Here is a 56,802-nt window from a genome sequence, read left to right on the forward strand (position 1 = left end):
CCTCAAGGGGCGTGCCACCAACCTGAACCAGCAGGTGTCGACCTTTATTTTGTAAGGAAGGTCAGGCCGCAGTCCTACCTACCGTGGCGTCAGTAAAAAGCCCCGCACCTTGGTGCGGGGCTTTTTGTTGCCTGTCATCGGCCCCTTGGTGGGGGTCGGGGCAGCGTCCAGGGACCAGCAAGCAAAGAGCCCACCGCAAGGTGGGCTCTGTCATACGGGGCCTGCGTCCGGGATCACAGGAAGGGCAGGGCCAGGAACAGCTTGATCACCACGGCGTTGATGATGTCGATGAAGAAGGCACCGACCATGGGCACCACCAGGAAGGCCAGGTGGGAGGGGCCAAAGCGCTGGGTGATGGCCTGCATGTTGGCAATGGCAGTGGGGGTGGCGCCGAGGCCGAAGCCGCAGTGACCCGCCGCCAGCACGGCCGCATCATAGTTGCGCCCCATGACCCGGAAGGTGACGAAGATGGCGTAGAGCGCCATCGCTACCGTCTGCACGGCCAGCAGTATGAAGATGGGCAGGGCCAGGCTTGCCAGCTCCCACAGCTTGAGGCTCATCAGCGCCATGGCGAGGAAGAGCGACAGGCTGACGTTGCCGAGCAGGGAGACCTCACGGTCGCTCACTTCGTGCCAGTTGAGCAGGGTGAGCAGGTTGCGCAGCAGCACGCCGACAAAGAGCACGCAGACGAAGATCGGCAACTCGAAGACGCCGCCCTTGAGGTAGAGGGCCAGCATTTCGCCCCCTTTCAGGCTGATGGCGATGAGTGCCAGGGTCTCGATCAGGCTGAAGGTGGTGAGCGGGCGCTCCATGTCCGGCATCTCGAAGCCCTGGGGGGCGCCGTCACGGTTGTGCTCCTCACCGGGCACCTGCACTTTCTTCACCAGATAACGGGCCACCGGGCCGCCGATGAGGCCCCCCAGCACCAGGCCGAAGGTGGCACAGGCAATCGCCAGCTCGGCGGCGGATTGCACGCCGTATTTCTCGGTGAAGATGGAGCCCCAGGCCGCCCCGGTGCCGTGGCCGCCGGAGAGGGTGATGGAGCCGGCCAGCAGCCCCATGTGGGGATCCAGCCCCAGCAGGGTGGCCAGACCCACCCCCAGGGTGTTCTGCACCAGCAGCAGGCCGGTAACCACCAGCAGGAAGGTGGCCACCGCCTTGCCGCCGCGCTTGAGGCTGCCCAGATCGGCGGAGAGGCCGATGGAGGCGAAGAAGGTCAGCATCAGGGCCGTCTGCAGGCTGGTATCAAATTGCAGTTCGATCTGCAGGGTGGAACGCAGCACCAGCAGCACCAGGGCCACCACCAGGCCACCGGCCACGGGTTTGGGGATGTTGAAAGTGCGCAGGGGTCCTATCTTGTTGACCAGCAGGCGGCCAAGCAGCAGCACCAGGGTCGCGGCGACCAGGGTGGCGTAGGCATCAAGTTGTAGCATTCAGTGCTCCCATGTTGATCGGCTGTGTCTTTGGCGAGAAAGACTCACGGATCCAGCCGGGATGAAACAGAGTGGCGAACGCGCCAGTGACAGAGGGGCCGCAGCCCCGTCCCTCTGCAAAAGAGGGGGTCGACACGAGCCCGTGTTCGTCGGGCGTCCAGATGAGATTTGTGAAAAATCCGCCGGATACTAGCAAAAAACACCAAGTACATCCACATATGTCACATTAATGATTAAAACATGGTGTTAACATGGCATTTAAAACTGCCTCGCCGAGTGTGCTCCGGATCGCAACAATGCTGCTGCGGCTGTCATTTGCAGCGGCACTCTTTATAATTCGCCCGGTTCCGCCCCCACGGGAGGACACAGACCCTCAAGAGGTCTGCGGATGACCGATATTGAGCCCGCCCGCACCATCTGAAGGACGGGGGCTGTATCGGTTGAGCCCTGTTTGATTTGCCGGTTTCCAGTCCAGAGAGAGGAGAGGGTGTGAAGAAGTCCATCTACATTGCCTACACAGGCGGCACCATAGGGATGCAGCGTTCCGACCACGGTTATGTACCGATGGCGGGCTTCATGGAGGACTGTCTGGCACGGATGCCCGAGTTCCATCGACCGGAAATGCCCGATTACCATATCCACGAATATGCCCCCCTCATCGACTCTTCCGACATGACGCCGGCAGACTGGCAGCGCATCGCCGAGGATATCAAGGGCAACTACGACAAGTACGACGGTTTCGTCATTCTGCACGGCACCGACACCATGTCGTTCACCGCGTCTGCGCTCTCCTTCATGCTCGAAAATCTGCACAAGCCGGTCATCATCACCGGCTCCCAGATCCCCCTGGCCGAGCTGCGCTCGGACGGTCAGCAGAACCTGCTCAACGCCCTCTACATCGCGGCCAACTACCCGATCCACGAGGTGACGCTCTTCTTCAACAACCAGCTCTATCGCGGCAACCGCAGCAAGAAGGTGCATGCCGACGGCTTCCACGCCTTCGACTCGCCCAACTACCCGCCCCTGCTCAATGCCGGTATCGCCATCTCCCTGGAGGCAGGTGAGCTGGGCGTGCCGTGCGATCGCCCCCTGGTGCTGCACGACATCACCCCCCAGCCCATCGGGGTGGTGACCCTCTACCCGGGGATATCGGCGGAGGTGATAGCGAACATCCTGCAACAGCCGGTGCGTGCGCTGATCCTGCTCTCCTTCGGGGTGGGCAATGCGCCCCAGAACCCGGCCATGCTGGCCCTGCTCTCCGAGGCATCTGCCCGGGGCGTCATCATCGTCAACCTGAGCCAGTGCCTGCACGGCAAGGTCAACATGGGCGGCTATGCCACCGGCAACGCCCTCTCCCGTGCGGGAGTCATCTCGGGCTTTGACATGACAGCCGAGGCAGCGCTCACCAAGCTGCACTTCCTGCTGAGCCAGGATCTGCCGGCGCCGCGCATCCGTGAGCTGATGCAGCAGTCCCTGCGGGGTGAACTGACCCCCTGACTTTCCCTCTCACCCTAACCCTCTCCCAGCGGGAGAGGGGATAGATCGAGGTGGCGAGGTTTGCCATGAAGATCGCCGGCAGGTGGCCCGCTGACTGCTCGCAGGTGCGTGCCAGCTCCCTTCTCCCCTGGTGGGAGAAGGGCCGGGGATGAGTCATCCTGCATAGAGAGGAAAAAAGAGGGGAGCCATTATGGCTCCCCTCTTTCGTTTCGTTACCGCGATAGGTGACGTGCGGCCTGCCTCAGTGGCTAAGGTCGACCCGTACTATCTCTTCCTCGTCGCGATACTGACGCTTGAGCTCGCTCTTGCTCTTCATCACGATCTCGCCGTCACGGCCGATGTTCATGTGCTCGGGGTTCTCAAGGTGCATCGCCTGCCAGGCCATCACGGCCTGCAGGGAGGTGGCCTTCTGCTCCTCGGTGAGGGGCTTGCCATCCGGCCATTTGCCGAGCTCGACCGCAGTCTTGAGTCGCTCGTACACCTCTTTGGGCATCTGCGCTATCGCTTGTTGAAACGTCACTTGCTGAGACGACATCCGGCCTCTCCTTGAAAATTGAGCCATGAACACGGGTTCAGGCGGGCAGATCCTGTCGGACTATACCGGTAGATCCTGGCGGACTACGCCAGCCATCTGCTCCATCACCCGTACTACCTGACAACTGTACCCGAACTCGTTGTCATACCACACGTAGAGCACGCAGTGATCCCCCTCGGCGATGGTGGCCTGGGAATCGACGATGCCCGCAAAACGGGAGCCCACCATGTCGGAGGAGACCAGCTCGGTGCTGGCGCTGAAGTCGATCTGGCGATGCAGGGCCGAGCTCAGTGCCATCTGCTGCAGATAGGCGTTGAGGCTCTCCCGATCGGTGGTCTGTTCCAGCGACAGGTTGATGATGGCAAGCGACACGTTGGGGGTGGGCACCCGGATGGCGTTGCCGGTCAACTTGCCCTTGAGCTCCGGCAGCGCCTTGGTCACCGCCTTGGCGGCGCCGGTGCTGGTCATCACCATGTTGAGGGCTGCGCTGCGACCGCGGCGCTCGCCTTTGTGATAGTTGTCGATGAGGTTCTGATCGTTGGTATAGGAGTGGACCGTCTCCACGTGGCCGTGGCGGATGCCGTACTTGTCCTGCATCACCTTGAGCACCGGGGTGATGGCGTTGGTGGTGCAGGAGGCGGCGGAGACTATCTTGTCATCCGGGCCTATCACCTCGTGGTTGACCCCGAACACCACGTTCTTCATCTCCCCCTTGCCGGGGGCGGTCAGCAGCACCCGGGCGGCACCGCGGGCCTTGAGGTGCTCGGACAGGCTCGCCTCGTCACGCCAGACGCCGGTGTTGTCGACGATCAGCGCATTGTCGATGCCGTAGGCGGTGTAGTCGATGTCGGCCGGGCTGTTGGCGTAGATCACCTGGATGAAGGTGCCATTGGCGATGATGGCTCTGCGTTCCACATCCACCTCGATGGAGCCGTTGAAGGGGCCGTGCACCGAATCGCGGCGCAGCAGGCTGGCACGCTTCTCCAGATCCCCGTCGCGACCGCCGCGCACCACGATGGCGCGCAGGCGCAGGGAGTTGGCGGCGCCGGTGCGCTCGATGAGCAGACGGGCCAGCAGGCGGCCGATGCGACCGAAGCCGTAGAGTACCACGTCGGTCGGGGCGGGCACGGTACTGCGGTTCAGGGCCGGTGCCAGCTTGGCGCGCAGATAGTCCTCGATGCCAGCTTCATCCTGGTGATCCTGCCAGTAGCCCACGGCCAGTTTGCCGAGATCGACTTCGGCGGCGGTGGGGTTCAAGGCGACGATGGCGCGCAGGAGAGGGAAGCTTTGCTGGATGGGCAGCGGGGTGCCCTGGTGGCGGCGAACGACCCGGTGGGCCTTGAGGATATCGATGGTGGAGGCGTTTTGCAGGGGGCGTCCGTAGAGGGTGATCTCTATCCCTTGCTGTCGGTAGAGGCGACCTATCAAGGGTTGCATGGCTTCGGCGAGCTCCTGGCTCTCCTGCCACGCCTGCAAGTAGTGCTCGTGGGTCATTAACCAGATCCTTTTATTTCACGTTGTTGAAGCAAGTTGCCTGGGCAAATTGAAATTCGTCGAAGGCAGATCAGTGTAGGGCTGATGGTTTCGTTATATTATTCTGCAATCGCGGCCTTATACGGCGCGCGCATTGTAATGGATATGTAGCCTGTTTGCTAGTTGGCGGTGGCCGGTGCGGGTTGCGATTGTTATCAACCAGATGTGAACCATGACCCTATTCTCACAGCGTCCGTTACTGCTTTCCCTCGCTTGTTGCCTGACGTTGACGGCCTGCGACGACGACAGGATCCACAACATCTGCTCCCAATATCCCGCCCTGTGCGCGGACCTGGTGGACGACGGCTGGTGTCGCTATGAGCGCAGCGACGTCATTCGCGGTCGTTACTATCTCCAGGAAGAGGGGACGGACAGGCGCAAGTACGATCTGATGCGCGGCCTGGAGCGTTATCTGCAGTGCGCCGAGCACTCCACCAATATCGAGTACAAGCGTGCCAGGGAGCAGAAGAGCCCCAGAGTGGAAGGGATGCTGGCCGCCGGCCGTCAACTGGAGCAACTGGACGCTCAGACCCGGGGTTCCCAGGATCCCTACCTGCTGCTCTGGCACTGGACCAACAACACCAGTCCCGAGGCCCGCGCCAGCTTCCTCGCGCAGGAGGGGACGCCGAGCCTCGAGGAGCCCGAGCTGCAACTGGCGCTCGGCGGCATTTATGCCAAGAGCGAGCCCGAGAAGGCCATCAGGCTGATGCACCATGCGCTCTCCCTCTATCGGGAGGGGGACAAGGTCAACAGCCGGATCCTCACCGCCCTCAGCACCCTCTACATGGGGCAGAAGCGATTTGATCAGGCTTATCTGTGGGGCAAGGTGAGCGAGTCATTCCAGGAGAGCCCCGAGGTCTCCGCCACCCGGCTCGGCATTTACCATGCCATCGGCAAGGAGGAGCAGGAGACGCTGGACGACCAGGCGTCCACCATCGTCGACGCACTCAGGCAGGGGAGCTACCGCACACCATGAATCCGACCCTGACAGAGGTCCGGGAGTGGGCCCATCCCTTCGATATCCGCCTCGTCCACGGCCAGATCCGCGGCGAGGACAGGGTGCTTGAACGGGCCACGGTGAGGGCCGTGGTGATGCGTGGTGATCAACTGCTGCTGGTGCACTCCCGCGTCAACGGGGATCTCATGTTCCCCGGTGGCGGCATCGAGCACGGGGAGGCGCACGATGCGGCCTTGGCCCGGGAGCTGCGGGAAGAGTGTGGCGCCGAGCTGGTGGCCGTGGGCCCCCTGCTGGGAGAGACCCGGGAGTATCGTGCCGCGCGCGAGCCGGATTACGATGCCTACTGCATCCGATCGTCATATTACCTCTGCCGGGTCGGGGAGGACTGGAGTGCGCCGCGCCCCCAGCCCTACGAGATCCGCCTCGGCTTCACGCCGGGCTGGTTCCCCCTGGCCGAGGCCCTGCAAACCAACAAGACCCAGCTGGCGGGTCCCTGTCCCCAGTGGACGGCGCGAGAGACCCGGGTGCTGGCAGAGTTGCACCGCTGGCAAGCGTCCGGCTTGCTGACCTGACAAGGCCGCTTGCCCCATAAAAAAACCGCCTGTCGGCGGTTTTTTTATGGCTGTCCCCGGCGTCAGGGGAGACAGACCGGGCAGAAGGCGTAGGTGCCCTGGGGATCGTTGAAGCGGGTCAGCGGGTCCAGAGTGCGGTTCATCTCCAGCAGCGCCTTGCCAAGCCCGGCGGGCAGCCAGCTTTGCAGGTGCGGGGCCAGCGCCTGGGCGCTGCTGTCAAACAGCTCGCGCAGGAACTTGTCCCTGGCAGACTCTTCCGGTGCGATGGGGGTGACCTGCCAGCTCTTGAGGTTGGCGAGATCGGCGGCCGCCTTGAGGGCGTCATCCAGATTGCCAAACTCGTCCACCAGCCCCAGTGCCTTGGCATCCTGCCCGGTCCAGACCCGGCCTTCGGCGGCTTTTTCCGCCTCTTCCGGGCTAAGGCCCCGGCCCTTGCCCACCAGGCCGACAAAGCGCTGATAGGTGTCTTCCACGCTCAGTTGAATGGCTTCACCCACGTGATCCGGCAGGGCACGGGTCAGCCCGACCCCCACGAAGTCGGTGGTGCCGACGCCGTCGGTGTGTACCCCGTACTGGGAGAGCGCCTTGTCGATGGTGGCGAACATGCCGAACACCCCGATGGAGCCGGTGAGGGTGGTGGGGGAGGCGAAGATCTTGTCCGCATCGGCGGAGATCCAGTAGCCACCGGAGGCAGCGTAGCTGCCCATGGAGATGACCACCGGCTTGCCCGCCTGTTTCAGGGCCAGCAATTCGGCGCGGATCTGCTCGGCGGCGAAGGCGCTGCCGCCCGGGCTGTCCACTCGCAGCACCACGGCTTTCACCTGATCGTCACGGCGGGCTTCTGCCAGCAGATCGGCAAGGCTGTCGCCGCCGATGGTGCCGGCAGGCTGGACGCCATCCATGATGGCGCCGCTGGCGGTGATGAGGCCTACCTCATCCTTGCCGCTCTGGGGGTACTGCTCCGGGATGGCGGCCAGATACTCTTTCAGGCCCACGCCCTTCCAGCCGTGATCATCGTCCTCGCCCACTTCCTTGATCACCGCCTGGGTCATTTCGTCGCGGGTGGCGAGCTGATCCACCAGACCGTTGTCGAGGGCGTAGCTGGCCGCATTGCCACCGGCCTTGCGCAGCAGTTCGAGGAAGTGATCCTTGTTCGGTGCGACGGCATCCGGCTCGATCTCCCGCTGCTCCGCCACGTCGGCCACATAGGATTGCCACAGCTGATCCAGCCAGCGCTGGTTCGCCTCCTTGCTCTCGGGGGACATCTCGTCCCGGGTGTAGGGCTCGACGAAGGACTTGTAGGTGCCGACCTTGAAGACGTGCGGGGTGATGTTGAGCTTCTCCAGTGCCGACTTGAAGTAGGTCTGGTAGACACCCAGCCCCTCGATCAGCACGGCACCACTCTGGTTGAGCAGCACGTGGTCGGCGTGGGCGGCGAGCAGATAGGCCCCCTGGCTGTAGTAGTCCGCCATGGCGATGACCGGCTTGCCGCTCTCCTTGAAGGCGTCGATGGCGGCCGTCACCTCCTGCAGTTTGGAGAGGCTGGCCCCTTGCAGACCCTGGGGCTTGATCACCAGCGCCTTGATGCGATCGTCATTCCCCGCACTCTTGATGGCCCACAGCAGATCGGAGAGGACGATTTCGCTTGGCTGCTCGTCCCCCTTGTCCATCTGCCTGAGCAGTTGCACCGTGGGATCGGTCTGGGTGCGCTGTTCTACCAGCACACCGGAGAGATTGAGGGTGAGCGCCCCCTCGATGGGGGTGCTTGGGGTCTCGCTCTGGCTGACGCTGAAGACAATGACCAGCACGACGAGAAGAAACAGCAGGTTGACCAGCATCAAGCGGGTAAAGTTGAGCAGGCGCCAGAGGCTGCGAAAGAGCCATCCCAGACCTTTGAAAATAGACATAGCTGCGTTGTCGCCCTGTTAATGGGTTGAGAGCAGCCATTATTAACCAGTTGCGCAGCCAATTGCCATTTCCCCTTGAGTCGACTGCCTCCCCGCCACTTCGGAACACAGCTGTTCGCTGAAAAAATGTCCAAACATTTGTTTGAAAAAGAGTTTTCGATTCTTTACTCTAGCTCCAGTTTGATAACAAAAAATTAACTGAAAGGCCCGATGAGCCGGCCCCACCTCCACCTACCCCTTCTTTTTACTGCCCGTCACCCGAGGCAGCCAGGAAGGCTGGAGCATGACCCCGTGCACATCGACCTCGACAAGGAGTGCATCATGAGCCGTTATCCCACGCTGCTGACCCCCCTCGATCTGGGTTTTACCCAGTTGCGCAACCGCGTACTGATGGGGTCCATGCACACCGGCCTCGAGGAGGAAAAGGGGGGCTTTGACAAGCTGGCCGCCTTCTATGGCGAGCGGGCCCGTGGCGGGGTCGGTCTCATCGTGACCGGCGGTATCGCCCCCAATTTGCGGGGGCGGCTGGAGCCCCACGGCTCCCAGCTGAGCTTTCCCTGGCAGGTAGCCAAACACCGCAAGGTGACCGAGGCAGTGCACCGGGAAGGGGGCAAGATAGCGCTGCAGATCCTTCATGCGGGCCGCTACGCCTACCATCCGTTCAGCCTGGCGCCGAGCGCCCTCAAGGCTCCCATCTCCCCGTTCAAGCCGCGGGCCATGAGCGAGCGGCAGATCCGCGGCACCATTCGCGACTTCGCCGCCACTGCGGCGCTGGCCAAGGCGGCCGGTTATGACGGGGTCGAGGTGATGGGCTCGGAAGGCTATCTCATCAACCAGTTCATCTGCGAACGCACCAACAAGCGCACCGATGGCTGGGGCGGCAGCAGCGAAAACCGCATGCGCTTCCCGGTGGAGATTGTCCGCGCCATCCGTGAGCGGGTGGGCACGGATTTCATCATCATCTTCCGCCTCTCCATGCTGGATCTGGTGGAGCAGGGCTCCTCCCTTGAGGAAGTGATCGCACTTGGCCGGGCACTGGAGCAGGTGGGGGTCACCCTCATCAACACCGGTATCGGCTGGCACGAGGCGCGCATTCCCACCATCGCCACCAGCGTGCCGCGCGGTGCCTTCAGCTGGGTGACCGCCGAGCTGAAAAAGCACCTCAAGGTGCCCCTCATCACCACCAACCGCATCAACACCCCCGAGGTGGCGGAGCGCATCCTGGCGGGCGGCGAAGCGGACATGGTCTCCATGGCGCGCCCCTTCCTGGCAGACCCCGAATTCGTCATCAAGGCGGCTGAAGACAGGGCGGACGAGATCAACACCTGCATCGCCTGCAACCAGGCCTGCCTCGACCACGTGTTCAAGCAAAAGCGTGCCTCCTGCCTGGTCAATCCCCGCGCCTGCTTTGAGACCGAGTTGACGTTTGGCCGGGTGCCCCAGCCCAAGAAGCTGGCGGTGGTGGGGGCGGGTCCTGCCGGGCTGGCGTTTGCCTGCTACGCCGCCGAGCGGGGCCATCAGGTAAGCCTGTTCGATCAGGCGAGCGAAATCGGCGGCCAGTTCAACTTTGCCAAGCAGATCCCGGGCAAGGAGGAGTTTCACGAGACCCTGCGCTACTTTGCCAAACGGCTTGAGAAGTGCGGCGTCGAGCTCTATCTGGGCCAGCGCCAGAGTGCCGAGAGCCTCTTGGGCGGCGGTTTTGACGAGGTGATCCTCGCCACCGGCATCCGCCCGCGCACCCCCAATATCCCGGGTATCGAGCACCCCAAGGTGTTGAGCTATCTGGATGTGCTGCGGGATCACAAGCCGGTGGGCGAGAAGGTGGCGGTCATCGGCGCCGGCGGCATCGGCTTCGATGTGGCCGAATACCTGGTGGAAAAGAGAGGATCGCCGGATGCTGAAAGCCATCGCGATCACTGGCTCAAGGAGTGGGGTATCGACAAGCAACTGGGTGAGCGCGGCGGCCTGACTACCCCCGAAATCGATGCCCCCGAGCGCCAGATCTGGTTGCTCCAGCGCAAGGAGAGCAAGGTGGGCGACGGCCTTGGCAAGACCACCGGCTGGATCCATCGCACCGTGCTCAAGAATCGCAAGGTGCAGATGCTCTCCGGCGTCCAGTACCTGCGTATCGACGATGCCGGGCTTCACATCCAGGTGGGCGACCAGCAGCAGTGCCTGCCGGTGGATCAGGTGATCATCTGTGCCGGACAGGAGCCCCTCAAGGAGTTGCAGGCCGGTCTGCAGGCTGCTGGCAAGCCGGTGCACATCATCGGCGGTGCCGACGTGGCCGCCGAGCTGGATGCCAAACGCGCCATCCGTCAAGGGGCGGAGCTGGCTGCCGTCATCTAGCCTCCCGGCCCTTTCGTATCCTGACAAACCCCTGAACCTCAGGGGTTTTCTTCATCTGGTGCTGTGCTAAGGTAACGCCATCATCGCCTTTGACAAGGAACTGCCCCATGGATGCCCTCCATCTGTTACTCAATCGCCACTCCTGTGGTCGTCTGGCCGAGCCTGCCCCGAGTGGCGAAGTGCTCGACAATATCCTCAAGGCCGGGCTGCGGGCGCCGGATCACGGCACTCTGACCCCCTGGCAGTTCATCCTGTTTGAAGGGGAGGGGCGTGAGCGTCTGGGGACATTGCTGGCCGATGCCGCCCATGCCCGTGGCGAGGATGCGGACAGTGTCGAGAAGTGCCGCGTCGCGCCACTGCGTGCTCCCCTGGTGATCGCGGTGGCGACCCGTTATCAGGCGCACCCCAAGGTACCGAAACTGGAGCAGGAGCTCTCTGCCGGTTGCGCCCTGATGGCGATGCAGATGGCGGCCCAGGCCCAGGGCTTCAACGGCATCTGGCGCTCCGGCTGGTTCATCTTCGACGAGCAGATCCATGGTGCACTGGGGCTGGCACCGGAGGATCAACTGGTGGGCTTCCTCTACCTTGGCACCCCCATGCTGGAGGCCCGCAAGCTGCGCGAGTTGCCCATTCAGGACTTCGTGCGCAACTTCTGAAGCACAGAACGCCAAAAGCCCTGATTATTAAGGGCTTTTTTGTTTTCTGACAAAGCCGTCAGGCTGTACTGATAAATGCGCACTTGCCAAGAGGGTAGAAGGGGGTTGGCCGGACATTTTTTGAATTGTGAGAGATTCTTCTCACTCCTGGTTTATTACGCTATGTAAAACGTTTGCGCCACGTTATTATCCCACTGCCAGTTTAGAAGGTGACCCCTTCTAATTTTCTGCGATGAGAGTCGCAATTCCGTAGCACCTTTTTAGAGCCCAACGTCTTGATGACATTGGGCTTCATTTTTTGCGGGATCGGCACGTCAGCGTTCTTTCTCCTTTGCCTCTTCTCTACCTCACCCGGCCTCTTTGTGGCGATCTTTTGCACAGTCATTGATGTGGCCTCGATTGGAATCAGGATCAGGGTCAAATATCCTGCATTTGCAGGTGAAATCCGGCCCGGGATCCGCCAGCATCGGCAGAGACAAGAGAGCCAGAGGCTTCCCTTCGACGTCGACTGCCCGCACCTATGCCATCCGGAGGCGATATGTGGTTCAACCGCAAGCTTGAAAAAGAGAATCAACAGCTCAGGGAGGCGATGCTTCTCAAAGAGCAGCAGCACCAGAGCGAGCTGGCCGAATTGCGTGCCACCATCGGTGAATACGAGCACATGCAGCGCACCAGCCGGGAGCGTGGCGATCTCTTCAATCAGGTGATCTCCTGCCAGAATCAGGGAGGTGAGATGCTGCAGAGCGTGCGGGAAGCGCTGGCCGGCAGTGCCGAGCACCTGATGGCGGAAAAGGGAGCACTCTGCGAGCTGGATCAGCTCTTTGCCCAGACCAGGGGCGCCATCACCCGTCTTTCCAATCGTGCCCATGCCATCACGGATGAGGCTGTTCGCAGTCTCACGGCCGTCCATCAGCTCGATGCCAGCACATCCGCCATCAACCAGTTCGTGACCGCCATCCAGGGTATTTCGGATCAGACCAACCTGCTGGCACTCAATGCGGCCATCGAGGCGGCCAGGGCCGGTGAAGCTGGTCGAGGATTCGCCGTGGTCGCCGATGAGGTGCGTCAGCTGGCGAGCAAGGCTCATGAAGCCAGCAGCCAGATCGAGGTGCTGGTCAAGCAGATAGTGGCCCAGGCACAGGAGATCAAGTCCATCATCGATGACAACCAGGCCAGTGCCGCCGAGGTGGCGACCTCTTCCTCCCAGATCGATGTGGTGGTGACCCAGGTGCTGGCACAATCAGGCCGGATGCAGCAGGTGATCCACAGTGCGGCCTCCACCTCCTTCCTCAATACCACCAAGCTGGATCACGCCGTCTGGAAGAACACCATCTATCGGCTCATCGATCAGCAGCATTTTCACGAGCCGGTGAGCGACCACGCTCAGTGCAGGCTGGGCAAATGATATTTAGAGGGGCAGGGGGCCGAGCTCTTCGCCCACAAGCCGGGCTTTCGTGAACTGGATGGGCCCCACAAGCGGGTCCACGAGAGCGGCAAGGCCGCCCTGCACGCGCGCGAGCAGGGGGATATCAAAAGCATGGTCGAGCAGCTCAAGACCATGGAAAACGCCAGCATGCAGGTGGTGCACTGCATCGACCGCTTGCTGGAAAGCGCCTGAGCGAGCCTCGGGCCTTCCGCTCAACCTTTGACTGGCAGCAGCCGTGCCGGGTTGCCTGCCACCCTGGCACCGGCCGGTACATCTCTGGTCACGACCGAGCCCGCACCCACGACGGCTTCCCGCCCTATGGTGACGCCGGGCAGCAGAATGGCGCCGCCGCCTATCCAGACCCTGTCTTCGATGGTGACCGGCAGTGCCGTCTCAACCCCCTGAATGCGCTCATCGGCGTCCAGCGCATGGGCGGCGGTGTAGATCTGCACGTTCGGCCCAATCATCACCTCGGCACCGATGCGAATGGGGGCATTGTCCAGCAGGGTGGCCCCCATGTTGATGTAGCTACCCTTGCCAAGGTGGATGTGGCGGCCATAGGTGCAGTAGAGGGGCGGGCAGATGAAAGCACCCTGTGCCAGCTCGCCGACGATCTGCAGCAGCAGTGCCAGCTGTTCATCCCCCTCGTCGCTGCGATTGAAGCGGCGGTACAGGCGAGCCGTCTCCCGGCGCAACAGATCCAGCTCTGGCGCCATGCAGTTGTAAGGCTGGCTGGCGATCATCTTCTCGTATTCGGTCATGACTGGGCCTCGATGGGGTGGAGGAAGAGAGGATAAGCCATCGGGAGGCAGAGAAGCGTGAGGTTCTCCCCAGAGTGGGCAGAAGGAGAACGGCGTCCGGAAACGACCTAAGTGTTGCCGCTGTGGCTTGTCAGCCGAGTGTGTGGCCAATGGGTTGGCAACTGCCGTGGCTTGTTGTTTATCAGCCGAGTTTGCGGCCGATGGGTTGGCAACTGCCGTGGTTTGTTGCTTATCAGCCGAGTGTGCGGCCGATGGGTTGGCAACTGCCGTGGCTTGTTGTTTATCAGCCGAGTGTGCGGCTGATGGGTTGGCAGCCACCGTGGCTTGTTGTTTATCAGCCGAGTGTGCGGCTGATGGGTTGGCAACTGCCGTGGCTTGTTGCTTATCAGCCGAGTGTGCGGCTGATGGGTTGGCAGCCACCGTGGCTTGTTGTTTATCAGCCGAGTTTGCGGCCGGAGAGGCGGCACCACTCTTCCTTCACCGCAGTCGGGTCCATCTCGAACCACTGGCCATAGATGGTCTCCAGCTCTGGCGCCTGGCTTTCCAGCACGCCGGAGAGGGCCATCAGGCTGCCCGCCTTGCCGTGGCCGGCGATAAGCGGCGCCAGTTCCCGCAGCGGGCCGGCCAGGATGTTGGCGACCACCACGTCCGCTTCGACGTCTTGCGGCTGATCCGCCGGCAGGTAGAGTTCGATCTGGTCGGCAACGCCATTTCGCTCGGCGTTGTCACGGCTGGCCTGGATGGCCTGCGGATCGATATCGATGCCGATGACCCGGGCAGCCCCCAGTTTCAGGGCGGCGATGCCGAGGATGCCGGAGCCGCAACCAAAGTCGACGACGGTTTTGCCGGCCAGATCCAGCCCGTCCAGCCACTGCAGGCAGAGCGCCGTGGTGGGGTGGGTACCGGTGCCGAAGGCCAGGCCCGGGTCCAGCATGACGTTGACCGCATCGGGGTTCGGCACGTCGCGCCAGCTCGGGCAGATCCAGAGCCGCTCGCCGAACTGCATGGGGTGGAAGTGATCCATCCACTCGCGCACCCAGTCCTTGTCTTCCAGCTGTTCGACCTTGTAGCCCACGTCTTCTCCGAAGATCTGCTGGAAGAAGGCGATGGTGGGAGCCGGATCGGTTTCGGCATCGAACAGTCCCATTACTTCGGTCTCGCCCCAGAGCGGGGTTTCACCGGGCATGGGCTCATAGACGGGCACATCCTTGGCATCCATAAAGGTCACCGCCTGGGCCCCACGCCCCAGCAGCATGTTGCTCACCTTGTCTGCGGTCTTGGCAGTGGCGTTGATTCGAATTTGTATCCAGGGCATGGCGTCGGCTCTTCATAAATGTGAAACCGCGGGATTCTATCATCATGGGCCCGTGCTGTCGTGGTTTGACCATGGCCTCATGGGGAAGGGAGGTAACTCTGCCAAGTTGGCACGGTTAATGTATTCCTTCATGGGTGACGGGAAGCAACTTGTTCCCGCTGAATGCTTTGCTCTATGAAGTTCCGTCATCTTTTTTCAGCCACCTTCGGGTGGCTTTTTTTATGCCGGTGCGCTGAAAAGCGGTTAATTGGGGGGGAAAAGCAGAGATTGGCACGCTATCTGCAAAGTTACAGATGTCCTGCATAAGGATATGTGTGTGATTGTTACCCCAACGTTCAGGTTTTTAGGGCCATCCCGACGGGATGGCCTCTTTTTTATGGTTTTTTCGGGGGAGATGCCCCGTCAGGGACAAAGGTTACCTGCGGGGCTGTGCACTCTTGGGGCTTGTCACTGGTGATTTCACCCCATGATGGTGCATTTATTTACCTACAAGGGAATAGTCAGGACGACGATACCCGCTCTGGCGGCGCCTCAGCGATGGAAACCGCTCATGTCGATCACCAGCTTGCCCACCATGCGACCCGCTTCCAGCTCGGCATGAGCCCGGGCCAGGGTGAGGGGCGTCAGTTCGGGCACCACCTTGCTGAGGGTGGTCTTGAGCACCCCTTCATCGATCAGGGCCGCGACCCGGCCGAGCAGGTTGTGCTGCTCTATCATGTCCGGGGTCTGGAACAGGGAGCGGGTAAACATGAACTCCTGGCTGAAGGTGACGCTCTTGGGTTTGAGCAGACCCAGATCCCAGGGTTCACTGGACTCGGCGATGGTGCAGATATGGCCAAACGGACGGATGAGGCTGGCCATGGTGTTCCAGTGCTGCTCGGTGGCGTTGGTGCAGAAGATGGCATCCACCTCGCTGATGCCGAGCGCCTTGAGCTCCGCCTGCAGATGGTGATGGCTCACCACCTGGTGTGCCCCCATGTCCAGGCACCACTCCCGGGTTTCGGGGCGCGATGCGGTGGCGATCACCTCCATGCCGGTAAGCTGGCGGGCGAGCTGGATGGCGATGGAACCGACTCCGCCGGCGCCCCCGATGATCAGCAGTCGCCCGGTGCTTTCGCGGGTAAGGCTCATGCGCTCGAACAGGGTTTCCCAGGCGGTGATGGCGGTGAGCGGCAGGGCGGCGGCTTCCAGATCGGTCAGGGTGACTGGGGCGATGGCGGCAATGCGCTCGTCCACCAGTTGCAGGGCGCTGTTGCTGCCCGGGCGGCTGATGTCGCCGGCATACCAGACCCTGTCACCGGCCTTGAACAGGGTGACGTCGCTACCGACGGCGATCACCTCGCCCACGGCGTCCCAGCCCAGCACGCGAGGGTTGCTTTCGACCTTGTCCTTGGGGGCACGTACCTTGGTGTCGACCGGATTGATGGAGGTGGCGTTGACCCGTACCAGCAGATCCCGCGGGCCCGGTGTCGGATCGGGCAGATCGCTCTCGATGAAGCAGTGGGGGTGGTTGCTTGGCAGATAGTGAGTCAGGGCGATGGCTTTCATGGCTTTTCCTTTCAAATAGCAGTGTTCGGGATTGCCACTCACTCTAGTCTGGATGATTATCAAGATTAAGATGGGTAATTGGTAAAGACTGTTTGAATATATGAACAATGTCGAACTGGAGTTGATGGGGCTGTTCGCCACCGTGGTGGAGCAGGGGAGCTTCACCGGGGCGGCCGAGGTGCTCGGCATGCCCAAGTCCTCGGTGAGCCAGAAGATCTCGCGCCTCGAATCCCGGCTCGGGGTGAGGTTGCTGCAACGCACCACCCGCAGGCTCAGCCTGACGCCCCAGGGGGAGGTCTATGTGGCCCATTGTCAGGAGCTGCTGGCACTGGCGCGCAGCGCCAATCTGGCGATGGCGCGGTTGCGCGCGGCTCCTGGAGGGCGGGTGCGGATCACTGCTCCCGAAGCCACGGGAACCTTGCTGCTTGGCCGGATACTGGCCGAATTTCGCGCCCTCTACCCCGAGGTGGTGCTGGAGCTGACCCTTTGCGATGAACAGCTGGATCTGGTGGGGGAAGGTTACGATCTGGCGCTGCGGGCGGCGCCGCTGAAAGATTCCAGCCTCATCTGCCGGCGCATCGGCCAGGTGGCGCGCCATCTGGTGGCATCTCCCGGTTACCTGGCGGCCAACGGGACGCCGCTCCAGCTCTCGGAGCTGGCCGGACACGCCTGCCTGGTACATGGCTCCTTGCCGGTGTGGCCATTGCAGGAAGGGGGCTGGCGCCCTCGCGGGGCCTGCCAGAGCAATAGCCTGCTGGCGCTGCGGGAGCTGGCACTCCATGACGGGGGGATTGCCCTGCTGCCGGCCCATGTCTGCGGCGACGATCTGGCGGCGGGGCGACTGCTCAAGGTGCTGCCGGATCTCCTGGTCCCGGTGAACCCCTTCTATCTCATCTACCCGAGCCGGGAACACCTGGCCCCCGCCCTTCGCAGCCTGATGGACTTCGTGGCCGAGCGTCTTCCCTTCGCCTGATCACTGGTGCTGGCCAAGGGGAGCCTGAGCCGGTTCGAGACCGAGCGGGACCGACTGGCGTTCCGCCAGCATGCGGATCTGCCCTTCGATGAGGCCGGCATGGGGGCCGAGCACCAGCACCAGCTGATGTTCGTTGAGCACGATCCAGGAGAGGCAACCCAGTCTGGCCAGGCAGGATTGATCCACCAGGGCCATGTCGCGAACCCGCAGGCTGAGGCGGGTCAGGCAGACGCTCATGGCCTGCAGGTTGTCCATGCCCCCCAGCATCTTGAGGTACTGGATAGCCAGCATCTGGGGATCGGTGGGGGCCACGGTCGCGAGCCGAGAGAGATCCTCGGCCATGGGTTTGCCCGGCAGACTGAGGGGGGCGTGTTCCAGCAGCCGGGAGAAGAGCAGGGCATAGACGACGAAGAAGAGGATGCCCAGGGGGATAAGCCAGAAGCTGTGCAGACCGGCGTGGTAGCTCAGCACCAGATCCAGCAATCCGGCGGAAAAGTAGCTGCCCACCTGGATGTCGAGCCCGCTGCAGATGGCCAGCGACAGCCCGGTCAGCAGGGCATGGGCCAGAAACAGCCAGGGAGCGGTGAAGGCAAACAGGAACTCGATGGGCTCCGTGATGCCCACCAGTGCCGAGGTGAGCGCCAGGGTGAGCAGCAGCCCTCCCTGGGGCAGTTGCTGCATCCGCTGGCGATGGATCCAGATGGCAAAACAGGCACCGGGCAGGCCGAACATGATGACCGGATAGAGCCCGGCCACATAGCCTTCATGCAGTGGCTGGGCGGTCGAGAGGGCTTGCAGGTTGCTCTCCCCGAGCCCGATGAGGCTGCCCAGCACCTGGTGCAGACCGAGGGGGATCAGCAGCCGGTTCAGCACGCCGTAGCAGAAGGCGCCAAATGGCGTGGTGAGCAGATCGGAGGCGAGCAGGGTGAGCCCCTGTTCCAGCAGCGGCCAGAGGATGGAGAGGGGGATCACCAGCAGCAGGCAGGCCAGCGCCGAGAGCAACATGCCCGGCAGATCTTCCTGCAGGGGGCGCAACCAGCCCGGCAGCCGCAGAGCGCGGGCCCGGGAGCAGACCATGGCGGTGACGAGCCCGGCCAGCAGGCCGCAGATCATGTCCGCATGCAGCCCGGGCACCAGGGTGCCCAGCGCCGAGCTCAGCAGCAGGAAGTTGACCGCACCGGCGAGCGCCTGAGCTCCTTGCCCCTGGCGACTCAACCCGAAGGCGATGGCCACCGCATAGATGAGCGGCATCTGGCTGAACAGGGCGCGACCGGCGAGGGAGAGCACGGCGAGATCCAGCACGTCCGGCTGGCCGAGCCGGTGGAGCAGGGCGGCCAGGGGCAGGATGGAGACGGGCAGCAACAGGGCATAGCCGAGGCGCTGCAGGGACTGGGTCAGGATCTTTCTGGCGTTCTGGACTGGCATGGGGGCACGGTATTTGTGACGTGGCGCACATTTTACCCGTGAGCCCCCATTTGGGAATAGGCGAGCCTTCCTTTATTGATCCTTTTCTTAATTTTGATCAAACAATCGACGGACACGCTGATCCGGGGCAGGAGTGAGCAGGCTGACCAGGACAAAGGCCGCCAGGCCAAGGGCCAGGCTCGGGACGATGGCGTGCAGACCGGCCACCTTGATCCCCCACTGGCTCAAGGTGCCGTAACAGAGGATGCCGCAGACCATGCTGGCCAGGGCTCCCGGGCCGTTGGCCCTGGACCAGTAGAGGCCGAGCACCAGGGGCCAGAGGAAGACCGCCTGCAGGCCGCCGAAGGCGAGCAGGTTGAGCCAGATGATCATCTCGGGGGGCTGGAGCGCCGCCAGCAGCACCAGGGTACCCAGGATCAGGGTGCAGAGCAGGGAGAGGCGCGGCACCCGGACCTCCAGCTTCTCCTGCCTGGGGTTGAGGTAATTGAGGTAGAGATCTTTCACCAGGGTGGCGGAGGCCTGGATCAGCTGGGAGTCGATGGTGGACATGATGGCCGCCATGGGGGCGGCCAGGAAGACCCCCGCCAGCCAGGGGGGGAGCACCTCCATCATCAGGGAGGGCATGATCTTGTCCGGGCTGTCCATGCCGGGCAGGATGGCGCGGCCCAGTGCCCCGGCCAGGTGCATGCCGAACATCAGCAGGGCGCAGACGATGGTGCCGATGAGGATGCCCCGGTGCAGCGCCTTGCTGTCCCGGTAGCCAAAGCAGCGCAGCGCCGAGTGGGGCAAGCCCACCACCCCGATGCAGACCAGCACCCAGAAGCTCAGCATGAAGGGCTGGGTCAGCATGTCGCCGGCCCCCTGGGGGCTCACCAGCTTGGGCTCTATCTCCTTGAGCTGGTGGACAAGATTCGGCAACCCGTCACCGGCGATGAGGATGCCCGCCAGCAGGGCGCCAGTGCCGATGAGCATGACGATGCCCTGCAGGGCATCCGTCATCACCACGGCGCGAAAGCCGCCGATCACCGTGTAGAGCAGCACGCAACTGGCAAACAGAAAGAGTCCCTGCTGATAGCTGAGGCCGGTCGCCGTTTCCAGCAGGCGGGCGCCGCCGATGAACTGCACCACCATGGTGGCGATGAAGGCAAGGATGATGGTGACCGAGCCCAGCACGACCACCGCCCTGCTCTGGTAGCGGGCCCACAGCATGTCGTTGATGGTCACCGCGTTGACCCGGCGGGCGATGATGGCGAACTTCTTGCCAAGCACCCCCAGGGTGAGCCAGACAGTGGGCAGCTGGATCATCGCCAGCAACACCCAGCCGAGGCCGACCTTGTAGGCGGCTCCCGGCCCGCCGATGAAGGACGATGCAGAGGTATAAGTGGCCACCAGGGTCATGGCGAGCACCAGCCCCCCCATGCTGCGGTTGCCGATGAAGTACTCCTGCATGAAGTTGCCGCCGGTCCGGTGGCGACTGGCCCAGAAACCGACCCCCAGTACCAGCACCAGGTAGATGCAGAGCGGCAGCATCAGCTCAAGATTCATGGGGTGGTACCTCGCTATCCAGGGGAATATCGACGAACAGGCGATCCACCATGAGGGCGCAGAGGCCGATGAACAGCAGCGGCATCAGGATGCAACTGAGCAGGAACCAGAGGGGCAGGTCCCACAGCTCGAGATCCTCGGGGATGAAATAAGCCGAGCCATACCAGGCGACAAAGTAGAGCAGGGTCAGCAGCAGGCAGAAGGCTGCTTCCCGACGGGCGAGTGCGAAACGGTTCACTGTGGCCTCCGACGAGTGAGCGGGGCGCAAGAATAACAAAAAAGGGCCATGTCGCCATGGCCCTTTTTTACGTTGGCGATCCGGGTGGATCGCGCAATTTCCCGATGAAAGGGGTCTTTGCAGACCCGACTTCTTGTGCAGGGAGTGGCTGCTCATGCGGCCACCGTGCTCAATGGGCCGGGCCTCAAGCCATTACAGACCCAACTTCTTGTGCAGGTAGTGGCTGTTCTGTGTTGCCACCGTGCTCAATGGGTCGGGTCTCAAGCCATTACAGACCCAACTTCTTGTGCAGGTAGTGGATGTTAGTGCCACCGTGCTGGAAGTTTTCGTCCTTCATGATCTCTTTTTGCAGGGCGATGTTGGTCTTGATCCCTTCCACCACCAGCTCGTCGAGGGAGTGACGCATGCGGGCGATGGCCACGTCGCGGTTCTCCCCGTAGCAGATCAGCTTGCCGATCATGGAGTCGTAGTAGGGGGGGACCTTGTAACCCGCATAGATGTGGGATTCCCAGCGCACGCCCAGGCCGCCCGGCGCGTGGAAGCGCTGGATGAGACCGGGAGAGGGCAGGAAGGTGGCCGGATCTTCGGCATTGATCCGGCACTCGATGGCGTGGCCACGGATGCGGATGTCCTGCTGGGTGATCGACAGGGGCTGACCGGCGGCAATGCGCAGCTGCTCCTTGATGAGGTCGACGCCGGTGACCATCTCGGTGACCGGATGTTCCACCTGGATACGGGTGTTCATCTCGATGAAATAGAACTCGCCGTTCTCGTACAGGAACTCGAAGGTACCCGCACCGCGGTAGCCGATCTCGAGACAGGCGCGCACACAGCGCTCACCGATGAACTTGCGCATCTCCTCGGTGATGCCGGGGGCCGGCGCCTCTTCCACGACCTTCTGGTGACGGCGCTGCATGGAGCAGTCCCGCTCACCCAGATAGAGGGCGGTACCCTGACCGTCAGCCAGCACCTGGATCTCGATGTGGCGCGGATTCTCCAGGTACTTCTCCATGTAGACCATGTCGTTCTTGAAGAACTGGCCCGCTTCGGATTTGGTCAGCGCGATGGCGGAGGCCAGTTCGGCCTCGTTGCGCACCACGCGCATGCCGCGACCACCACCGCCACCGGCGGCCTTGATGATCACCGGATACCCGATCCGCTTGGCGATGGCGGCGTTGCGCTTGGCATCGTTGTCCACCGGGCCGTCGGAGCCGGGTACGCAGGGCACGCCCGCCTTCTTCATCGCCTCGATGGCGGAGACCTTGTCACCCATCAGGCGAATGGTCTCGGCACGCGGGCCGATGAAGATGAAGCCGGATTTCTCGACCACTTCGGCGAAGTCGGCATTCTCGGAGAGGAAGCCGTAGCCCGGGTGGATGGCGACGGCACCGGTCACCTCGGCGGCGGCGATGATGGCCGGCACATTGAGGTAGGACTCACCGCTGGCAGGTTTGCCGATGCAGATGGTTTCGTCCGCCAGGAGCACATGCTTGAGCTCCCGATCGGCAGTGGAGTGAACGGCCACTGTCTTGATCCCGAGCTCTTTGCAGGCGCGCAGGATCCGCAGGGCAATTTCACCGCGGTTGGCGATGACTACTTTGTCCAACATGGGTGGCATTTTCCCTTATTCGATGATGAACAGCGGCTCGTCAAACTCGACGGCCTGACCATTTTCAACCAGGATCGCTTTGATCACGCCGGCCTTGTCAGACTCGATTTGGTTCATCATTTTCATGGCTTCGACGATGCACAGGGTGTCGCCGACATTGACGTGCTGACCGACTTCCACGAACGGCTTGGCTTCCGGGCTGGAGGAGCGGTAGAAGGAGCCCACCATGGGGGAGCGCATCAGATGACCGCTCGGGGCGGCATCGGCAGCAGGTGCAGCGGCTGCTGCCGGAGCAGCGGCAACCGGTGCGGCAACCTGAGCTGCGGCCTGGGGCATGATCATCTGCGGGGCAACGCTAACCTGGCCGGAGAAATTACGGCTGATGCGAACGGACTCTTCCCCTTCGGAGATTTCCAGCTCGGCGATGCCGGACTCTTCAACCAGTTCAATCAGCTTCTTGATTTTGCGGATATCCATTAGCATTCTCTTTCTTCTTTATCTGATCAGTGATTATCAAGCCGCGCGCAACTGATGCACGGCCGCGGTTAAAGCGAATTGGTAACCATCGGCACCCAACCCGCAGATCACCCCCTTGGCGACATCAGACAGATAGGAGTGATGACGGAAGGGCTCCCTGGCATGAACGTTTGACAGGTGAACCTCGATAAAGGGGATGGCCACACCCAGCAGGGCATCGCGCAGGGCAACGCTGGTATGGGTGAAGGCGGCGGGATTGATGATGATGAAATCCACCTGGCCCATGGCCTGATGGATGCGGCCGATCAGCTCGTGCTCGGCATTGGATTGCAGATGTTCCAGGGTAACACCGAGTTCGCTGGCGCTGCGCGTCAGATCGGCGACGATCTCATCGAGCGTCTTGCTGCCGTAGATTCCCGGTTCCCGCTTGCCCAGCAGATTCAGATTGGGGCCGTTAAGCAGGAGGATTCGGTGATGTTGCGACATATTGAGTACATCCTCGATGATTATGCTGCTATCTATCAGCTATCTTTGGACTACCAAAAATCTAGCCAATTTTTGCACAAATCGGTGTGCCCTGACACACAGATTTCGCAATTATATTGATTTCGTGAAAATTAGCAGCATTTTACTGGTCTAATCTCTACATCTGGCTATTTATTGGCCTTTTTTTCCCGCAAGCCCGGCCTGCCACCGAACTCTGCCCTGTCCGGATCCCGAAGACAACAAAGCCGGCACGTGGCCGCAATGCTGATCAGTTAAGGATCCATTGACCGATCCTTCTGCTGTAGGACAATCCGGAACCAATCACTAGTTCCGGATTTTTTATGTCTATTGCAAACGATCTGAACGATGTTGTTGAGGCATCTGGCGACATGCTGGCTCGGCTGGCCATTTTTGCCGACCATATTCCCGACGAATGGATTACTGCCGCTGCCGCCTTGTCTGAAAAGGCCACTATCCGCCGACGCCGCTTACCTTCTGATATGGTCTTGTGGCTCGTCGTGGGGATGGCCTTTTTCCGCAATGAGCCCATCTCCGAGGTCGCTCGGCGCCTCAACATCTGTGCAGAAGGGTTGGCCAATGATGCCTTGCTCGCGGACAGTGCCCTGTCTCAGGCCCGTCAGCGACTCGGCAAACAGCCGCTCGAGTGGCTGTTCAAACAGTGCGCCGATGTGTGGGGGCGGGAACGTTATCCTGAAGACCATTGGCACGGTTTACAGGTCTTTGCCATCGATGGGGCCCTGTTCCGAACCCAGGATATGCCTGAACTCAGAGCACATTTCGGCTCGGGTAACACCTCAACCAACCGGCAGACACCCTACCCGATGCTGCGGTTGGTCACGCTCATGAATGTCCGCTCGCATGTCATTGCCAACGCGGCCATCAGCCCGTACCGCAAAGGGGAAATCCCCCTGGCCAGCGAGTTCATTCACTCATTGCCGGACAAGTCAGTGACCCTGCTGGATAAAGGCTTCTTCGGTGCCGACCTGTTGCTGCGTATTCAGGCCGAAGACACCGACCGTCACTGGCTCATCCCGGAACGCAAGGGGCTGGTATACACGGAACTTGAGCGCTATGGCGACGGTGACCGTCTGTTGCAAATGACGGTCTCGCCTCAGGCTAGCAAGAAAAACCCGGCGTTGCCGACACACTGGCAAGTTCGCGCAGTGACCTATGAGGTGGCAGGCAAGGAGAAAACGGTCTTTACCTCCCTGCCCGTGGCGCGATTCAGTGCAGCTCAGGTGGCGACCCTGTACCACGAGCGCTGGGAAATCGAGCTGGGATACCGGGATATCAAAAGCGCGATGCAGCACAACGCCATCACGCTGAGAAGCAAGAAAGTGGACTTGGTCTATCAGGAGCTGTGGGGATTGCTGCTTGGATACAATCTGGTCAGGCGGGAGGCCAGCCAGGCCGCCGTAGCCCATCAGCGAGCGCCCAATGAGGTGAGCTTTAAGTTTGCCTGTCAGTTCATCGCGAACCAGATGGCAGTGATGGCGGGCGCGTTATCGCCAGCCCATACGCCACGGAGGTTGGCGGAGTTGCGGGGCTGCATAGGCGTCATGTTCATAGAAAAACGCCCCAGGCCATCGAGACCCAGGGCGGTGAAGATATCAAAGACCCGTTTTCCGGTAAATCGCAATGCGGCTCCGCTTAAGTGAACAGCATTGGGCACGTGGCCGGCTCTGTTGACGTGGGGAAGAGACTCACGCCGCTTCCGACTTCTCGCGGATCAGCTTGTCCACGACCCCCGGATCCGCCAGGGTGGAGATATCCCCCAGGCTGTCGGTTTCGCCGGTGGCGATCTTGCGCAAGATACGCCGCATGATCTTGCCGGATCGGGTCTTGGGCAGCCCTTCGGCCCAGTGGATCACGTCCGGGGTCGCGATGGCGCCAATCTCCTTGCGCACCCACTCCTTCACTTCCTTGTGCAGCTCGCGGCTCGGCTCTTCCCCGGCGATCAGGGTGACATAGGCGTAGATGCCCTGTCCCTTGATCTCGTGGGGAACACCCACCACCGCCGCTTCGGCGATCTTCGGATGGGCCACCAGAGCGGACTCGATTTCGGCGGTGCCCATGCGGTGGCCGGAGACGTTGAGTACATCATCCACCCGGCCGGTGATCCAGTAGTAGCCGTCCTCGTCGCGACGGGCACCGTCGCCGGTGAAGTAGCGACCCGGGAAGGTGGAGAAGTAGGTCTGCTCGAAGCGCTCGTGATCGCCGAACACGGTACGCATCTGGCCGGGCCAGGAGTCGGTGATCACCAGGTTGCCCTCGGTGGCGCCTTCCAGCGGCTCACCCAGGTTGTCCACCAGAGCAGGCTGTACTCCGAAGAAGGGACGAGTGGCCGAGCCGGGCTTGAGCGCGGTGACGCCGGGCAGCGGAGTGATGAGGATGCCGCCGGTCTCGGTCTGCCACCAGGTGTCGACGATGGGGCAGCGCTCGTCGCCGATGGTGCGGTAGTACCACTCCCAGGCTTCCGGGTTGATGGGTTCACCCACCGACCCCATGATGCGCAGGCTGGTGCGGGAAGTGCCTTCGACAGCCTCCTTGCCCTTGGCCATCAGTGCGCGAATGGCGGTGGGGGCGGTATAGAGGATGGTGACCTGGTGTTTGTCCACCACCTGGCTCATGCGGTTGGTGGCCGGGTAATTGGGCACCCCTTCGAACATGACGGTGGTGGCGCCGTTGGCCAGTGGCCCGTAGACCAGATAGGAGTGACCGGTGACCCAGCCCACGTCGGCGGTACACCAGTAGATGTCCTCTTCGTGGTAGTCGAACACGTATTTGAAGGTGAGGGCGGCATAGACCAGATAGCCGCCCGTGGTGTGCAGCACACCCTTGGGTTTGCCGGTGGAGCCGGAGGTGTAGAGCACGAACAGGGGATCTTCGGCGCCCATGGCTTCGGGCGGACAATCCGGGCTGGCGGCGTTGACCGCATCATGCCACCAGATGTCTCTGTGCTCGTGCCAGGCCACGTTGCCACCGGTGCGCTTGAGGACGATCACCTTGCTGACCTTGGTATCCGGGTGGGTAAGGGCCTCATCCACGTTCTTCTTGAGGGGGATGGGGCGACCGCCTCGCAACCCCTCATCGGCGGTGATGACGACGGAGGCGCCGGAGTCGATGATGCGGCCCGAGAGCGCCTCCGGCGAGAAGCCGCCGAAGACGATGCTGTGCACGGCCCCGATGCGGGTACAGGCCAGCATGGCGATGGCCGCCTCCGGCACCATGGGCATATAAAGGCAGACCATGTGGCCACGCTTGACCCCCTGGGCTTTGAGCACGTTGGCAAACTTGCACACTTCGGCGTGCAGTTCGCGATAGGTGATCTTGCGATCTTCGGCCGGGTTGTCCCCTTCCCAGATGATGGCGACTTTGTCGCCGCGCTCGCTCAGATGACGATCCAGGCAGTTGGCCGAGACGTTGAGCAGACCATCCTCATACCACTTGATGGAGACGTGGCCCGGATCGTAGGAGGTGTTCTTGACGCGGGTGTAGGGGGTCATCCAGTCGAGGATCTTGCCCTGCTCCCCCCAGAAGGCGTCCGGATCCTGCACCGACGCCTGATACATGGCTTCATAACCTTCCTTGTCCAGCAGGGCGCCGTTGCCGATGTGGGCCTTGACCGGGTAGACCTTGCTCTCGCTCATCTCTCACTCCTGTGAATACATTTTCTTAATGATTGAGTAACAACTTATACCTTTGGTTCCCGAGGGCAATTAGACTTTTGGATAGCGACGAAGATTGCAGGTGAGAGGACACGTTGAGGGCAAAGAAGGGAGCCATGGGCTCCCTTCTTTGCTTGCGTGGTGGCGCGGCCAAGGCTCAATGGCGGAGGGGGAGCAGGGGAGGCAGGCTGGGTTCTGGCAGGGGATGGCTGAACAGGTAGCCCTGTCCCTCTTCGCAACGCAGGGATTGCAGGAACTGGCGCTGGGGCTGGGTTTCTATCCCTTCCGCCGTGACGGCCATGCCGAGGGAACTGGCCAGCTGGACTATGGTCCGGCACAGCTCGCGGCTGTGCTTGTCGTCGGGCAACGCCTGGACGAAGGCCCTGTCTATCTTGATGCGATCGATGGGCAGGCTCCTGAGCAGGCTCAGGGAGGAGAAACCGGTGCCGAAGTCGTCGATGGCGATCTGCACCCCCTGCGCCTTGAGACGGGTGAAGAGCCGCAGACTGTGATCCACGCTCTGGATGATGCTCTCGGTCACCTCGATTTCCAGCCGTTCGGCAGGAAAACCGGTCTCGGCCAGAATGGCTGTCACCCGCTCCACGTAGTCGTGGGAGCGCATCTCCCTGACCGACACATTGACCGAGAGCCGGGGCACGGCGAGCCCTTCGGCCAGCCACTGCTGCCCTTGCCGGCAGGCGGTGCGCATCACCCATTCGCCCAGCGGTTCGATGAGACCGCACTCCTCTGCCACCGGAATGAAACGGTCCGGGGATATCATGCCAAGGCTGGGATGCTGCCAGCGGATCAGAGCCTCCAGGCCGCTGAGATGACCATCCGCCAGATCCGTCATGGGTTGGTAGAGCAGGCGAAACTCTTGCTGCTCAATGGCCTTGAGCAGTCCCTGCTCCAGCAGCATCCGCTCCCTGGTCTGTGTCGTCATGTCGGGGGAGTGGAACAGATAGCCGTTGCGGCCACGGCGCTTGGCTTCATGCATGGCGTTGTCCGCCGCGCTGATAAGGCTGTCCGGGGTCTGGCCATGCTCCGGATAGAGGGAGACGCCGATGCTGGCGGAGAGCCTCACCCGCTCCTGGGCGATGTCGGCGGGATCGTGCAGCCTGCGTTGCAACCCCTCGATGAGACCCTGTAGATCCTGGGTGTCTCTGATGGCGGGCAGCAACACCAGAAATTCGTCTGCCCCCAGCCGGATGGCGATGTCTCCGGGGCGCAGGCAGTGGCGAATGCGGTCTGCCGACAGCTTGAGCAGCAGATCGCCGGCACTGTGCCCCAGGTTGTCGTTGATGAGCTTGAAGCCGTCGAGATCGATGAACAGCAGCGCCAGGACGTGGCGGTTCACCCTGGCCGTCTCTATCTCCAGAGTGAGGCGCTCTTGCAGCAGATGGCGATTGCCGAGATCGGTGAGGGGATCGTAATAGGAGAGGTGCTGCAAGCGGGCTTCGGCCTGATAGAGACGCAGTGCATGGCGGTGGGTCATCTCCTACAGGCCGGGTGACGCGGGTGCGTCGAGGTGGGGGCCTGTCTGCGCGGATTCCCTCATCACGAGGAAGATGCCGCTGAAGGAGCCGTCCTCATCCAGCACGGAGCTGATGCTCACTTGCCAGCGTGCCGGGGAGGCCGCGCGGGAGAGACCGACCATTTCCACCTCAAATGTGCATCGGGGGGGACCTTGCCGCAGTTGCTGAAACAGCGGGAGCAGCTGGGGAGTCTGGGCAGGGACAATGTCGAACAGCGTCTTGCCCGGGTGCTCTGCCCGCGCGAGGCCGGTCAGTTCGGCAAAGCGTCCGTTGACGTCGCGACACCTGAATTCGTGATCGAAGACCCCAATCCCGACGGGCGCCTGGGCGAACAGCTGTTGCAACTCGTAGGGAGAGAGCGGGCCTGACAAATGCCGTGTCGGAACCGATTCGGGCAGCACTTTTTCCATGGAGGCTCCTGAATTGATTGCTTTGTCATTAGGACGACTGTGCAGTATGGCAGGAAGTGTCAGGAGAGAAAGAAAGTGTGAGAAGGGTGTGAAATCAACGAGATGTCAGCCTTTCTGGCGGCCAAACGCCTGGATCCCGCGAACAAATACCAGCCAGCCCACCAGATGAAACGGCAACGCCATGGCGTAGAGCACCAGCCAGTGGCTCTCGGTGCCGCTGCTGTTGATGAAATCTATCCAGGCGGCGAGCAGGGCCAGCATGCCCGCTATCTGGAAGCGGCGACGCAGCACCACTTCCACCCCGAGATTGGCGAGGTAGAGGGTCAGCAGGATGCCGGCAAAGCCGGTGAGCTGGGCGGTGCCGTAGAGCGCTCGGTCTGGGTTGAACAGCAGCGTCACGAGGGGAGTGACGCCCTGATCCAGCGGGATCAGGGCCAGCAGCCAGCATGCGATAAGAAGCAGGGCTGTCTTCATGGCGGGCTCAGTCGGCGGACGGTGCCGGTTTGACCAGGGAGAGGTAGTTGGCGTCCATCTTGAGGAACACCCCCAGCAGGCGGGCACTGGCACCGTAGAAGCCAAACTTGTCGGCGGCCCGGCAGGCCTGCTCGAAGCGCTCGAACCAGCCCAGCAGGTGACCGTGCAGCAGGGACTCCTGCTCGCCAAGCCACGCCTCGCGCTGGTCGGCGGTGGTCGACTCGGCGGCGCGGATGATGAGGCTGCCCATCAGATCCAGCTCGATGGCCAGATGATCGGCAGGCTCATTGTACTTGTCGCTGACATTGATGCCGAGGCGATCGAGGCGTGCCTGCATCTCGGTCATAGGGGCCTGCATCAGCTGCTTGCCTTCGCCCCGGTAGAGGGATTCGTAGGGCAGGGCACCCTGCCCGGGAGCGCTCAGGAACAGGCCTGCAAAGTCGGCGGCCAGCGCCGTCTGGCGCTCGGGGCGCACCAGCAGGCGGGCGATGGCGTCGTTGAGCTCGGCCACGGCTTCGCGCATGGGGTCGAGAGTAGAGAGGCTCTTCAAGAAGCTGCGCACGTCATAGGTGTCGTATTCAGCGATCTGCGCATCACTGAGTTCGGCAGCAAACAGGGTGGAAAACCACCAGTAAAGCTCGGCCCGGCGTTCGCTGGTCGCCATGAATTCCTGCATTTTTCCTCCGTGGATGACAATCGGGAGCCTTGATGGCCCCCGATTCTAACGACTTTAAAAATAAAGGAAACTCATGGGGCCTTTTGGCCGGATAGCGCCAGGAGAGGGGGTCGCTATTGCGGGATCGCCGTGGGCGACGAGGAGGCCGACCTACTCCTCGACGCGATAGAGCACCTGCTTGCAACGGGGGCAGATGTGCTGGCGGCGGTAATCCATCTGGTGCACCAGGCCGACCTCCCGCTGCTGATGATGACCGCAATGGATGCAGAAAATGAGATCCCCGTCGGCGGCGCCGGGATGGGCCGCCAGGTACTGCTCCCGGGTGGGAAGTGTCTCCCAGTTGGCGGTGCAGGCACCCTTGCGGCTGGCGGTGTAGTAGACCCAGTAGAAGAGAGCGAAGACCGCGACAATCACGAACAGCATCAGATGATCCATCATGGCGTTTCCCCTTGTGTTCCGGGATGGCAGGGAGCGACACCCGCTCGTGCAGATGTCCCATGGCCTAAAGATGTTATCTGTTAGTAAATGCTATATCCATGATCTGGCTCTGGTTTCTATCGCCTTGCCCGGGAAGCGGGGGAGATGGCTGGAGCCGGATTGCGGGTGTGGGGAGGTCGGGGGGATGAGCGAAGCCAGGGGGCGGGATTCGAAATTTGCGACGTATTTTACATTTTATAAACAATTTTTTGGGTGGTTGGACTGTCTCTTTGATCCAGCTCACGTTACAATGCGCGGGCCCACTTCACCTATCGCGCAAACGATTTTCAGGAGATAAACGGATGTTGAAACGTGACATGACCATCGCCGGCTATGATCCAGAGCTGTGGCAGGCCATCACAGACGAGACCCGTCGTCAGGAAGAGCACATCGAGCTGATTGCGTCCGAGAACTACACCAGCCCCCGCGTCATGGAAGCCCAGGGCTCCCAGTTGACCAACAAGTACGCCGAAGGCTACCCGGCCAAGCGTTACTACGGCGGTTGCGAGTATGTGGATGTGGTTGAAACCCTGGCCATCGAGCGCGCCAAAGAGCTGTTTGGTGCCACCTACGCCAACGTGCAGCCGCACTCCGGCTCCCAGGCCAACAGCGCCGTCTACATGGCCCTGCTGCAACCGGGCGACACCGTGCTCGGCATGAACCTGGCCCACGGCGGTCACCTGACCCACGGCTCCCCCGTCAACTTCTCCGGCAAGCTGTACAACATCATCCCCTACGGCATCGACGAGTCCGGCAAGATCGACTACGACGAGATGGAGCGCCTGGCCGTTGAGCACAAGCCGAAGATGATGATCGGCGGCTTCTCCGCCTACTCCGGCATCGTCGACTGGGCCCGCATGCGCGAAATCGCCGACAAGATCGGTGCTTACCTGTTCGTGGATATGGCCCACGTGGCCGGTCTGATTGCCGCTGGCGTCTACCCGAACCCGGTGCCCCACGCTCACGTGGTCACCTCCACCACCCACAAGACCCTGGCCGGTCCGCGCGGTGGTCTGATCCTCTCCGCCGCGGACGACGAAGATCTGTACAAGAAGCTGAACTCCGCCGTCTTCCCGGGTGGTCAGGGCGGCCCGCTGATGCACGTCATCGCCGGCAAGGCCGTGGCCTTCAAGGAAGCGCTGGAGCCCGAGTTCAAGACCTACCAGGCCCAGGTCGTGAAGAACGCCAAGGCCATGGCGGCGACCTTTATCGAGCGCGGCTACAAGATCGTCTCCGGCGGCACCGACAACCATCTGATGCTGGTTGACCTGATCGGTCGCGAGCTGACCGGCAAAGATGCCGATGCAGCCCTCGGCAAGGCCAACATCACCGTCAACAAGAACTCGGTACCGAACGACCCGCGTTCCCCGTTCGTGACCTCCGGCGTGCGCATCGGCACCCCGGCCATCACCCGTCGCGGCTTCAAGGAAGCCGAGTCCATCCAGTTGGCCAACTGGATCTGCGACGTGCTGGACAGCCACGACAACGAAGAAGTGCTGGCGACCGTGCGCGAGAAGGTGCTGGACATCTGCCGCCGCTTCCCGGTCTACGCATAATCAGCCTGACCTTCAGGTTGAAGACCAATGCCACCCTCGGGTGGCATTGTTTTTTGCAGCGCCTGGCAAGATGAGACAGAGGTGACCATGTGCAATGACATGGAAGAGGACGCGCTGGAGGCGTCACTGCGGCAGACGGTTCGCGCCCAGTATCACTTTCGCGCCAGCGAACAGGGGCTGCTGGCCTGGGATGTGCGCCGCTTGATCCGGCTGAGCCGCAACCTGCCGGTGCAGGCGGTGGCACTCGGCGAGATTGCCGAGCTTGACCGCGACCACTGGTACGGCCATGGCGACGCCACGCCCACGGTGCGCAGCGTGGTGTCGCATTGCCAGCTCATGATGGCGGCGGATCTCGCCTATCCCATCCTGCTGGACAGCTCCGGCCGGGTGATGGATGGCATGCACCGGGTGGGCAAGGCGCTGATGCTGGGTCACAGCCATGTGGCTGCTCGCCGGTTCGCGGCGGATCCTTCCCCCGATTACCAGGATTGCGACCCCGAGGCGTTGCCCTATGACGACTGAGTCCTGCCCGAAGGTCTGGCTGGTTGTCCCTTGTTTTCATGGGCTTTTACCGGTTCTGGATGGCCGTGTTACACTGGCCGGCCTAGCGCCAGCCCCCGGGGCCCGCGCCCATTTTCATCCACGCCGGAGGTCAGATGCATTGCCCTTTCTGTAGTGCCGTTGATACCAAGGTGATCGATTCCCGTCTGGTGGCCGAGGGCCATCAGGTGCGCCGCCGTCGCGAATGCCTGCTCTGTCACGAGCGTTTTACTACCTTCGAAATGGCCGAACTGGTCATGCCCCGCGTCATCAAGTCCAACGGCTCCCGCGAGCCCTTCAACGAAGACAAACTGCGGGCCGGCATTCTGCGGGCGCTGGAGAAGCGGCCGGTGAGCATGGAGGCCATCGAGAAGGCGGTCAACCACATCAAGTCCCGCCTGCGGGCCACCGGCGAGCGTGAAGTCGCCTCCCAATTGGTGGGCAATCTGGTGATGGATGAGCTCAAGAGCCTGGACAAGGTGGCCTACATCCGCTTTGCCTCCGTCTACCGCAGCTTTGAAGACATTCGCGAATTCGGGGAAGAGATCGCCAAGCTGGAGAAGTAACGCCGGCCTGCGGCTCCCTATGTGAACAAGAGAGGGGCTGCCGTTGCGGCAGCGCCAGTTGTTACACCAGTGAGACATCCAGATAGTGCATCGTTGCACTGGTGAAAAAGTATGAGGGCGTGCGGCCGCATCCTGCGATGTGTGTGCCCGTCGCCATGGCGTCAGATGCCATGGCCGATCTGCCCGAGAAGGCGTGCGGCAAGCGCGTACACCCTATTTTCTTGTCCCATCGGATGGCCGTGCCACGGGGGACAGGTTGCTGGACACAGGAGCCCGGATGTTTAGTCAAGACGATTACCAATGGATGAGCCGGGCCCTCGAACTGGCCCGGCGCGGCCGTTATACCACGGCCCCCAACCCCTGCGTCGGCGCCGTGCTGGTGAAGGCCGGCGTGGTGGTGGGGGAGGGCTGGCACAAGCGGGCCGGTGAGCCCCATGCCGAGGTCTATGCTCTGCACGCGGCAGGGGAAGAGGCCCGCGGTGCCACCGCCTATGTGACCCTGGAGCCCTGCTCCCATCATGGTCGCACGCCCCCCTGCGCCGAGGCGCTCATCAAGGCCGGGGTGACCCGGGTGGTCGCCGCCATGGTGGATCCCAATCCCCAGGTGGGCGGGCGTGGCCTGCGGATGCTCTCCGAGGCGGGGATCAAGACCGATTTCGGCCTGCTGGCCGCGGAAGCCGAGGCCCTCAACCCCGGTTTCTTCAAGCGGATGCGCACCGCGTTTCCGCTGGTGACGGTCAAGCTGGGGGCGAGCCTGGATGGTCGCACCGCCATGGCGAGTGGCGAGAGCCAGTGGATCACCTCTCCGGAGGCGCGCCGGGACGTGCAGCGGCTGCGGGCACGTCACGATGCGGTCCTCTCCAGCGCCGAGACCGTGCTGGCAGATGGCGCCTCCCTCACCGTGCGCTGGGACGAGCTGCCCCCCTCGGTCAAGGCGGTCTATCCCAAAGAGACCCTGCGCCAGCCACTGCGGGTCATCGTGGATTCGCAAAACCGGCTCACCCCGGATCTGCCCCTGTTCCAGAGCGAGAGCCCGGTACTGCTGGCCCGCCACAAGGCATCCGGTGAGTGGCCCGCCTGGGTGCAGCAGCTGGAGGTGCCGCTGCTGGATGGCAAGCTGGATCTGGTCAGCCTCTTCATGCTGCTGGCCAAACAGAACGTCAACTCGGTACTGGTGGAGGCGGGGCCACGGCTGTGCGGCGCCCTGCTGGAGAAGGGGCTGGTGGACGAGCTGGTGCTCTATCAGGCGCCCAAACTGATGGGGGATGAGGGGCGCGGCCTGTTCCATCTGCCGGGGCTGACCCGGCTGTTCCAGGCCCCCAAACTCAACCTCAAGGATGTGCGCATGCTTGGCCAGGATATTCGCATCACTGCGAAAATAGCCTGATTTTTCAATGTTCACGGGGGCATCCGTCGCCCCCGTCATCAGCAAGGTGATCTGCATGTTTACCGGAATTATCGAAGCGGTGGGAACCCTGGCCGAGCTGCGTCGCCAGGGGGAGGACATGGCCCTCACCGTGCACGCGCCTACCCTGGACTTCAGTGACGTCAAGCTGGGCGACTCCATCGCCACCAACGGCGTCTGCCTCACCGTGGTGGCGCTCGGGGATCACAGCTATACCGCCGACGTCTCCCTGGAAACCCTCTCCCGCACCGGTTTTTCTGCCGCCAAGGTGGGGGATCCGGTCAACCTCGAGAAGGCGTTGATGCCCACTTCCCGCCTCGGCGGCCACCTGGTCTCCGGCCACGTGGACGGCATCGGCGAGGTGAAGAGCAAATCGTCCAGCGGCCGCGCCATCGAATACTGGATCAAGGCGCCGGGGGAGCTCTCCCGCTACATCGCCGAGAAGGGCTCCATTGCAGTGGATGGCATCAGCCTCACCGTCAACGCCGTGCAGGGGGATCTCTTCCGGCTGACCATCGTGCCCCACACCGCCCAGGAGACCACCATCGCCCGCTGGAAACCCGGCTACCGGGTCAACCTCGAGGTGGACCAGATAGCCCGCTATCTGGAGCGGCTGATGACGGACAAGCGCGAGCAGAGCAATGCCTCTACCCTGACCCTGGAGAAGCTGGCCCAGTCCGGATTCTTGTGAGCCGTTTTGACGGGAAAACGCGGTTCTGTGATCCCGCGCGGATTGAAACGGGGCCGCGTGCCCCCATCTAGAGCACAATACGCAGTATCAAGTCGAGCCGACTGGCTCAATCCCCAAGCATGTTGATGGAGTAGCCCATGGCGCTGAGCACGACCCAGGAAATCATTGCCGATATCAAGGCTGGCAAGATGGTGATCCTGATGGATGACGAAGACAGGGAGAACGAAGGGGACCTGATCATGGCCGCCTCCTGTGTCCGCCCGGAAGACATCAACTTCATGGCGCGCTACGGTCGAGGCCTCATCTGCCTGACCCTGACCCGGGATCGCTGCAAGCAGCTGGCGCTGCCGCTGATGGTCGATCGCAACAATGCCCAGTTCTCCACCGCCTTCACCGTCTCCATCGAGGCGGCGGAAGGGGTGACCACCGGCATCTCCGCCGCCGACCGCGCCGTCACCGTGCAGGCTGCGGTGGCGCCCCATGCCAAGGCCGCCGATCTGGTGCAGCCCGGCCACATCTTCCCGCTGATGGCGCAGGATGGCGGTGTGTTGACCCGCGCCGGCCACACCGAAGCGGGCTGCGATCTGGCCCGGCTGGCCGGCTTCGAGCCTGCCTCCGTCATCGTCGAGATCCTCAACGAAGACGGCACCATGGCCCGGCGCCCGGATCTCGAGATCTTCGCCGAGCAGCACGGCATCAAGCTCGGCACCATTGCCGACCTTATCGAATACCGCAACCAGCACGAGACCACGGTAGAGAAGGTGGCCGAGTGCAAGTTGCCCACCGAATACGGCGAGTTCGACCTCGTCACCTTCCGCGACACCATCGACAACCAGGTCCACTTCGCCCTGAAGAAAGGGGACGTGAAGGCCGACCAGCCGACCCTGGTACGGGTGCACCTGCACGACGTGCTGAGCGATCTGCTGCTCACCGACCGCCACAGCGCCCGCAGCTGGCCGCTGCCCAAATCCATGGCCCGCATCGCCGACGAGGGCGGGGTGCTGGTGATCCTGGGGGCGGAAGCCCATGGCGCCGAGCTGCTGGCCAGGGTCAAGGGTTTTGAAGCCGCCGACAAGGGGCTGGCGCCGGAAGGGGCCAAGTGGCAGGGCACCTCGCGCCGGGTCGGCGTCGGTTCCCAGATCCTCAAGGCGCTGGGGGTCGGCAAGATGCGCCTATTGAGCTCTCCCAAGAAGTACCATGCCCTCGGTGGCTTTGGTCTGGAAGTGGTGGAGTACGTCGGCGAGTAAGCGCTGCGTACGGTTGAATTCATCACCATGGCCGCCCGTTGCGGCCATGGTTTTTTGTCGCGGCTCTGTTGTGCTAGAATGCGTGCACTTTTGAGCCCGGCCCCTAATTGATTGCACAGAGACAGGATTTCCAATGAAGATTATCGAAGGAAATATCGCCGCTCCCGAGGCGCGTGTTGCTATTGTCGTTGCCCGTTTCAACAGCTTCATCAATGACAGCCTGGTGAACGGCGCGCTGGACGTGCTGAAGCGTCAAGGTCAGGTCCAGGAGAGCAATCTGACCCTGGTGCGCGTACCGGGGGCCGTCGAAATTCCCCTGGCGGCCAAGAAGCTGGCCAAGAGCGGTCAATACGACGCCATCGTCGCACTCGGCACCGTCATCCGCGGCGGTACCTACCACTTCGAACTGGTAGCGAGCGAGAACGGCAAGGGTCTGGCCCAGGTGATGATGGAATACGACATTCCCGTTGCCTTCGGCGTGCTGACCACCGAAAACATTGAACAAGCCATCGAACGCGCCGGTACCAAGGCGGGTAACAAGGGTGCAGAGGCTGCACTGAGCGCGCTCGAAATGATCAACGTCCTGAAACAACTGGACGTGTAACGAGGAGAAATGCATTGAAACCGTCCGAGCGCCGTAAGGCCCGCCATTGCGCCACCCAGGCCATCTACCAGTGGCAGATGACCCAGGCCAACGTGGGCGACATCGAAGAGCAGTTCAAGATCGATCAGGACACCAAGGGTGTGGACCTGAACTATTTCCGCGATCTGCTGTTCGGGGTTGCGGTCCACTGCAACGAGCTGGACAAGGTGTTCGCGCCTTTCCTCTCCCGTCCGCTGGAAGAAGTGGACATGGTGGACAAGGCGATCCTGCGTCTGGCGACCTACGAGCTGACCCGTCGTGAAGATGTGCCGCCGCGCGTGGTGATCAACGAAGCGATCGAGCTGGCCAAAGCTTTCGCCGCCGATGACAGCCACAAGTTTGTCAACGGCGTCCTGGACAAGGTGATCAAGACGCTGCCCAAGCGCTGATCCTGCTGTCCGTCAGCAATTAAGAGAGGAGCCAGCTTATTGCTGGCTTTTTACTGTATGGGTGAATTTGAGCTGATTGAGAAGTACTTCAAGGTCCCCCACGCCCGCAAGGACGTGGTGATGGGCCCTGGAGATGACTGTGCCCTGCTGACCCTGCCCCCCGACGCCCAGTTGGCGGTGAGCACGGACACCCTGGTGAGCGGCGTGCACTTCTTCCCCGACATGGATCCGGTGGATCTCGGCTACAAGGCGCTGGTGGTCAATCTCTCCGATCTGGCCGCCATGGGTGCCGAGCCGCGCTGGGTCTCCCTGGCCCTGACCCTGCCCGCCATCAACGAGCGCTGGGTCGCCGGTTTCGCCGAAGGGTTCCTCGAGCTCGCCGAGTACTACAACGTGGCGCTGGTGGGGGGAGACATGACCCGCGGGCCCCTCTCCATCACCGTCTCGGTGAAAGGATCGGTCCCGGCAGGTCGCGCCCTGCTGCGCAGCGGCGCCAAGGCCGGTGACGGGGTCTACGTGACCGGTACCCTGGGAGATGCCGCCCTGGCGCTCTCCCACCTGCTGGGCAAGCGCACCCTCAACGAGAACCAGCTGGCGGCCGTGCTGCCGCGCCTCGACCATCCCCATCCCCGCATCCTGGCCGGTCAGGCCCTGCGCGGGCTGGCCAGCAGCGCCCTGGATCTCTCCGACGGCCTGGCGTCCGATCTCGGCCACATCCTCAAGGCGTCCGGCGTGCGGGCCCAGATCGATCTCAACCTGCTGCCCCTCTCCCCCGTGTTGCAGGATGCAGTGCCGGCCATGGATGCCTGGCAGCTGGCCCTGTCCGGGGGCGATGACTACGAGCTCTGCTTCACCGTGCCCCAGGAGCATCACGGCGCCCTGGACACGGCGCTGGCCAATTGTGGCGTGAAGTTCACCCGCATCGGTCGCATCCTGGCCGGGGAGCCTGGCATCGACTACCTGCAGGACGAACAACCCGTCGAACTGCACCTCAAGGGCTGGGATCACTTCGCATGATGTCTTTCAAGATAAAGCCCGAACTGACGCGGCTGAACCTTAAAAACCCGCTCCACTTCCTTGCGGTTGGGTTTGGCTCCGGCCTCTCCCCCAAGGCGCCGGGCACCATGGGGACCCTGGCAGCCATCCCGCTCTATCTGTTGGTGAGCGGGCTGCCGACCTCCTGGTTCATCGTCCTGCTGGTGGTGGGTTTCGTGGCGGGCATCCGCATCTGCCAGAGCGCCACCGACGCCATCGGGATGCCGGATCACGGGGCTATCGTCTGGGACGAGGTCATCGGATTCGGGGTCACCATGATTGCGGCCCCGGCCGGCTGGGAGTGGGTGCTGGCGGGTTTCATGCTGTTTCGCCTGTTCGACGTGCTCAAGCCCTGGCCCATCTCCTGGTTCGATCGCCGCATTCACGGCGGGCTTGGCATCATGCTGGACGATCTCATCGCCGGCCTGTTCGCCCTGGCCTGCATGCAACTGCTTGCCCACTGGTGAGGGGAGGCGGCTCCCGAACGCCCGTCTCGTTGTTTTTCACTCCTCTCCCTTGCAAAGAGGTCGGATATACCGCACACGCAGGCCCTGAGGGGCCTGCGTTTTTTTGTATGCAATCCCTCCCGGCTTGCCGTGCCGGCGGGTCTGTGGCCCAGGTTGATCCTTCTGCATTGTCCCTATTTAGCTCTGCCTATTTTTACTTACTCCAGATATGCTGCCGTCAAAAAATCATTTCACATAAATATTCACTACTCATTCGAAGCTCGCCAGCATAATGCTGATAGTGAATAAGATGGTTTGTTGCTATTTTGTTGAAACATAATTGGTTGATGGTCTCGCATTGCCAGCGTAATCTCTGGTAATGTGACTTTTATCGACATTTTAACCCCAGGGTGTCGGCATTCTCTGGGCAAAGTATTGCGAAATTGTATAACTGGATCATTTACACCCGCGGGCAAACCGACTAACTTACTCGCGGGTTATTCCAAAAAAATGCAAAAAACCCGCCCGGATCGCTGGTTTGGCTGCCTCATGGATTGAGCGTTAATTACACAACAACGGCTCTCGAGCAGTACCAAGGCACAACCAGCATCTGCGGCTGATTTACGGACGAATTATTTGGGACGGATGTCCCCCGCAGAGGTAACCATGTCCTTGCTTGAAGTCAAAAACTTGCGGATCGAGTACCCCTCCCGCTACGGGGTGCTTGCCGCGGTCAAGGATCTCTCTTTTTCTGTTGAAAAGGGCGAGATCGTCGGCGTCGTCGGTGAGTCCGGCGCTGGCAAATCCACCATCGGCAACGCCGTCATCGATCTGTTGAGCCCGCCCGGTCGCATCGCCCGTGGCGACATCTACCTCAACGGCGAGCTCATCTCCGGCAAGAGCCAGAACGAGATGCGGGCCATTCGCGGCTCGCGCATCGGTTTCATCTTCCAGGATCCCATGACCTCCCTCAACCCGCTGTTCACCGTGGAGCAGCAGCTGGTGGAGACCATCCTCGCCAACACCGACCTGTCCCGCGAGGCGGCCTTTGCCAAGGCCCTCGAGCTGATGGGGGCGGTGGGGATCCCGAACCCGGACGTGCGCATCAAGCAGTATCCTCACCAGTTCTCCGGTGGCATGCGCCAGCGGGTGGTGATCGCCATCGCCCTCTCCGGGGATCCCGAGCTCATCATCGCCGATGAGCCGACCACGGCGCTGGACGTCTCCATCCAGGATCAGATCCTCCAGCTCATCCGCAACCTGTGCAAAGAGCGCCAGGTCGGCTGCATGCTGGTGACCCATGACATGGGGGTGGTCTCCAACGTCACCGACAAGGTGGCGGTGATGTACCGCGGCGATCTGGTGGAGTTCGGCACCACGGAACAGGTGCTGGGCCGCCCCAATCACCCCTATACCCGCAGCCTCATCTCGGCGGTGCCCCGCTCGGATGTCAAGCTGGTACGCTTCCCCCTGGTCTCCTATATCGAGGATGCCGGTGCGGCGGATACCAGCATCGATCTCAAGACCCACTGGCTCGGCCAGAGTCAGGACGAGCGCACCTATGAAGGCGCGCTGTTGCGGGTGGAGAACGTGGATCTGAAGTTCGTCACCAAGGATTCCATCTTCCCGAGCCGCCGCCAGTACGTGCGCGCCTGCAACAACATCAGCTTCGAGATCTTCGAGGGGGAGACTTTCGGTCTGGTGGGGGAGTCGGGCTCCGGCAAATCCACCATCGCCCGTGCCATCACCGGGCTCTATCCGCCCGATACCGGCAAGATTGTCTTCGAGGGGATCGATCTCACCGCCCTGAAAGGGGAGCACGAGCGTCGCCCCCTGCGCCGCCAGATGCAGATGGTGTTCCAGAACCCGTACTCTTCGATGAACCCGCGCATGAAGGTGCGTGACATCATCGCCGAGCCGATCCGCTTCCACCGCCTCGCCGAGAGCGAGCGGCAGATAGAGCAGATCGTCGGGGACCTGCTGGATCACGTGGGCCTGGGCCGCGGCGCCGGGGTCAAGTATCCCCACGAGTTCTCCGGTGGCCAGCGCCAGCGCATCTCCATTGCCCGCGCCCTGGCGACCCGCCCGCGCTTCCTCATCTGCGACGAGCCAACCTCGGCGCTGGATGTCTCGGTGCAGGCCCAGATCCTCAACCTGCTCAAAGACTTGCAACAGGAGCTTGGGCTCACCATGCTGTTCATCAGTCACGATCTGCCGGTCATCCGCCAGATGTGCGACCGCATCGGTGTGATGCAGCACGGTCATCTGGTGGAAGTGGCCGAGACCGAGAAACTGTTCACCAATGCCGAGCATGAGTACAGCCGCAAGCTGATCTCCCTCATGCCGGAATTCAAGGGAATGTCCCGCGAGGGGCTGGAAATCGCAAGCTAGGAAAGCACCGGTTCGCCGGTTTGTCTGTCAATAAAAAGCCAAAAGCATGGAGAAAGACATGAAGAAAGGATTATCCAAGATCGCCATGGCGCTGTTCGCCGCTGGTCTCGCGTTCAACGTTTCTGCTGCCGACATCAAGGTCGCCGTCGCGTCCGACGCCACCTCGCTGGACCCGCAGGAGCAGCTCTCCGGTCAGACCCTGGAGATGTCTCACCTGGTGTTCGACCCCCTGATGCGTTACACCCAGGATCTGCAGTTCGAGCCGCGTCTGGCCGAGAAGTATGAGCGCATCGACGACAAGACCGTCCGTTTCCACCTGCGCAAGGGTGTGAAGTTCCACTCCGGCAACGACTTCACCGCCGATGACGTGGTATGGACCGTCAACCGTCTGAAGGCCTCCCCGGACTTCAAGGCGATCTTCGACCCCATCGCCGAAGCCAAGAAGGTGGATGATTTCACCGTGGATCTCGTCACCGCCAAGCCGTTCCCGCTGGTGCTGCAGACTGTCACCTACATCTTCCCGATGGACTCCAAGTTCTATAGCGGCAAGACCGAGGCGGGCAAGGACAAGGCCGAGATCGTGAAGAACGGTGACTCCTTCGCCTCCACCAATGTCTCCGGTACCGGTCCGTTCAGCGTCAAGTTCCGCGAGCAGGGCGTGAAGTTGGAATACGTGCGCAACGCCAACTACTGGGACAAGGCCTCCAAGGGCAACGTCGAAAACCTGACCGTGGTACCGATCAAGGAAGACGCCACCCGTGTTGCAGCCCTGCTGGGCGGCGACGTGGACATGATCTACCCGGTTGCCCCGAACGATCTGGAGCGCGTGAAGAACGGCAAGGATTCCCAGCTGGTCACCCTGTCCGGTACCCGTGCCATCATCATCGAGCTGAACCAGAACACCAACCCGGCGCTGAAAGACAAGCGTGTGCGTCAGGCGATCAACTACGCCATCAACCAGGTGGGCATCGTCGACAAGATCAACAAGGGCTTCGGTACCCCGGCCGGCCAGCTGAGCCCGAAAGGCTACGCAGGCTACAACGAGGCGCTCAAGCCCCAGTATGATCTGGCCAAGGCCAAGGAGCTGATGAAGGAAGCCGGTTACGAGAAGGGCTTCAAGATGAGCTTCATCTCCCCGGCTGCCCGCTACGTCAACGACGTCAAGATTGCCCAGGCTGTCTCCGCCATGCTGTCCAAGATCAACATCAAGGTGGATCTGAAGACCATGCCGGTGGCCCAGTACTGGCCGGAGTTTGACAAGTGCGCCGCTGACATGCAGCTGATCGGCTGGCACTCCGACACCGAAGACAGTGCGAACTTCTTCGAGTTCCTGACCTTCACCAAGGATGCCAAGACCGGTATGGGTCAGTACAACTGCGGCGGTTATGCCAACGCGGAAGCTGACAAGATGGTGATGGAAGCCAACACCGAGACCGATCCTGCCAAGCGTGCCGCTATCCTGCAGAAGGTGGAAGCCATGCTGATCGACGACGCCGCCTATGTGCCGCTGCACTGGGAAGACCTGGCCTATGGCGCCAAGAAGAACGTCGACATCAAGCCGGTGGTCAACGTGATGAACTTCCCTTACCTGGGTGACCTGGTGGTCAACAAGTAAGCGAAGCGCTTAAGGAAGGACCCGGCGGGGCACCCATGGTTGCCCCGCCATTAACAGAAGCCTGTGCCAAGACACAGGCCACGTAGAAGGACAAGCATGTTTACATTCCTGCTGAAACGGTTCTATCAGGCCGTGATAGTGATGTTCGTCATCAGCCTGGTCGCCTTCTCCATCCAGGACAACCTGGGGGATCCGCTGCGCGAGCTGGTGGGACAATCCGTCTCCGAGTCCGTGCGCCAGGAGCTGCGCGACAAGATGGGACTCAATGATCCCTTCCTCGTGAAATACAGCCGCTTCTTGAAGAACGCGGTACACGGGGATCTGGGCACTTCCTATTTCTTCAAGCGACCAGCCCTCGAGGTTATCCTCGACAAGCTGGTGGCTACCCTTGAGCTGGTGTTTGCCGCCGCGCTCATCATCGTCGTGGTCTCCATTCCGCTGGGGGTTTATTCGGCGATAAGACCGCGCAGCATCCTCACCAAGGTCATCATGGCGGTGAGCAGCATCGGCATCTCGATCCCGGTCTTCCTGACCGCCATCATGCTGATGTACCTCTTCTCCATCCAGCTGGGCTGGCTGCCGGCCTATGGCCGTGGCGAGACCTACAACCTGCTGGGCTGGGAGTCGGGCTTCTTTACCTGGGACGGTATCCTGCACCTGGTGCTGCCTGCGGTCTCCCTCTCTTCCATCATGCTGCCGCTGTTCATCCGGCTGGTGCGCTCGGAGATGCTGGAGCAGCTCTCCTCCGAGTACGTCAAGTTTGCCCGTGCCAAGGGGCTGGACAACAACAAGGTCTACTACCAGCACGCCCTGAAGAACACCATGCTGCCGGTCATCACGGTGGGCGGTGTGCAGATCGGGACCATGGTGGCCTACACCATCTTGACCGAGAGCGTGTTCCAGTGGCCGGGGACCGGCTTCCTCTTCCTTGAGGCGATCCACCGGGTCGATACGCCGCTGATCACCGCCTACGTCATCTTCGTGGGCCTCATTTTCGTGGTGACCAATACCCTGGTCGACCTGCTCTACGGGTTGATCAACCCGACCGTCAACCTGACCGCCAAGGGGTAACAGATGACTAATGCTGTAACTGCAAGCCCAAGCCGTTGGGCACGCTTCAAAAATTCCGACATCGTCTACTACTTCCTGCGGGACAAGGTAGCCATGTTCAGTTTTGCGGTGTTTGTCGTCTTCGTGCTGGCGGCCCTGCTGGCACCCTGGATCGCACCGCACAACGTCTATGACCAGACCAGCTTCGATCTGATGGATGCGGAGCTGCCCCCCTCCTGGCTGGAAGGGGGCGAGGCCCGCTTCTGGCTCGGGACCGACAACCAGGGACGCGACATCTGGAGCACCATCCTCTATGGCGCCCGCATCTCGCTGACCATTGGTCTGTTCGCGGTGGGGCTGCAGCTGGTGCTCGGTATCGTCATCGGTCTGATGGCCGGTTACTTTGGTGGTCGCATCGACAACCTGCTGATGCGCTTTGCCGATGTGCAGCTGTCGTTCTCCACCATGATGGTGGCGATCATCATCTCCGCCATCTTCCAGGCGACATTTGGCTCCGAGTTCTACTCGAAGTTCGCCATCCTGATGCTGGTGGTGATCATCGGTATCGCCGAGTGGCCCCAGTATGCCCGGACGGTGCGCGCCTCCGTGCTGGCGGAGAAGAAGAAGGAGTATGTGGAAGCGGCTCAGGTGATGGGGTTCCGCGCCCCGCGCATCATGTTCCGCCACATTCTGCCGAACTGCCTGTCCCCCATCCTGGTCATCTCCACCGTGCAGGTGGCGAACGCCATCATGAGCGAGGCGGCCCTATCCTTCCTGGGTCTGGGGATGCCGGTTGATCAACCGTCCCTGGGGTCGCTCATCAGCGTGGGCTTCAACTACATCTTCTCCGGCTCCTGGTGGATCACCGCCTTCCCGGGCCTCTGCCTGGTGGTGCTGGTGCTGGTGATCAACCTGCTGGGTGACTGGCTGCGGGATGTGTTCAACCCGAAGATCTACAAGGGCTGATAAACCTTTCCACGAACTGGCTGCGAGGCCGTGATCAAGGTTCAAGTGCTGCTCGCTTATGTGGAACCAAGGAGTGTTCAGGTATGTCTCGGTTCCTGAGCGGCTTGTAACCTTGTTGACGGCCTTCTCGCGACAGTATGTGAACAGGGTTGGTCTGGCACAGTGAATAACAAAAAAGGGCGCCATCAGGCGCCCTTTTTTTATTGCTTGCGATAACCCTTGTCAGGCCTGCAGCCAGCTCTCGATGCGGGTCTGAATGCCCACGCTGTCCAGCCCCAGCAGGGCGTAGATCTCATCCTGGGTGCCCTGCTCGATGAAGCGGTCCGGCAGGCCGAGGTTGAGCACCGGTTTGCACTGCTTGCAGCCCATCAGCAGCTCGTTCACCGCAGAGCCTGCACCGCCCATGATGGCGTTGTCCTCAAGGGTGACGAACTGATCGTGGGAGGCGGCCAGAGAGAGCACCAGCGCCTCGTCCATGGGTTTGACGAAGCGCATGTCCACCAGGGTGGCATCCAGCGCCTCGGCGGCTGCTCTGGCCTGTTGCAGCAGGGTGCCGAACGCCAGGATGGCGGTCCCCTTGCCCTCGCGAACGACACGTCCCTTGCCGAGGGGCAGGGCCTGCATCTCACTCTCGGCCTGGATACCGGTGCCGCTGCCACGGGGGTAGCGCACCGCCGCTGGCCCGTTGCACAGATAGCCGGTGTAGAGCATCTGGCGGCACTCGTTCTCGTCGGACGGGGTCATCACCACCATGTTGGGCACGGTACGCAGGAAGCTGATGTCGAACGCCCCCTGATGGGTCGGGCCGTCGGCCCCCACCAGACCGGCCCGGTCGATGGCGAAGAGCACCGGCAGGTTCTGCAGCGCCACGTCGTGGATAAGCTGGTCATAGGCCCGCTGCAGGAAGCTCGAATAGATGGCGACCACGGGTTTCTGATCGGCGATGGCGAGACCGGCGGCGAAGGTGACCGCATGTTGCTCGGCGATGGCCACGTCGAAGTAGCGATCCGGATATTGCTGGCTGAATTTCACCAGACCGGAGCCTTCGCGCATGGCGGGGGTGATGCCGACCACGCGCTCGTCCTTGGCGGCGATATCGCACAGCCACTGACCGAAGATGGCGGAGAAGGTGGGTTTGCCACCGGCGCTCTTGGGCAGGGCACAGTCATCCGGGTTGAATTTGGGGACGGCGTGATAACCGATGGGATCTTTTTCCGCCGGCTCGTAGCCCTTGCCCTTCTTGGTCTTGACGTGCAGCAGCTGGGGACCCTTGAGATTGCGCATGTTGCGCAGGGTTTCGACCAGGGCATGGATGTCGTGACCGTCGATGGGGCCGATGTAGTTGAAGCCGAACTCCTCGAACAAGGTACCCGGTACCACCATGCCCTTGAGGTGCTCCTCGGCCCGCTTGGCGAGCTCCTTGACCGGCGGCAGCCCCGCCAGCACCTTCTTGCCCCCCTCGCGAATGGTGGTGTAGAGCTTGCCGGACATCAGCCTGGCGAGGTGATTGTTCAGGGCCCCCACGTTCTCGGAGATGGACATCTCGTTGTCGTTGAGCACCACCAGCATGTCCTTGTGGACGTCGCCGGCGTGATTGAGGGCCTCGAAGGCCATGCCGGCGGTGATGGCGCCATCACCGATGACCGCGACCACCTTGCGGCCAAGCCCTTCGCTCTCGGCCGCCACCGCCATGCCGAGCGCCGCCCCGATGGAGGTGCTGGAGTGGCCCACGCTGAGCACGTCGTACTCGCTCTCTTCCCGCCAGGGGAAGGGGTGCAGGCCATCTTTCTGGCGAATGGTGTGAATGCGCTCCCGTCGTCCGGTCAGGATCTTGTGGGGATAGGCCTGGTGGCCTACGTCCCACACCAGCCGATCGAAGGGGGTGTTGTAGACATAGTGCAGGGCGACCGTCAGCTCGACGGTGCCAAGGCCGGAGGCGAAGTGGCCGCTGGAGCGGCTCACCGAGCGCAGCAGATACTCGCGCAGCTCGTTGCACACCACGGGCAGCCGCTCGAAGGGGAGGGATCGCAAATCGACCGGCGTGTCCGCGAGGGCCAGGTTGGGGAAATCGCTAATATCAACGCTCATATTGTTACTGTTATCCAGCGTTTAGTGGGTTCGCTCGATGATGTAATCGGCAAACGCTTCCAGAATGTCGGTATTGTAGGGCAAGGATTGCAGGGCTGTTAAGGCCTTGTCATGCAGTTCGCGAGCCAGCTCACGGGCATTGTCGAGTCCGAGCAGGGCCGGATAGGTACTCTTTTCCAGCGCCAGATCCGAGCCTTGCGGCTTGCCCAGGGTGGCAGTATCGCCCGTGATGTCGAGGATGTCGTCCTGCACCTGGAAGGCGAGTCCGATGGCGGCGGCATAGGTTTGCAGGGCGGTGAGGGTGGCAGGTTCCACGTCAGCCTTGCACAGGGCGCCGAGGGTCACGGCGCACTCGATGAGGGCCCCGGTCTTGTGGCGGTGCACCTGCTCCAGCTCGGCGAGGCTGATCCGGCGCCCTTCGGCGTCCAGATCCAGTGCCTGACCGCCGCACATGCCGAGATAGCCGGACGCGCGGGCCAGGGCACTCAGCATCCGCACCCGGTTGGCCATCAATGTATCGGGCATGGGGTGGTCGGCCAGAATGGAAAACGCCAGGGTCTGCAGGGCATCGCCCGCCAGGATGGCAGTGCCTTCATCGAAGGCCTTGTGTACGGTGGGCTGGCCACGACGCAGGTCGTCGTCATCCATGGCGGGCAGGTCGTCGTGCAGGAGGGAGTATGCGTGAATGCACTCCACGGCGGCGGCGGGGCCATCCAGCAGTTCGCTCTTGACGCCCAGCATCTCGCCGACGGCATAGACCAGGAAGGGGCGCACCCGTTTTCCACCGAGCAGCAGGCCGTATTTCATCGCGTCCCGCAGACGTGGCGCCATGGCGGGCAGGGCGTCAAGCTGTGCCGAGAGGCAGTCGTCGATGCGGCGCCGATGCAGGCGGGAGAAATCGTCCAGGGTCACTCACTCCTCTCCTTGCTCTGACTGAAAGGGGACCGCCTGCTCGCTGCCGTCGGCCTGGGTCAGCAGGATCTGGATCTTCTGTTCGGCCTGCTCCAGCTTCTGCTGGCCGGCACGCACCAGATGGATGCCCTGTTCGAAATGTTTGAGTGCCTCCTCGAGGGGGAGCGAACCCTGTTCCAGTTGATGCACTATGGTTTCCAGCTCTTCCAGGGTGGCATCAAAACTCAGACGGTCGATTTTTTTACTGGCCATGTCCATCCTCGGGGATTGAAAAAAACGGCTCATCTTAACATCGACCGGCCACAGGGGGGAGGCAGAAAAACGCGGCGTCCTCAAACTATCCTGACCCTGGCCGATAAGAACGGGCATGCAACCACGCATTGCCGATCGGCGATTGCGGTGTGCCGGGCTTGCTGCCGGGGACGCAATAGCAGAAAATTCAACGCAATATAATGAGACGGCACGTTCGGCGACAGGAGTAGGGATGTGGATTTAGGGAGTCTGATAGGCTTGGTGCTGGGGTTCGGGGTCGTAGTGTACGGCATGTTGCTGGGCGGCCCCATGAGCATGTATGTGGACATGCCATCGGTCTACATCACCATACTGGGGTCCGTGTTCATCTGCATGATGAAGTTCAACCTCGGTCAGTTTCTGATGGCCTTCAAGGTCGCGGGCAAGGCCTTCATGTACAAGGGGGACAAGCTCGACGATCTCATCACCAAGGCGGTGGAACTGGCGGATGCGGCCCGCAAGGGGGGCTTTCTGGCTCTGGAGGCGGCGGAGATCCCCAATACCTTCATGAAGAAGGGCATCGACATGCTGGTGGACGGCCATGATGCCGACGTGGTGCGTGCGGTGATGGAGAAGGACATCGAACTGACGTCCGAGCGTCACGCCACGGCCATCAAGGTGTTCCGCTCCCTGGGGGATCTCGGCCCGGCCATGGGCATGATCGGTACCCTGGTGGGGTTGGTGGCCATGCTGGCCAACATGAGCGACCCCAAATCCATCGGTCCGGCCATGGCGGTGGCCTTGCTGACGACCCTGTATGGCGCCATCGAGGCCAACATGATTGCCATCCCCATCGCGGACAAGCTGGAACTGCGCAGCGGCGAGGAACAGTTGAGCCGCACCCTGATCCTCGACGCCATCATGGGGATCCAGGATGGACAGAACCCGAGGGTGATCCAGGCCATGTTGCAGAACTACCTGAATCAGTCCAAACGCAACAACGGGACCGAATAGGAGCGCACAGATGGCAAAGTGCAAGTGCCCGCCTCCCGGATTGCCCGGTTACATGGGAACCTTCGCGGATCTCATGTCTCTGCTGATGTGCTTCTTCGTGCTCTTGCTCTCCTTTGCCGAGATGGATGTGCAGAAGTTCAAGCAGATCGCCGGTTCCATGGAGAAGGCGTTCGGGGTGCAGAACATCCTGGAGGTCAAGGATATCCCCAAGGGAACCTCCGTCATCGCCCAGGAGTTTCGTCCTGGTCGCCCCGAGCCGACGCCTATTGACACCATCATGCAGCAGACCATCGACATGACCCAGACCGAGCTGGATTTCCAGCCTGGGGATGCGGACAAGGCGGGTGGACATGACAAGACCGAAGGCCAGCAGAGCGGTGGCGATACCGCCCAGGAGGCCCAGAAGGCGCAGGAACAGTCCAACACCCTGGCCAAGGCACTGGCGGAGCAGATGCAGGCCCAGATCCAGGATGGGGCCATCGAGATAGAGGCGCTGGGTCAGCAGATCATCATTCGCATTCGTGAGAAAGCGGCGTTCCCGGCGGGATCCGCCTTCCTGCAACCCCAGTTCTGGCCGGTGATCCGCAAGGTGGCTGCGCTGCTCAAGGATGTGCCGGGGGAGATCACCGTCTCCGGCCACACCGACAATGTGGCCACCGAGGACGAGTTGTTCCAGTCCAACTGGGAGCTTTCATCCCAGCGGGCGGTGGCGGTTGCCCACCAGATGATCAAGGTGCCCGGTTTTGACGGCAATCGTCTGGTGGTGCAAGGGATGGCTGATTCCCAGCCGCTGGTGCCCAACAACAGCCCGGAGAATCGGCGCATGAACCGACGTGTCGAGATCGCCATCATGCAGGGCAAACCGACGGTGTCGGCCCCGCTTGGCGTCTCGGAATCCAAGTAACGCTGGCCCAAAGCGGGATCCCGCTCGCAGGGGCTGACATGGATTTTGTGGCGGCTTCATATTAAGATGCCCCATCCGAACCGACAGCTGCGGCTCTCTTTTGATTGCCGCAGCTTCTCTTTATAAAGCAACCCAGGTTTCGACTATGAATCATACTCCGATGACTGTTCGCGGCGCTGAAAAGCTGCGTCAAGAGCTCGATTATCTCAAGACCGAGCTGCGTCCCCAGATTATCGAAGCGATTGCTGATGCCCGTGAACATGGCGATCTGAAAGAAAATGCCGAATACCATGCCGCCCGCGAGCAGCAGGGTTTCTGTGAAGGCCGCATTCAGGAAATCGAAGGCAAGCTCTCCAATGCCCAGATTATCGATGTCACCAAGATTGCCAACAATGGCCGTGTCATCTTCGGCGCAACCGTGACCCTGCTCAAAAGTGAAACGGAAGAGGAAGTAATCTACCGCATCGTGGGTGACGACGAGGCGGACATCAAGCAGAACATGATTTCCGTGAACTCCCCCATTGCCCGCGCCCTGATCGGCAAGGAAGTGGATGACGTTGCCATCGTCAAGACGCCGGGTGGCGATGTGGAGTATGAGATCCTGGAAGTTGCCTATCTCTGATTGAACGGCGGGGAAAGAGACAGGGGAGCCGGGCTCCCCTGTTGTCTTTAGTCACCCTGATAGGCCTGGACGAAGGCGTCCTGGTGGCGCAGGAAGAGCCAGTCCCGCAATTGTTCCTGATCCTCCTTGCCCAGTCGTAACTGGACGGCCCAGTCATGGTGATGTTGATTGGCATCCACGTGCCTGATGAGGGCGCCTGTCATGGCCAGGGGAGGAAGATCCTCGATGCGAAGGTATCCGCCAAGTGGATCTCCTTTGGCAAAGGAGTCCGGCAAGCCGGCCACGATGAGACCGCCAAGGGAGAGGCTGTATACCTCGTACTCCGCGTCTTCGGTGCAGAGCACGGCCTTTTCGTCGAGTCGCCAGGCGCGCAGATGGGGCGAACCCAGCTCGGTAATGGTCGGCGCGGCGATGCGCAGCTCGGCGTGGCCCTCCTCTGCATGGGTGCAGTGGAGCGGGAAACGCAATTGGTAGCCGGCGATGCGGGCTTCGAGTGTCAGAGGCTTGGCTCGCTGCAACAGGCTTTGGAGAGGAAGGGGCAGGGTGCCGCGCAGGTATTGGCTGGTGGCAATGTCTTCATCGTTTCCCAGGTCCCGCAGCATGGCCAGTTCTTCATCGGTGAGGAGCTGATGCTTGTCCATAGTGGGTGTCCGCGACTATTCATCGCAGGTTAAGGGCCTGACAACTATTTTGGCAAGCGACTTGGGAAGAAGGGAAATGAAGGAAAGAGCGAATGCTCTTTCCTGTTACTTGCGCGGCAACTGGATCTTGGGCTCTTTGGCCTGACGGTAGATGGTCAGTACATGGCCCATGCTCTGTACCTTGATGGCGCCGGTCTCGCGAACGATGGCATCCATCACCAGCTGTTTCATCTCACGATCTTCAGACGCAACCTTAACCTTGATCAGCTCGTGGTGGTTCAGGGCCAGATCGATCTCGGCCAGCACCCCTTCGGTCAGACCGTGTTGTCCCAGCAGGACGACCGGCTTCAGACTGTGGGCCAGGCCCTTGAGATACTGTTTCTGTTTATTGTTGAGAATCATGGCAATTTCTTCATAAGTCAGGGTTGAAAGGGGCGTATTCTACCCCCACTTAGCCCTTAATACTAATAACCCTTGTGGTTTTTTAAAGTCGACAATCATGACCCAGAAAAAACGTTCCCCCAGTTCAACCCGCTGGTTAAAAGAACATTTCGACGACCAATACGTCAAGAAAGCCCAGAAGTTGGGACTGCGCTCTCGCGCCGTTTTCAAGATCGATGAGATCCAGGGCAAAGACCGGCTGCTCAAGCCGGGGATGACGGTAGTGGACCTGGGGGCTGCTCCCGGTGGCTGGTCCCAATTTGCCATCGACCAGGTCGGTGACAAGGGGCGCGTCATTGCGTGCGATATTTTGCCGATGGATTCCATTGCCGGTGTCGATTTCCTGCAAGGGGACTTTCGGGAGGAAACTGTACTCGGCGCCTTGCTTGAGCGAGTCGGCCCCGACAAGGTGGATGTCGTCATGTCGGACATGGCGCCCAACATGAGCGGTACCCAGCAGGTGGATCAGGCCCGTGCCATGTACCTGGTGGAACTGGCGCTGGACATGTGCAATCAGGTCCTGAGCAGTAATGGCAGTTTTGTAGTCAAGGTGTTCCAGGGGGAAGGGTTTGATGCCTATCTCAATGAAATACGTAGACTTTTCTCTGTCGTCAAGATTCGAAAACCAGACTCGTCCCGTGCCCGTTCACGAGAAGTCTACATTGTGGCTACCGGTTTTAAACTGTAGTACCCTAACCCTCATCGTTAACTGTCAGTCTGCGAGGTCATTGATTTGAGTGACATGGCGAAAAACCTAATCCTGTGGCTGGTCATCGCCGTCGTGCTGATGTCGGTGTTCAATAGCTTCAGCCCCAGCGATACCACCAGTCGCCAGCTGGACTATTCCAGCTTCGTGAAAGAAGTGACCCAGGAGCAGATCCGTGAAGTGCGGATGGATGGCAAGGTCATCAATGGCGTCAAGCGCACCGGTGAACGTTTCACCACCATCATTCCTGCGCCGGATCCCCAACTGCTCAACGACATGCTCAACCATAACGTCAAGGTGATGGGTGAGAAGCCGGAAGAACCGTCCCTGATCACGTCCATCTTCATCTCCTGGTTCCCGATGCTGTTGTTGATCGGTGTCTGGGTCTTCTTCATGCGTCAGATGCAGGGCGGCGGCGGCAAGGGTGCCATGTCGTTCGGCAAGAGCAAGGCTCGCCTGATGAGCGAAGATCAGATCAAGACTACCTTCGCCGACGTAGCCGGTTGTGACGAGGCAAAGGAAGAGGTCAAGGAGCTGGTCGACTATCTGCGTGACCCGACCAAATTCCAGAAGCTGGGTGGCAAGATCCCGACCGGCGTCCTGTTGGTAGGTCCTCCCGGTACCGGTAAGACCCTGTTGGCCAAAGCCATTGCAGGCGAGGCCAAGGTGCCGTTCTTCACCATTTCAGGTTCGGACTTCGTGGAAATGTTCGTGGGTGTCGGTGCCTCCCGGGTGCGTGACATGTTCGAACAGGCCAAGAAATCCTCCCCCTGCATCATCTTCATTGATGAGATCGATGCGGTCGGTCGCCAGCGTGGTGCCGGTCTGGGTGGTGGTCACGACGAACGTGAGCAGACCCTGAACCAGATGCTGGTTGAAATGGATGGTTTTGAAGGCAATGAGGGCATCATCGTCATCGCCGCCACCAACCGTCCCGACGTACTGGATCCTGCGCTGCTGCGTCCAGGTCGTTTCGACCGCCAGGTCGTGGTCGGCTTGCCGGATGTTCGCGGTCGTGAGCAGATCTTGAAAGTGCATATGCGCAAGGTGCCGCTGGCGGATGACGTCAATCCGGCGCTGATTGCCCGTGGTACCCCTGGTTTCTCCGGTGCCGATCTGGCCAACCTGGTGAACGAGGCTGCCCTCTTCTCTGCTCGCGAGAGCCGCCGAGTGGTCTCCATGCTGGAGTTCGAAAAGGCGAAGGACAAGATCATGATGGGGGCGGAACGTCGCTCCATGGTGATGAAAGAGTCCGAGAAGGAGATGACGGCCTATCATGAAGCGGGTCACGCCATCATTGGTCGCGTGGTGCCGGATCATGACCCTGTCTACAAGGTCTCCATCATTCCGCGCGGCCGTGCGCTGGGTGTGACCATGTACCTGCCGGAACAGGACCGCTGGAGCCACTCCAAGCAGCATCTGGAGTCCATGATCTCCAGCCTGTATGGCGGTCGTCTGGCGGAAGAGCTGATCTACGGTGCCGAGAAGGTATCGACCGGTGCATCCAACGACATCGAACGTGCCACCGACATCGCCCGCAAGATGGTGACCCAGTGGGGCATGTCCGAGCGTCTCGGCCCCATGCTTTACGCAGAAGAGGACGGTGAAGTCTTCCTCGGCCGCAGCATGGCCAAGGCCAAGCACATGTCTGACGATACCGCCCGCATCATCGATGCAGAGGTCAAGCAGGTCATCGATCGCAACTACGATCGTGCCAAGCAGATCCTGCTGGACAACATGGATGTGCTGCACACCATGAAAGATGCATTGATGAAGTACGAGACCATCGATGCCAAGCAGATCGATGATCTGATGGCGCGTCGCGAGGTCCGTGCTCCCAGCAACTGGCATGATGAGCACGGTGACACCCCGCAAGGTGGTGCCAGCGTGAACAACGAGCCGGAGGCCAAGGCGCCGGCTGAAGAGGGCAGTGCACCTCTGAGTGACATCGACAAGGCGAACGATGTCCCGGCCAAATAAGTTGTCATGATACAAACCCCGGGCTTGCCCGGGGTTTTTCTTTGCACGAAGAGTTTGCCGCTCTTGTTGGAGGTAGTTGAAGCAATGCAGTTAATCAGCAAGGGACGTACCCTTTCTCTCGACCGTCCCCATGTCATGGGCATTCTCAATGTGACGCCGGACTCCTTTTCAGATGGTGGCCGCTTCAAGCAGATCGATCTGGCGTTGGGTCATGCCCGCGACATGGTGGCCGATGGGGCCACCCTTATCGATATAGGTGGCGAGTCGACCCGCCCGGGCGCCCCCGACGTGAGCGAGCAGGAGGAGCTGGACAGGGTCATCCCCGTGGTGGAGCGCATGGTCTCCGAGCTGGATGTGATGATCTCCCTCGATACCTCCAAGGCGATTGTCATGCGGGAGGGTTGTGCTGCTGGTGGTCACCTCATCAATGATGTCCGCGCCCTGCAAGAGCCGGGAGCGCTGGGCGCGGCGGCCGAGGCTGGCGTACCGGTATGCCTCATGCACATGCAGGGGCAGCCCCGTACCATGCAGGTGGAGCCGCGCTATAACGATCTGGTGGGGGAGGTGAGAGCCTTCTTTGACGAGCGGATTGCCGCTTGTCTGGGGGCCGGTATCCCGCGTGAGCATCTGGTACTGGATCCAGGCTATGGCTTTGGCAAGACGCTGGCGCACAACTATCAGCTGTTGGCCCAGCAGGCGTCACTGCTCGATTACCAACTTCCGCTCTTGGTGGGCATGTCACGAAAGTCTATGATAGGCAACCTGCTTGACCGCCCGGTAGCCGAGCGGTTGGCTGGTAGTCTGGCCTGTGCCCTGATCGGGTTGCAACATGGCGCCAGGATCATCCGGGTGCACGACGTGCGGGCCACCATGGATGTCTTGCGTACAGGCTGGATGACCATGACGGGACAAGATTTCATATCCAAATAGAAAAACGAGAAACAGACAATGACCAGAAAGTACTTCGGCACCGACGGCGTGCGCGGCAAGGTGGGTGAATACCCGATCACCCCGGATTTCGTCATGAAACTGGGCTGGGCCGCCGGCAAGGTGCTCTCCAAGAAAGGGACCAAGAAGGTGCTGATCGGCAAGGATACCCGTATCTCCGGTTACATGCTGGAGTCGGCACTGGAGGCGGGGCTCTCCGCCGCCGGTCTCAAAGCCATATTGATGGGACCCATGCCCACCCCGGCGGTTGCCTACCTGACTCGCACCTTCCGTGCCGAAGCCGGCATCGTCATCAGTGCATCCCACAACCCCTATTACGACAACGGCATCAAGTTCTTCTCCGCCGACGGCACCAAGCTGCCCGATGATGTCGAGCTGGCCATCGAAGCCGAGCTCGACAACGAACTCAAGTGCGTGGAGTCCGCGGAGCTTGGCAAGGCGCAGCGCATCGATGATGCGGCTGGTCGCTACATCGAATTCTGCAAGAGCACCTTCCCCTCCAATCTGAGCCTGGAAGGGCTGAAAATGGTGGTGGATTGCGGTCATGGTGCCACCTACCACATCGCCCCTTCCGTCTTCCGCGAACTGGGTGCCGAAGTCATCGCCATCGGCTGCAGCCCGGATGGGCTCAACATAAATGACGGCGTCGGTTCCACCGCACCGGAGGCGCTGGCCGCCAAGGTCCAGGAATGCAAGGCCGATCTCGGCGTCGCCTTCGACGGTGACGGCGACCGTCTGGTGATGGTGGACAGCACTGGTTACATCATCGACGGGGATGAGATTCTTTACATCATCGCCCGGGATGCCTTGCGCCATGGCCGCCTCAAGGGCGGTGTGGTGGGCACCCTGATGGCCAACATGGGGCTGGAGCTGGCACTTCAGACCCTGGGCATCCCCTTTGCCCGTGCCAAGGTGGGTGACCGCTACGTGCTTGAGATGATGAACGAGAAGGGCTGGCGCATCGGGGGCGAAAACTCCGGTCACATCATCTGCCTGGATCAGACCACCACGGGGGATGGTATCGTCGCCGCCCTGCAGGTGCTGACGGCCATGCGCAGTGCCGAGATGCCGCTGGCCAAATTGCGTTCGGGCATGAGCAAGTTCCCGCAAGTGCTGGTCAATGTGCGCTTCGCCGAAGGCAAGGATCCGCTGACCTCCAGTGCCGTTCAGCAGGAAGTGGCGGCAGTGGAGCTGGAACTGGCCGGCCGTGGCCGGGTGCTGTTGCGCAAATCCGGCACCGAGCCCCTGATCCGGGTCATGGTCGAAGGTGA

General features: G+C 61.5%; 53 protein-coding genes and 1 pseudogene (2 of these 54 only partly in view). 30 read left to right on the forward strand and 24 right to left on the reverse strand.

Annotated elements, in window-relative coordinates; genetic code table 11:
- On the forward strand, positions 1–55 hold the 3' end of the coding sequence (locus tag C3F36_RS15790) for a methyl-accepting chemotaxis protein (RefSeq protein ID WP_104455419.1). It extends 1,817 nt beyond the left edge of the window; only the last 55 of its 1,872 coding nucleotides appear in the window; the start codon falls outside the window, past its left edge; its stop codon occupies positions 53–55.
- 178 nt (positions 56–233) lie between these two features.
- Here C3F36_RS15790 and gltS read toward each other — a convergent pair whose 3' ends face one another.
- Entirely contained in the window at positions 234–1,433 is a 1,200-nt protein-coding gene (gene gltS, locus C3F36_RS15795) for a sodium/glutamate symporter (RefSeq protein WP_041215692.1), read from the reverse strand.
- A 489-nt stretch (positions 1,434–1,922) separates the two neighbouring features.
- Here gltS and ansA point away from each other — a divergent pair, with 489 nt between their 5' ends.
- Positions 1,923–2,930 (forward strand): asparaginase, encoded by a 1,008-nt coding sequence (gene ansA / locus C3F36_RS15800; protein ID WP_104455420.1) that lies wholly within the window; start codon positions 1,923–1,925, stop codon positions 2,928–2,930.
- A 241-nt stretch (positions 2,931–3,171) separates the two neighbouring features.
- Here the strand turns inward: ansA and C3F36_RS15805 are convergent, their stop codons facing one another.
- Positions 3,172–3,465 carry a YeaC family protein gene (locus tag C3F36_RS15805; RefSeq protein ID WP_010675423.1) on the reverse strand — a complete coding sequence of 98 codons (294 nt, stop codon included), beginning with the start codon at positions 3,463–3,465 and terminating at the stop codon, positions 3,172–3,174.
- 60 nt (positions 3,466–3,525) lie between these two features.
- The gene (locus C3F36_RS15810; protein WP_104455421.1) at positions 3,526–4,959 is read right to left on the reverse strand and encodes a glyceraldehyde-3-phosphate dehydrogenase; all 1,434 of its coding nucleotides are present in this window, start codon (positions 4,957–4,959) and stop codon (positions 3,526–3,528) included.
- A 211-nt stretch (positions 4,960–5,170) separates the two neighbouring features.
- Here C3F36_RS15810 and C3F36_RS15815 point away from each other — a divergent pair, with 211 nt between their 5' ends.
- Positions 5,171–5,974 (forward strand): DUF2989 domain-containing protein, encoded by an 804-nt coding sequence (locus tag C3F36_RS15815; RefSeq protein WP_104455422.1) that lies wholly within the window; start codon positions 5,171–5,173, stop codon positions 5,972–5,974.
- Positions 5,971–6,528, forward strand: coding sequence for an NUDIX domain-containing protein (locus C3F36_RS15820; protein ID WP_104455423.1), 558 nt, complete (start codon positions 5,971–5,973; stop codon positions 6,526–6,528). Before C3F36_RS15815 ends, C3F36_RS15820 begins: the two co-directional genes overlap by 4 nt.
- Before the next feature lie 62 nt (positions 6,529–6,590).
- Here C3F36_RS15820 and sppA read toward each other — a convergent pair whose 3' ends face one another.
- Entirely contained in the window at positions 6,591–8,435 is a 1,845-nt protein-coding gene (gene sppA, locus C3F36_RS15825) for a signal peptide peptidase SppA (protein ID WP_104455424.1), read from the reverse strand.
- Positions 8,436–8,756: 321 nt separating this feature from the next.
- Between sppA and C3F36_RS15830 the strand changes: the two genes are divergently transcribed.
- The 3 genes from C3F36_RS15830 to C3F36_RS23860 all read left to right on the forward strand — a co-directional run bounded on the left by C3F36_RS15830 (position 8,757) and on the right by C3F36_RS23860 (position 12,845).
- Positions 8,757–10,784 carry an NADPH-dependent 2,4-dienoyl-CoA reductase gene (locus tag C3F36_RS15830; protein ID WP_104456069.1) on the forward strand — a complete coding sequence of 676 codons (2,028 nt, stop codon included), beginning with the start codon at positions 8,757–8,759 and terminating at the stop codon, positions 10,782–10,784.
- A 107-nt stretch (positions 10,785–10,891) separates the two neighbouring features.
- Positions 10,892–11,440: an NAD(P)H nitroreductase gene (locus tag C3F36_RS15835; protein ID WP_104455425.1), complete on the forward strand. Its 549-nt coding sequence runs from the start codon at positions 10,892–10,894 to the stop codon at positions 11,438–11,440.
- 538 nt (positions 11,441–11,978) lie between these two features.
- Positions 11,979–12,845, forward strand: coding sequence for a methyl-accepting chemotaxis protein (locus tag C3F36_RS23860; protein ID WP_324804821.1), 867 nt, complete (start codon positions 11,979–11,981; stop codon positions 12,843–12,845).
- 233 nt (positions 12,846–13,078) lie between these two features.
- On the opposite strand, the gene C3F36_RS15850 is transcribed toward C3F36_RS23860, so the two are convergent.
- The 3 genes from C3F36_RS15850 to C3F36_RS15860 all read right to left on the reverse strand — a co-directional run bounded on the left by C3F36_RS15850 (position 13,079) and on the right by C3F36_RS15860 (position 16,490).
- Positions 13,079–13,627 (reverse strand): sugar O-acetyltransferase, encoded by a 549-nt coding sequence (locus C3F36_RS15850; protein WP_104455427.1) that lies wholly within the window; start codon positions 13,625–13,627, stop codon positions 13,079–13,081.
- A 436-nt stretch (positions 13,628–14,063) separates the two neighbouring features.
- A complete protein-coding gene (gene prmA / locus C3F36_RS15855) occupies positions 14,064–14,942 on the reverse strand; it encodes a 50S ribosomal protein L11 methyltransferase (protein ID WP_010675412.1) in 879 nt (292 codons plus the stop codon).
- A gap of 531 nt (positions 14,943–15,473) precedes the next feature.
- On the reverse strand, positions 15,474–16,490 hold the full coding sequence (locus C3F36_RS15860) for a zinc-binding alcohol dehydrogenase family protein (protein ID WP_104455428.1): 1,017 nt from the start codon (positions 16,488–16,490) through the stop codon (positions 15,474–15,476).
- A 100-nt stretch (positions 16,491–16,590) separates the two neighbouring features.
- On the opposite strand from C3F36_RS15860, the gene C3F36_RS15865 reads away from it, so the two are divergent.
- Positions 16,591–17,463, forward strand: coding sequence for a LysR family transcriptional regulator (locus C3F36_RS15865; RefSeq protein ID WP_042014452.1), 873 nt, complete (start codon positions 16,591–16,593; stop codon positions 17,461–17,463).
- Here the strand turns inward: C3F36_RS15865 and C3F36_RS15870 are convergent, their stop codons facing one another.
- From C3F36_RS15870 to aroQ, 6 genes are all read right to left on the reverse strand, one after another.
- Positions 17,464–18,888, reverse strand: a complete 1,425-nt coding sequence (locus tag C3F36_RS15870) for a PTS transporter subunit EIIC (protein WP_104455429.1) — start codon at positions 18,886–18,888, stop codon at positions 17,464–17,466.
- 87 nt (positions 18,889–18,975) lie between these two features.
- Positions 18,976–20,433 (reverse strand): sodium/pantothenate symporter, encoded by a 1,458-nt coding sequence (panF, locus tag C3F36_RS15875; protein WP_104455430.1) that lies wholly within the window; start codon positions 20,431–20,433, stop codon positions 18,976–18,978.
- The gene (locus C3F36_RS15880) at positions 20,423–20,671 is read right to left on the reverse strand and encodes a YhdT family protein (protein ID WP_039040309.1); all 249 of its coding nucleotides are present in this window, start codon (positions 20,669–20,671) and stop codon (positions 20,423–20,425) included. The genes panF and C3F36_RS15880 overlap by 11 nt, the downstream gene beginning before the upstream one ends.
- Positions 20,672–20,939: 268 nt before the next feature.
- Positions 20,940–22,280 (reverse strand): acetyl-CoA carboxylase biotin carboxylase subunit, encoded by a 1,341-nt coding sequence (gene accC, locus C3F36_RS15885; protein WP_039040308.1) that lies wholly within the window; start codon positions 22,278–22,280, stop codon positions 20,940–20,942.
- Positions 22,281–22,295: 15 nt separating this feature from the next.
- Positions 22,296–22,757, reverse strand: coding sequence for an acetyl-CoA carboxylase biotin carboxyl carrier protein (gene accB, locus C3F36_RS15890; RefSeq protein ID WP_010675405.1), 462 nt, complete (start codon positions 22,755–22,757; stop codon positions 22,296–22,298).
- 36 nt (positions 22,758–22,793) lie between these two features.
- Positions 22,794–23,243: a type II 3-dehydroquinate dehydratase gene (aroQ, locus tag C3F36_RS15895; protein ID WP_039040307.1), complete on the reverse strand. Its 450-nt coding sequence runs from the start codon at positions 23,241–23,243 to the stop codon at positions 22,794–22,796.
- A 341-nt stretch (positions 23,244–23,584) separates the two neighbouring features.
- Here aroQ and C3F36_RS15900 point away from each other — a divergent pair, with 341 nt between their 5' ends.
- Positions 23,585–24,922, forward strand: coding sequence for an IS4-like element ISAeme15 family transposase (locus C3F36_RS15900; RefSeq protein ID WP_041205620.1), 1,338 nt, complete (start codon positions 23,585–23,587; stop codon positions 24,920–24,922).
- 45 nt (positions 24,923–24,967) lie between these two features.
- Here the strand turns inward: C3F36_RS15900 and acs are convergent, their stop codons facing one another.
- From acs to C3F36_RS15925, 6 genes and pseudogenes are all read right to left on the reverse strand, one after another.
- Positions 24,968–26,914, reverse strand: coding sequence for an acetate--CoA ligase (gene acs, locus C3F36_RS15905; RefSeq protein ID WP_039040306.1), 1,947 nt, complete (start codon positions 26,912–26,914; stop codon positions 24,968–24,970).
- A gap of 175 nt (positions 26,915–27,089) precedes the next feature.
- Positions 27,090–28,397: pseudogene (locus C3F36_RS15910) on the reverse strand (putative bifunctional diguanylate cyclase/phosphodiesterase); the annotation flags it as partial.
- A 33-nt stretch (positions 28,398–28,430) separates the two neighbouring features.
- Entirely contained in the window at positions 28,431–28,877 is a 447-nt protein-coding gene (locus C3F36_RS24185) for a PAS domain-containing protein (protein ID WP_442778393.1), read from the reverse strand.
- 105 nt (positions 28,878–28,982) lie between these two features.
- On the reverse strand, positions 28,983–29,351 hold the full coding sequence (locus C3F36_RS15915) for a hypothetical protein (protein ID WP_104455431.1): 369 nt from the start codon (positions 29,349–29,351) through the stop codon (positions 28,983–28,985).
- A 7-nt stretch (positions 29,352–29,358) separates the two neighbouring features.
- Positions 29,359–30,027, reverse strand: a complete 669-nt coding sequence (gene torD, locus C3F36_RS15920; protein WP_104452429.1) for a molecular chaperone TorD — start codon at positions 30,025–30,027, stop codon at positions 29,359–29,361.
- Between the two features lie 150 nt (positions 30,028–30,177).
- Positions 30,178–30,465: a hypothetical protein gene (locus tag C3F36_RS15925; RefSeq protein WP_010675399.1), complete on the reverse strand. Its 288-nt coding sequence runs from the start codon at positions 30,463–30,465 to the stop codon at positions 30,178–30,180.
- 341 nt (positions 30,466–30,806) lie between these two features.
- On the opposite strand from C3F36_RS15925, the gene glyA reads away from it, so the two are divergent.
- The 14 genes from glyA (at position 30,807) to C3F36_RS16000 (ending at position 45,044) form a co-directional block, all read left to right on the forward strand.
- On the forward strand, positions 30,807–32,060 hold the full coding sequence (gene glyA, locus C3F36_RS15935) for a serine hydroxymethyltransferase (protein ID WP_010675397.1): 1,254 nt from the start codon (positions 30,807–30,809) through the stop codon (positions 32,058–32,060).
- Positions 32,061–32,147: 87 nt separating this feature from the next.
- Complete coding sequence (locus tag C3F36_RS15940) at positions 32,148–32,582, forward strand: hypothetical protein (protein WP_199769721.1); 435 nt, start codon at positions 32,148–32,150, stop codon at positions 32,580–32,582.
- A 134-nt stretch (positions 32,583–32,716) separates the two neighbouring features.
- Entirely contained in the window at positions 32,717–33,166 is a 450-nt protein-coding gene (gene nrdR, locus C3F36_RS15945) for a transcriptional regulator NrdR (RefSeq protein ID WP_010675395.1), read from the forward strand.
- Positions 33,167–33,443: 277 nt separating this feature from the next.
- Entirely contained in the window at positions 33,444–34,553 is a 1,110-nt protein-coding gene (gene ribD, locus C3F36_RS15950; protein WP_039040300.1) for a bifunctional diaminohydroxyphosphoribosylaminopyrimidine deaminase/5-amino-6-(5-phosphoribosylamino)uracil reductase RibD, read from the forward strand.
- A gap of 55 nt (positions 34,554–34,608) precedes the next feature.
- Entirely contained in the window at positions 34,609–35,262 is a 654-nt protein-coding gene (locus C3F36_RS15955) for a riboflavin synthase (protein WP_104456070.1), read from the forward strand.
- 137 nt (positions 35,263–35,399) lie between these two features.
- Positions 35,400–36,509 (forward strand): bifunctional 3,4-dihydroxy-2-butanone-4-phosphate synthase/GTP cyclohydrolase II, encoded by a 1,110-nt coding sequence (gene ribBA, locus C3F36_RS15960; RefSeq protein ID WP_039040299.1) that lies wholly within the window; start codon positions 35,400–35,402, stop codon positions 36,507–36,509.
- A 133-nt stretch (positions 36,510–36,642) separates the two neighbouring features.
- A complete protein-coding gene (ribH, locus tag C3F36_RS15965; RefSeq protein ID WP_010675391.1) occupies positions 36,643–37,113 on the forward strand; it encodes a 6,7-dimethyl-8-ribityllumazine synthase in 471 nt (156 codons plus the stop codon).
- Between the two features lie 14 nt (positions 37,114–37,127).
- The gene (gene nusB / locus C3F36_RS15970; RefSeq protein ID WP_010675390.1) at positions 37,128–37,541 is read left to right on the forward strand and encodes a transcription antitermination factor NusB; all 414 of its coding nucleotides are present in this window, start codon (positions 37,128–37,130) and stop codon (positions 37,539–37,541) included.
- A 57-nt stretch (positions 37,542–37,598) separates the two neighbouring features.
- Positions 37,599–38,558, forward strand: a complete 960-nt coding sequence (thiL, locus tag C3F36_RS15975) for a thiamine-phosphate kinase (protein WP_104455434.1) — start codon at positions 37,599–37,601, stop codon at positions 38,556–38,558.
- Positions 38,555–39,043 carry a phosphatidylglycerophosphatase A family protein gene (locus C3F36_RS15980; protein ID WP_104455435.1) on the forward strand — a complete coding sequence of 163 codons (489 nt, stop codon included), beginning with the start codon at positions 38,555–38,557 and terminating at the stop codon, positions 39,041–39,043. The genes thiL and C3F36_RS15980 overlap by 4 nt, the downstream gene beginning before the upstream one ends.
- Before the next feature lie 645 nt (positions 39,044–39,688).
- Complete coding sequence (locus tag C3F36_RS15985) at positions 39,689–41,413, forward strand: dipeptide ABC transporter ATP-binding protein (protein ID WP_010675387.1); 1,725 nt, start codon at positions 39,689–39,691, stop codon at positions 41,411–41,413.
- A 58-nt stretch (positions 41,414–41,471) separates the two neighbouring features.
- Positions 41,472–43,028, forward strand: a complete 1,557-nt coding sequence (locus C3F36_RS15990) for an ABC transporter substrate-binding protein (RefSeq protein ID WP_010675386.1) — start codon at positions 41,472–41,474, stop codon at positions 43,026–43,028.
- A gap of 96 nt (positions 43,029–43,124) precedes the next feature.
- Positions 43,125–44,099, forward strand: coding sequence for an ABC transporter permease (locus tag C3F36_RS15995; protein ID WP_039040297.1), 975 nt, complete (start codon positions 43,125–43,127; stop codon positions 44,097–44,099).
- A 3-nt stretch (positions 44,100–44,102) separates the two neighbouring features.
- Positions 44,103–45,044, forward strand: coding sequence for an ABC transporter permease (locus C3F36_RS16000; RefSeq protein WP_029314771.1), 942 nt, complete (start codon positions 44,103–44,105; stop codon positions 45,042–45,044).
- A gap of 222 nt (positions 45,045–45,266) precedes the next feature.
- Here C3F36_RS16000 and dxs read toward each other — a convergent pair whose 3' ends face one another.
- The 3 genes from dxs to xseB are packed head-to-tail and all read right to left on the reverse strand — an operon-like array spanning position 45,267 to position 48,296.
- Positions 45,267–47,132 carry a 1-deoxy-D-xylulose-5-phosphate synthase gene (dxs, locus tag C3F36_RS16005; protein ID WP_043153238.1) on the reverse strand — a complete coding sequence of 622 codons (1,866 nt, stop codon included), beginning with the start codon at positions 47,130–47,132 and terminating at the stop codon, positions 45,267–45,269.
- A 21-nt stretch (positions 47,133–47,153) separates the two neighbouring features.
- The gene (gene ispA / locus C3F36_RS16010) at positions 47,154–48,044 is read right to left on the reverse strand and encodes a (2E,6E)-farnesyl diphosphate synthase (protein ID WP_041215676.1); all 891 of its coding nucleotides are present in this window, start codon (positions 48,042–48,044) and stop codon (positions 47,154–47,156) included.
- The gene (xseB, locus tag C3F36_RS16015) at positions 48,045–48,296 is read right to left on the reverse strand and encodes an exodeoxyribonuclease VII small subunit (RefSeq protein WP_104456071.1); all 252 of its coding nucleotides are present in this window, start codon (positions 48,294–48,296) and stop codon (positions 48,045–48,047) included.
- A gap of 234 nt (positions 48,297–48,530) precedes the next feature.
- On the opposite strand from xseB, the gene pomA reads away from it, so the two are divergent.
- The 3 genes from pomA (at position 48,531) to greA (ending at position 50,815) form a co-directional block, all read left to right on the forward strand.
- Positions 48,531–49,289, forward strand: coding sequence for a flagellar motor protein PomA (gene pomA / locus C3F36_RS16020; protein ID WP_029314770.1), 759 nt, complete (start codon positions 48,531–48,533; stop codon positions 49,287–49,289).
- Positions 49,290–49,299: 10 nt separating this feature from the next.
- Positions 49,300–50,193, forward strand: a complete 894-nt coding sequence (locus C3F36_RS16025) for a flagellar motor protein MotB (RefSeq protein WP_042878323.1) — start codon at positions 49,300–49,302, stop codon at positions 50,191–50,193.
- A gap of 145 nt (positions 50,194–50,338) precedes the next feature.
- On the forward strand, positions 50,339–50,815 hold the full coding sequence (gene greA / locus C3F36_RS16030; protein WP_045525791.1) for a transcription elongation factor GreA: 477 nt from the start codon (positions 50,339–50,341) through the stop codon (positions 50,813–50,815).
- Between the two features lie 47 nt (positions 50,816–50,862).
- Here the strand turns inward: greA and C3F36_RS16035 are convergent, their stop codons facing one another.
- Positions 50,863–51,456 carry a PilZ domain-containing protein gene (locus tag C3F36_RS16035; RefSeq protein ID WP_104455436.1) on the reverse strand — a complete coding sequence of 198 codons (594 nt, stop codon included), beginning with the start codon at positions 51,454–51,456 and terminating at the stop codon, positions 50,863–50,865.
- A gap of 105 nt (positions 51,457–51,561) precedes the next feature.
- The gene (gene yhbY / locus C3F36_RS16040; protein WP_010675376.1) at positions 51,562–51,858 is read right to left on the reverse strand and encodes a ribosome assembly RNA-binding protein YhbY; all 297 of its coding nucleotides are present in this window, start codon (positions 51,856–51,858) and stop codon (positions 51,562–51,564) included.
- Between the two features lie 97 nt (positions 51,859–51,955).
- Here yhbY and rlmE point away from each other — a divergent pair, with 97 nt between their 5' ends.
- The 4 genes from rlmE to glmM form a co-directional block, all read left to right on the forward strand.
- On the forward strand, positions 51,956–52,585 hold the full coding sequence (gene rlmE, locus C3F36_RS16045; protein WP_010675375.1) for a 23S rRNA (uridine(2552)-2'-O)-methyltransferase RlmE: 630 nt from the start codon (positions 51,956–51,958) through the stop codon (positions 52,583–52,585).
- Between the two features lie 45 nt (positions 52,586–52,630).
- Complete coding sequence (gene ftsH, locus C3F36_RS16050; RefSeq protein ID WP_104455437.1) at positions 52,631–54,583, forward strand: ATP-dependent zinc metalloprotease FtsH; 1,953 nt, start codon at positions 52,631–52,633, stop codon at positions 54,581–54,583.
- An 84-nt stretch (positions 54,584–54,667) separates the two neighbouring features.
- The gene (folP, locus tag C3F36_RS16055) at positions 54,668–55,513 is read left to right on the forward strand and encodes a dihydropteroate synthase (protein ID WP_104455438.1); all 846 of its coding nucleotides are present in this window, start codon (positions 54,668–54,670) and stop codon (positions 55,511–55,513) included.
- An 18-nt stretch (positions 55,514–55,531) separates the two neighbouring features.
- Positions 55,532–56,802, forward strand: the 5' portion of a protein-coding gene (glmM, locus tag C3F36_RS16060) for a phosphoglucosamine mutase (RefSeq protein WP_042014473.1). The gene runs 64 nt beyond the window's last position; the window shows 1,271 of its 1,335 coding nt (coding positions 1–1,271); its start codon is at positions 55,532–55,534; its stop codon lies off the right edge, out of view.

The sequence above is a fragment of the Aeromonas sp. ASNIH2 genome (assembly GCF_002934795.1).
Taxonomy (GTDB): domain Bacteria; phylum Pseudomonadota; class Gammaproteobacteria; order Enterobacterales; family Aeromonadaceae; genus Aeromonas; species Aeromonas caviae.

Excerpts from the sequence above, each read along its gene's own strand:
- C3F36_RS15815 (WP_104455422.1), top strand. The coding sequence starts at position 5,171 with ATGACCCTATTCTCACAGCGTCCGTTACTGCTTTCCCTCGCTTGTTGC.
- C3F36_RS24185 (WP_442778393.1), bottom strand. The coding sequence starts at position 28,877 with ATGGAAAAAGTGCTGCCCGAATCGGTTCCGACACGGCATTTGTCAGGC.
- C3F36_RS15980 (WP_104455435.1), top strand. The coding sequence starts at position 38,555 with ATGATGTCTTTCAAGATAAAGCCCGAACTGACGCGGCTGAACCTTAAA.
- C3F36_RS16025 (WP_042878323.1), top strand. The coding sequence starts at position 49,300 with ATGGCAAAGTGCAAGTGCCCGCCTCCCGGATTGCCCGGTTACATGGGA.
- C3F36_RS15805 (WP_010675423.1), bottom strand. The coding sequence starts at position 3,465 with ATGTCGTCTCAGCAAGTGACGTTTCAACAAGCGATAGCGCAGATGCCC.
- C3F36_RS15835 (WP_104455425.1), top strand. The coding sequence starts at position 10,892 with ATGGATGCCCTCCATCTGTTACTCAATCGCCACTCCTGTGGTCGTCTG.
- C3F36_RS15870 (WP_104455429.1), bottom strand. The coding sequence starts at position 18,888 with ATGCCAGTCCAGAACGCCAGAAAGATCCTGACCCAGTCCCTGCAGCGC.
- greA (WP_045525791.1), top strand. The coding sequence starts at position 50,339 with ATGAATCATACTCCGATGACTGTTCGCGGCGCTGAAAAGCTGCGTCAA.
- ribD (WP_039040300.1), top strand. The coding sequence starts at position 33,444 with ATGTTTAGTCAAGACGATTACCAATGGATGAGCCGGGCCCTCGAACTG.
- glyA (WP_010675397.1), top strand. The coding sequence starts at position 30,807 with ATGTTGAAACGTGACATGACCATCGCCGGCTATGATCCAGAGCTGTGG.
- torD (WP_104452429.1), bottom strand. The coding sequence starts at position 30,027 with ATGCAGGAATTCATGGCGACCAGCGAACGCCGGGCCGAGCTTTACTGG.
- C3F36_RS23860 (WP_324804821.1), top strand. The coding sequence starts at position 11,979 with ATGTGGTTCAACCGCAAGCTTGAAAAAGAGAATCAACAGCTCAGGGAG.
- C3F36_RS15940 (WP_199769721.1), top strand. The coding sequence starts at position 32,148 with ATGTGCAATGACATGGAAGAGGACGCGCTGGAGGCGTCACTGCGGCAG.
- aroQ (WP_039040307.1), bottom strand. The coding sequence starts at position 23,243 with ATGTCGCAACATCACCGAATCCTCCTGCTTAACGGCCCCAATCTGAAT.
- dxs (WP_043153238.1), bottom strand. The coding sequence starts at position 47,132 with ATGAGCGTTGATATTAGCGATTTCCCCAACCTGGCCCTCGCGGACACG.
- C3F36_RS15915 (WP_104455431.1), bottom strand. The coding sequence starts at position 29,351 with ATGAAGACAGCCCTGCTTCTTATCGCATGCTGGCTGCTGGCCCTGATC.
- C3F36_RS15955 (WP_104456070.1), top strand. The coding sequence starts at position 34,609 with ATGTTTACCGGAATTATCGAAGCGGTGGGAACCCTGGCCGAGCTGCGT.
- C3F36_RS15990 (WP_010675386.1), top strand. The coding sequence starts at position 41,472 with ATGAAGAAAGGATTATCCAAGATCGCCATGGCGCTGTTCGCCGCTGGT.
- C3F36_RS15830 (WP_104456069.1), top strand. The coding sequence starts at position 8,757 with ATGAGCCGTTATCCCACGCTGCTGACCCCCCTCGATCTGGGTTTTACC.
- C3F36_RS15860 (WP_104455428.1), bottom strand. The coding sequence starts at position 16,490 with ATGAAAGCCATCGCCCTGACTCACTATCTGCCAAGCAACCACCCCCAC.
- nrdR (WP_010675395.1), top strand. The coding sequence starts at position 32,717 with ATGCATTGCCCTTTCTGTAGTGCCGTTGATACCAAGGTGATCGATTCC.
- C3F36_RS15925 (WP_010675399.1), bottom strand. The coding sequence starts at position 30,465 with ATGATGGATCATCTGATGCTGTTCGTGATTGTCGCGGTCTTCGCTCTC.
- C3F36_RS15985 (WP_010675387.1), top strand. The coding sequence starts at position 39,689 with ATGTCCTTGCTTGAAGTCAAAAACTTGCGGATCGAGTACCCCTCCCGC.
- prmA (WP_010675412.1), bottom strand. The coding sequence starts at position 14,942 with ATGCCCTGGATACAAATTCGAATCAACGCCACTGCCAAGACCGCAGAC.
- C3F36_RS16035 (WP_104455436.1), bottom strand. The coding sequence starts at position 51,456 with ATGGACAAGCATCAGCTCCTCACCGATGAAGAACTGGCCATGCTGCGG.
- thiL (WP_104455434.1), top strand. The coding sequence starts at position 37,599 with ATGGGTGAATTTGAGCTGATTGAGAAGTACTTCAAGGTCCCCCACGCC.
- xseB (WP_104456071.1), bottom strand. The coding sequence starts at position 48,296 with ATGGCCAGTAAAAAAATCGACCGTCTGAGTTTTGATGCCACCCTGGAA.
- C3F36_RS16000 (WP_029314771.1), top strand. The coding sequence starts at position 44,103 with ATGACTAATGCTGTAACTGCAAGCCCAAGCCGTTGGGCACGCTTCAAA.
- gltS (WP_041215692.1), bottom strand. The coding sequence starts at position 1,433 with ATGCTACAACTTGATGCCTACGCCACCCTGGTCGCCGCGACCCTGGTG.
- accC (WP_039040308.1), bottom strand. The coding sequence starts at position 22,280 with ATGTTGGACAAAGTAGTCATCGCCAACCGCGGTGAAATTGCCCTGCGG.
- C3F36_RS15820 (WP_104455423.1), top strand. The coding sequence starts at position 5,971 with ATGAATCCGACCCTGACAGAGGTCCGGGAGTGGGCCCATCCCTTCGAT.
- rlmE (WP_010675375.1), top strand. The coding sequence starts at position 51,956 with ATGACCCAGAAAAAACGTTCCCCCAGTTCAACCCGCTGGTTAAAAGAA.
- yhbY (WP_010675376.1), bottom strand. The coding sequence starts at position 51,858 with ATGATTCTCAACAATAAACAGAAACAGTATCTCAAGGGCCTGGCCCAC.
- sppA (WP_104455424.1), bottom strand. The coding sequence starts at position 8,435 with ATGTCTATTTTCAAAGGTCTGGGATGGCTCTTTCGCAGCCTCTGGCGC.
- accB (WP_010675405.1), bottom strand. The coding sequence starts at position 22,757 with ATGGATATCCGCAAAATCAAGAAGCTGATTGAACTGGTTGAAGAGTCC.
- ribH (WP_010675391.1), top strand. The coding sequence starts at position 36,643 with ATGAAGATTATCGAAGGAAATATCGCCGCTCCCGAGGCGCGTGTTGCT.
- folP (WP_104455438.1), top strand. The coding sequence starts at position 54,668 with ATGCAGTTAATCAGCAAGGGACGTACCCTTTCTCTCGACCGTCCCCAT.
- C3F36_RS15900 (WP_041205620.1), top strand. The coding sequence starts at position 23,585 with ATGTCTATTGCAAACGATCTGAACGATGTTGTTGAGGCATCTGGCGAC.
- C3F36_RS15810 (WP_104455421.1), bottom strand. The coding sequence starts at position 4,959 with ATGACCCACGAGCACTACTTGCAGGCGTGGCAGGAGAGCCAGGAGCTC.
- C3F36_RS15865 (WP_042014452.1), top strand. The coding sequence starts at position 16,591 with ATGAACAATGTCGAACTGGAGTTGATGGGGCTGTTCGCCACCGTGGTG.
- panF (WP_104455430.1), bottom strand. The coding sequence starts at position 20,433 with ATGAATCTTGAGCTGATGCTGCCGCTCTGCATCTACCTGGTGCTGGTA.
- acs (WP_039040306.1), bottom strand. The coding sequence starts at position 26,914 with ATGAGCGAGAGCAAGGTCTACCCGGTCAAGGCCCACATCGGCAACGGC.
- C3F36_RS15995 (WP_039040297.1), top strand. The coding sequence starts at position 43,125 with ATGTTTACATTCCTGCTGAAACGGTTCTATCAGGCCGTGATAGTGATG.
- C3F36_RS15850 (WP_104455427.1), bottom strand. The coding sequence starts at position 13,627 with ATGACCGAATACGAGAAGATGATCGCCAGCCAGCCTTACAACTGCATG.
- ribBA (WP_039040299.1), top strand. The coding sequence starts at position 35,400 with ATGGCGCTGAGCACGACCCAGGAAATCATTGCCGATATCAAGGCTGGC.